General features: G+C 63.1%; 54 protein-coding genes and 1 tRNA gene (2 of these 55 cut by a window edge). 36 read left to right on the forward strand and 19 right to left on the reverse strand.

Features of this window, described 5'->3' with window-relative positions:
• Positions 1–251, forward strand: the 3' end of a protein-coding gene (dapB, locus tag IGS60_RS00510; protein ID WP_121670611.1) for a 4-hydroxy-tetrahydrodipicolinate reductase. 559 nt of this gene lie to the left of the window's left edge; only the last 251 of its 810 coding nucleotides appear in the window; the start codon falls outside the window, past its left edge; the stop codon is at positions 249–251.
• A gap of 8 nt (positions 252–259) precedes the next feature.
• Positions 260–586 carry a barstar family protein gene (locus tag IGS60_RS00515; protein WP_099409020.1) on the forward strand — a complete coding sequence of 109 codons (327 nt, stop codon included), beginning with the start codon at positions 260–262 and terminating at the stop codon, positions 584–586.
• A gap of 113 nt (positions 587–699) precedes the next feature.
• On the opposite strand, the gene IGS60_RS00520 is transcribed toward IGS60_RS00515, so the two are convergent.
• Both IGS60_RS00520 and IGS60_RS00525 read right to left on the reverse strand, forming a co-directional pair.
• Positions 700–1,959, reverse strand: a complete 1,260-nt coding sequence (locus IGS60_RS00520) for a CaiB/BaiF CoA-transferase family protein (RefSeq protein ID WP_230501749.1) — start codon at positions 1,957–1,959, stop codon at positions 700–702.
• The gene (locus tag IGS60_RS00525; RefSeq protein WP_070220528.1) at positions 1,959–3,140 is read right to left on the reverse strand and encodes an acyl-CoA dehydrogenase; all 1,182 of its coding nucleotides are present in this window, start codon (positions 3,138–3,140) and stop codon (positions 1,959–1,961) included. The genes IGS60_RS00520 and IGS60_RS00525 overlap by 1 nt, the downstream gene beginning before the upstream one ends.
• A gap of 159 nt (positions 3,141–3,299) precedes the next feature.
• Here IGS60_RS00525 and IGS60_RS00530 point away from each other — a divergent pair, with 159 nt between their 5' ends.
• Entirely contained in the window at positions 3,300–4,196 is an 897-nt protein-coding gene (locus IGS60_RS00530; protein WP_070220526.1) for a LysR substrate-binding domain-containing protein, read from the forward strand.
• Here IGS60_RS00530 and IGS60_RS00535 read toward each other — a convergent pair.
• Positions 4,193–4,594, reverse strand: coding sequence for a VOC family protein (locus IGS60_RS00535; protein ID WP_227742056.1), 402 nt, complete (start codon positions 4,592–4,594; stop codon positions 4,193–4,195). The two genes, IGS60_RS00530 and IGS60_RS00535, sit on opposite strands and share 4 nt — an antisense overlap.
• Positions 4,595–4,635: 41 nt before the next feature.
• Positions 4,636–5,424 carry a DUF6597 domain-containing transcriptional factor gene (locus IGS60_RS00540; RefSeq protein ID WP_230501751.1) on the reverse strand — a complete coding sequence of 263 codons (789 nt, stop codon included), beginning with the start codon at positions 5,422–5,424 and terminating at the stop codon, positions 4,636–4,638.
• Between the two features lie 132 nt (positions 5,425–5,556).
• On the opposite strand from IGS60_RS00540, the gene leuS reads away from it, so the two are divergent.
• The 15 genes from leuS to galE all read left to right on the forward strand — a co-directional run bounded on the left by leuS (position 5,557) and on the right by galE (position 24,263).
• A complete protein-coding gene (leuS, locus tag IGS60_RS00545) occupies positions 5,557–8,196 on the forward strand; it encodes a leucine--tRNA ligase (RefSeq protein ID WP_070311735.1) in 2,640 nt (879 codons plus the stop codon).
• 2 nt (positions 8,197–8,198) lie between these two features.
• The gene (gene lptE / locus IGS60_RS00550) at positions 8,199–8,789 is read left to right on the forward strand and encodes an LPS assembly lipoprotein LptE (RefSeq protein ID WP_070220522.1); all 591 of its coding nucleotides are present in this window, start codon (positions 8,199–8,201) and stop codon (positions 8,787–8,789) included.
• A gap of 10 nt (positions 8,790–8,799) precedes the next feature.
• Positions 8,800–9,816: a DNA polymerase III subunit delta gene (gene holA / locus IGS60_RS00555; protein WP_230501752.1), complete on the forward strand. Its 1,017-nt coding sequence runs from the start codon at positions 8,800–8,802 to the stop codon at positions 9,814–9,816.
• A 23-nt stretch (positions 9,817–9,839) separates the two neighbouring features.
• Complete coding sequence (locus IGS60_RS00560) at positions 9,840–11,111, forward strand: glutamate-5-semialdehyde dehydrogenase (RefSeq protein WP_230501753.1); 1,272 nt, start codon at positions 9,840–9,842, stop codon at positions 11,109–11,111.
• A gap of 70 nt (positions 11,112–11,181) precedes the next feature.
• Positions 11,182–11,619, forward strand: coding sequence for a CopD family protein (locus IGS60_RS00565; RefSeq protein WP_070220518.1), 438 nt, complete (start codon positions 11,182–11,184; stop codon positions 11,617–11,619).
• A gap of 10 nt (positions 11,620–11,629) precedes the next feature.
• Entirely contained in the window at positions 11,630–12,244 is a 615-nt protein-coding gene (locus IGS60_RS00570; protein WP_070290856.1) for a 2-hydroxychromene-2-carboxylate isomerase, read from the forward strand.
• A 271-nt stretch (positions 12,245–12,515) separates the two neighbouring features.
• Complete coding sequence (locus IGS60_RS00575) at positions 12,516–13,685, forward strand: class I SAM-dependent RNA methyltransferase (protein WP_070220514.1); 1,170 nt, start codon at positions 12,516–12,518, stop codon at positions 13,683–13,685.
• A 189-nt stretch (positions 13,686–13,874) separates the two neighbouring features.
• Positions 13,875–15,155, forward strand: a complete 1,281-nt coding sequence (locus IGS60_RS00580) for a multidrug effflux MFS transporter (protein WP_230501756.1) — start codon at positions 13,875–13,877, stop codon at positions 15,153–15,155.
• Positions 15,156–15,358: 203 nt separating this feature from the next.
• The gene (locus IGS60_RS00585) at positions 15,359–17,512 is read left to right on the forward strand and encodes an HDOD domain-containing protein (protein WP_230501758.1); all 2,154 of its coding nucleotides are present in this window, start codon (positions 15,359–15,361) and stop codon (positions 17,510–17,512) included.
• A 5-nt stretch (positions 17,513–17,517) separates the two neighbouring features.
• Positions 17,518–19,722, forward strand: a complete 2,205-nt coding sequence (locus IGS60_RS00590; protein WP_070220512.1) for an EAL domain-containing protein — start codon at positions 17,518–17,520, stop codon at positions 19,720–19,722.
• A gap of 2 nt (positions 19,723–19,724) precedes the next feature.
• On the forward strand, positions 19,725–21,299 hold the full coding sequence (locus tag IGS60_RS00595) for an SEL1-like repeat protein (RefSeq protein WP_230501760.1): 1,575 nt from the start codon (positions 19,725–19,727) through the stop codon (positions 21,297–21,299).
• A gap of 178 nt (positions 21,300–21,477) precedes the next feature.
• Entirely contained in the window at positions 21,478–22,182 is a 705-nt protein-coding gene (locus IGS60_RS00600) for a DUF4197 domain-containing protein (protein ID WP_230501762.1), read from the forward strand.
• Positions 22,183–22,240: 58 nt separating this feature from the next.
• Positions 22,241–22,314, forward strand: a tRNA-Gly gene (locus IGS60_RS00605).
• A gap of 92 nt (positions 22,315–22,406) precedes the next feature.
• Positions 22,407–23,087: a tRNA (guanosine(46)-N7)-methyltransferase TrmB gene (trmB, locus tag IGS60_RS00610; RefSeq protein ID WP_230501765.1), complete on the forward strand. Its 681-nt coding sequence runs from the start codon at positions 22,407–22,409 to the stop codon at positions 23,085–23,087.
• A gap of 156 nt (positions 23,088–23,243) precedes the next feature.
• On the forward strand, positions 23,244–24,263 hold the full coding sequence (gene galE, locus IGS60_RS00615; RefSeq protein ID WP_230501768.1) for a UDP-glucose 4-epimerase GalE: 1,020 nt from the start codon (positions 23,244–23,246) through the stop codon (positions 24,261–24,263).
• 281 nt (positions 24,264–24,544) lie between these two features.
• Here galE and IGS60_RS00620 read toward each other — a convergent pair whose 3' ends face one another.
• The 8 genes from IGS60_RS00620 to gcvA all read right to left on the reverse strand — a co-directional run bounded on the left by IGS60_RS00620 (position 24,545) and on the right by gcvA (position 33,438).
• Positions 24,545–25,831, reverse strand: coding sequence for a Glu/Leu/Phe/Val dehydrogenase (locus IGS60_RS00620; RefSeq protein WP_070220497.1), 1,287 nt, complete (start codon positions 25,829–25,831; stop codon positions 24,545–24,547).
• Between the two features lie 277 nt (positions 25,832–26,108).
• Positions 26,109–27,089, reverse strand: a complete 981-nt coding sequence (locus IGS60_RS00625; RefSeq protein WP_230501770.1) for a LysR family transcriptional regulator — start codon at positions 27,087–27,089, stop codon at positions 26,109–26,111.
• Positions 27,090–27,133: 44 nt separating this feature from the next.
• The gene (locus tag IGS60_RS00630) at positions 27,134–27,616 is read right to left on the reverse strand and encodes a hypothetical protein (RefSeq protein WP_230501772.1); all 483 of its coding nucleotides are present in this window, start codon (positions 27,614–27,616) and stop codon (positions 27,134–27,136) included.
• The gene (gene recQ, locus IGS60_RS00635) at positions 27,616–29,439 is read right to left on the reverse strand and encodes a DNA helicase RecQ (RefSeq protein ID WP_230501774.1); all 1,824 of its coding nucleotides are present in this window, start codon (positions 29,437–29,439) and stop codon (positions 27,616–27,618) included. Before recQ ends, IGS60_RS00630 begins: the two co-directional genes overlap by 1 nt.
• A gap of 6 nt (positions 29,440–29,445) precedes the next feature.
• Entirely contained in the window at positions 29,446–30,291 is an 846-nt protein-coding gene (locus tag IGS60_RS00640) for an undecaprenyl-diphosphate phosphatase (RefSeq protein WP_099409037.1), read from the reverse strand.
• Positions 30,292–30,447: 156 nt separating this feature from the next.
• Positions 30,448–31,596 carry an MFS transporter gene (locus IGS60_RS00645; RefSeq protein WP_230501775.1) on the reverse strand — a complete coding sequence of 383 codons (1,149 nt, stop codon included), beginning with the start codon at positions 31,594–31,596 and terminating at the stop codon, positions 30,448–30,450.
• Positions 31,597–31,639: 43 nt separating this feature from the next.
• Complete coding sequence (locus tag IGS60_RS00650; protein WP_230501777.1) at positions 31,640–32,410, reverse strand: DeoR/GlpR family DNA-binding transcription regulator; 771 nt, start codon at positions 32,408–32,410, stop codon at positions 31,640–31,642.
• 95 nt (positions 32,411–32,505) lie between these two features.
• The gene (gcvA, locus tag IGS60_RS00655; RefSeq protein WP_070220488.1) at positions 32,506–33,438 is read right to left on the reverse strand and encodes a transcriptional regulator GcvA; all 933 of its coding nucleotides are present in this window, start codon (positions 33,436–33,438) and stop codon (positions 32,506–32,508) included.
• Positions 33,439–33,661: 223 nt separating this feature from the next.
• Here gcvA and IGS60_RS00660 point away from each other — a divergent pair, with 223 nt between their 5' ends.
• From IGS60_RS00660 to IGS60_RS00685, 6 genes are read left to right on the forward strand one after another with little or no spacing between them, the layout of a single operon-like run.
• Positions 33,662–34,435, forward strand: coding sequence for an SDR family NAD(P)-dependent oxidoreductase (locus IGS60_RS00660; RefSeq protein WP_230501779.1), 774 nt, complete (start codon positions 33,662–33,664; stop codon positions 34,433–34,435).
• Between the two features lie 60 nt (positions 34,436–34,495).
• Complete coding sequence (locus tag IGS60_RS00665; protein WP_070220486.1) at positions 34,496–34,777, forward strand: hypothetical protein; 282 nt, start codon at positions 34,496–34,498, stop codon at positions 34,775–34,777.
• Between the two features lie 51 nt (positions 34,778–34,828).
• Positions 34,829–35,173, forward strand: a complete 345-nt coding sequence (locus IGS60_RS00670) for a carboxymuconolactone decarboxylase family protein (RefSeq protein WP_070311714.1) — start codon at positions 34,829–34,831, stop codon at positions 35,171–35,173.
• A 35-nt stretch (positions 35,174–35,208) separates the two neighbouring features.
• Positions 35,209–35,919: a cupin domain-containing protein gene (locus IGS60_RS00675; RefSeq protein ID WP_230501783.1), complete on the forward strand. Its 711-nt coding sequence runs from the start codon at positions 35,209–35,211 to the stop codon at positions 35,917–35,919.
• Entirely contained in the window at positions 35,880–36,992 is a 1,113-nt protein-coding gene (locus IGS60_RS00680) for an FAD-dependent oxidoreductase (RefSeq protein WP_230501785.1), read from the forward strand. The genes IGS60_RS00675 and IGS60_RS00680 overlap by 40 nt, the downstream gene beginning before the upstream one ends.
• A 26-nt stretch (positions 36,993–37,018) precedes the next feature.
• A complete protein-coding gene (locus tag IGS60_RS00685; RefSeq protein WP_230501787.1) occupies positions 37,019–38,047 on the forward strand; it encodes an alcohol dehydrogenase in 1,029 nt (342 codons plus the stop codon).
• A gap of 9 nt (positions 38,048–38,056) precedes the next feature.
• On the opposite strand, the gene IGS60_RS00690 is transcribed toward IGS60_RS00685, so the two are convergent.
• Together IGS60_RS00690 and IGS60_RS00695 are read right to left on the reverse strand one after the other, a co-directional pair.
• On the reverse strand, positions 38,057–38,317 hold the full coding sequence (locus IGS60_RS00690) for a YkgJ family cysteine cluster protein (protein ID WP_070220477.1): 261 nt from the start codon (positions 38,315–38,317) through the stop codon (positions 38,057–38,059).
• A 137-nt stretch (positions 38,318–38,454) separates the two neighbouring features.
• A complete protein-coding gene (locus IGS60_RS00695) occupies positions 38,455–39,324 on the reverse strand; it encodes a head GIN domain-containing protein (RefSeq protein WP_230501789.1) in 870 nt (289 codons plus the stop codon).
• Between the two features lie 321 nt (positions 39,325–39,645).
• Here IGS60_RS00695 and IGS60_RS00700 point away from each other — a divergent pair, with 321 nt between their 5' ends.
• The 4 genes from IGS60_RS00700 to IGS60_RS00715 all read left to right on the forward strand — a co-directional run bounded on the left by IGS60_RS00700 (position 39,646) and on the right by IGS60_RS00715 (position 42,941).
• Entirely contained in the window at positions 39,646–40,296 is a 651-nt protein-coding gene (locus IGS60_RS00700) for a TetR/AcrR family transcriptional regulator (RefSeq protein ID WP_070220474.1), read from the forward strand.
• 170 nt (positions 40,297–40,466) lie between these two features.
• Entirely contained in the window at positions 40,467–41,117 is a 651-nt protein-coding gene (locus tag IGS60_RS00705) for a protein-L-isoaspartate O-methyltransferase (protein WP_230501791.1), read from the forward strand.
• 13 nt (positions 41,118–41,130) lie between these two features.
• On the forward strand, positions 41,131–41,454 hold the full coding sequence (locus IGS60_RS00710) for a rhodanese-like domain-containing protein (RefSeq protein WP_034788759.1): 324 nt from the start codon (positions 41,131–41,133) through the stop codon (positions 41,452–41,454).
• Between the two features lie 146 nt (positions 41,455–41,600).
• Positions 41,601–42,941: a TolC family outer membrane protein gene (locus tag IGS60_RS00715; RefSeq protein WP_070290871.1), complete on the forward strand. Its 1,341-nt coding sequence runs from the start codon at positions 41,601–41,603 to the stop codon at positions 42,939–42,941.
• A gap of 68 nt (positions 42,942–43,009) precedes the next feature.
• Here the strand turns inward: IGS60_RS00715 and IGS60_RS00720 are convergent, their stop codons facing one another.
• Complete coding sequence (locus IGS60_RS00720; protein ID WP_070220468.1) at positions 43,010–43,477, reverse strand: DMT family transporter; 468 nt, start codon at positions 43,475–43,477, stop codon at positions 43,010–43,012.
• Positions 43,478–43,570: 93 nt separating this feature from the next.
• On the opposite strand from IGS60_RS00720, the gene IGS60_RS00725 reads away from it, so the two are divergent.
• Positions 43,571–44,476, forward strand: coding sequence for a LysR family transcriptional regulator (locus tag IGS60_RS00725; RefSeq protein WP_230501793.1), 906 nt, complete (start codon positions 43,571–43,573; stop codon positions 44,474–44,476).
• 4 nt (positions 44,477–44,480) lie between these two features.
• On the opposite strand, the gene gloA is transcribed toward IGS60_RS00725, so the two are convergent.
• The 4 genes from gloA to IGS60_RS00745 all read right to left on the reverse strand — a co-directional run bounded on the left by gloA (position 44,481) and on the right by IGS60_RS00745 (position 47,166).
• Complete coding sequence (gene gloA, locus IGS60_RS00730) at positions 44,481–44,888, reverse strand: lactoylglutathione lyase (protein ID WP_086137871.1); 408 nt, start codon at positions 44,886–44,888, stop codon at positions 44,481–44,483.
• A gap of 125 nt (positions 44,889–45,013) precedes the next feature.
• Complete coding sequence (locus tag IGS60_RS00735) at positions 45,014–45,436, reverse strand: OsmC family protein (RefSeq protein ID WP_070220462.1); 423 nt, start codon at positions 45,434–45,436, stop codon at positions 45,014–45,016.
• A 101-nt stretch (positions 45,437–45,537) separates the two neighbouring features.
• Positions 45,538–46,848: a sorbosone dehydrogenase family protein gene (locus IGS60_RS00740; RefSeq protein ID WP_230501795.1), complete on the reverse strand. Its 1,311-nt coding sequence runs from the start codon at positions 46,846–46,848 to the stop codon at positions 45,538–45,540.
• Positions 46,849–46,899: 51 nt separating this feature from the next.
• Positions 46,900–47,166, reverse strand: coding sequence for a hypothetical protein (locus tag IGS60_RS00745; RefSeq protein ID WP_070220458.1), 267 nt, complete (start codon positions 47,164–47,166; stop codon positions 46,900–46,902).
• Between the two features lie 263 nt (positions 47,167–47,429).
• On the opposite strand from IGS60_RS00745, the gene IGS60_RS00750 reads away from it, so the two are divergent.
• The 7 genes from IGS60_RS00750 to can form a co-directional block, all read left to right on the forward strand.
• Positions 47,430–48,401: an NAD kinase gene (locus tag IGS60_RS00750; protein WP_227742053.1), complete on the forward strand. Its 972-nt coding sequence runs from the start codon at positions 47,430–47,432 to the stop codon at positions 48,399–48,401.
• Positions 48,402–48,448: 47 nt separating this feature from the next.
• On the forward strand, positions 48,449–50,116 hold the full coding sequence (gene recN / locus IGS60_RS00755; protein ID WP_070290876.1) for a DNA repair protein RecN: 1,668 nt from the start codon (positions 48,449–48,451) through the stop codon (positions 50,114–50,116).
• 143 nt (positions 50,117–50,259) lie between these two features.
• Positions 50,260–51,369, forward strand: coding sequence for a ferrochelatase (gene hemH, locus IGS60_RS00760; RefSeq protein ID WP_070220454.1), 1,110 nt, complete (start codon positions 50,260–50,262; stop codon positions 51,367–51,369).
• Between the two features lie 344 nt (positions 51,370–51,713).
• Positions 51,714–52,250 (forward strand): nucleotide exchange factor GrpE, encoded by a 537-nt coding sequence (gene grpE, locus IGS60_RS00765; protein WP_034788734.1) that lies wholly within the window; start codon positions 51,714–51,716, stop codon positions 52,248–52,250.
• Positions 52,251–52,341: 91 nt separating this feature from the next.
• Positions 52,342–54,285: a molecular chaperone DnaK gene (dnaK, locus tag IGS60_RS00770; protein ID WP_070290878.1), complete on the forward strand. Its 1,944-nt coding sequence runs from the start codon at positions 52,342–52,344 to the stop codon at positions 54,283–54,285.
• Positions 54,286–54,446: 161 nt separating this feature from the next.
• Positions 54,447–55,580 carry a molecular chaperone DnaJ gene (gene dnaJ / locus IGS60_RS00775; protein WP_034745985.1) on the forward strand — a complete coding sequence of 378 codons (1,134 nt, stop codon included), beginning with the start codon at positions 54,447–54,449 and terminating at the stop codon, positions 55,578–55,580.
• A 136-nt stretch (positions 55,581–55,716) separates the two neighbouring features.
• Positions 55,717–56,326, forward strand: partial view of a carbonate dehydratase gene (gene can / locus IGS60_RS00780; protein WP_034788731.1) — the 5' portion only. The gene runs 62 nt beyond the window's last position; 610 of the gene's 672 nt are visible here — the first part of the coding sequence; its start codon is at positions 55,717–55,719; the stop codon falls past the right edge of the window.

The following is a 56,326-nucleotide window of genomic DNA, read 5'->3' on the forward strand; positions in this document are numbered from 1 at the left end:
CCGTGTACGGCCGCGAAGGTGTGACGGGCGAACGCGATCCGTCGACCATCGGCTTTGCCACCATCCGCGGCGGCGATATCGTCGGCGACCATACGGTGCTGTTTGCCGGCATCGGCGAGCGCATCGAGATCAGCCACAAATCGAGCAGCCGCGTCACCTACGCCCACGGCGCCCTGCGCGCCGCGCGTTTCCTGGCCGATAAGCCGACGGGCCTGTTCGACATGCAGGATGTGCTGTCGCTGAAGAACTGAGGAGTACCATGGCCACTGCCCTCCTGAATGGAAAAGACATCACCGATGAAGCGAGCTTTCACGCACAATGCGTGCAAGCCTTCGGTTTCCCCGAGTTCTACGGCAACAGCATGGATGCCTGGGTCGATTGCCTCAGCTACCTGCGCGACGATGAAAACATGACGCAGTTCCGTTTGAAACCGAACGAAGTGCTGGACATCGTGGTGCAGGACGCCGACGCGATGAAGGCGCAAGTGCCTGATTTGCTGGAAGAAATCACGTTTTGCATCGCCGGCATCAATGAGCGCTATGACGATTATGGTGAAAAACCGGCATTGAAACTGGTACTCAAGTGAATGGAATCGTAGGTCGGATTAGGCCCTGCGGGCCGTAATCCGACAACATTGTTGGCTGTGCAGGTCGGATTACGCGCAAGCGCCAATCCGACCTACGTCCAGACGACCAACATTTACACCACCTTGCGCTCACGCAAGCCGTCAATCTCCGCACCGTCCAATCCCAGCCACTGCTGCAATACCTCGTCCGTATGCTGCCCCAGCAAGGGCGGCGGCAAGCGGTATTGCACCGGCGAGCCGGACAGGCGCACGGGATTGGCCACCAGCGCCACCGTGCCCGCCGTCGGATGCGGCATCTCCACTTTCAAGCCACGCGCCACCACTTGCGGGTCGGCAAAGACCTGGTCGATGCGGTTGACGGGGCCGCACGGCACGGCTTGCGCCTCGAACGCGCTGATCCACTCTGCCGTCGTGCGCATGACCGTGGTCTGGCGCATCAACGGTATCAACACCGCCCGGTGCGCCACACGCTGCGGGTTGGTGGCGAAGCGTTCGTCCTGCGCCCATTCCGGGTGGCCGGCGACGGCGCAAAAACGCGAAAACTGTCCATCGTTGCCGATCGCCAGAATCATGTCGCCATCGGCCGTGGGAAAGTCTTGATACGGAACAATATTCGGATGCGCGTTGCCCATGCGCTGCGGCACCTTGCCCCCGCACAAGTAGTTGGCGGCCTGGTTGCCCAGCGCGGCCACTTGCACGTCGAGCAGGGCCAGGTCGATATGCTGGCCCAGGCCCGAGCGCTCGCGTTCGGCCAATGCGGCCTGCACGGCGATGGTGGCGTACAGGCCCGTCAGGATATCCGTCTGCGCCACGCCCACTTTTTGCGGTCCGGCGCCCGGCTGGCCATCGGGCACGCCCGTGATGCTCATCAAGCCGCCCATGCCCTGGATTAAGAAGTCATAGCCGGCGCGCGCCGCATACGGCCCATCCTGGCCGAAACCCGTGATGGAGCAGTACACGAGGCGCGGGTTGAGCGCCAGCAAGCTCGCCGCATCGAGGCCGTATTGCTTCAAACCATCGAGCTTGAAATTTTCCAGCAGCACGTCCGATTCGGCGGCCAGCTTGCGCACCAGGGCTTGCCCTTCAGGGGCAGCCAGGTCGATGCACAAGGAGCGCTTGTTGCGGTTGGCGCACTGGAAGTAGGCGGCCTCGGCCGTATCGCGGCCGTCCGCGTCCTTCAGATACGGCGGACCCCAGGAGCGCGTGTCGTCGCCGCGTCCCGGCTGCTCGACCTTGACGACGTCGGCACCGAGGTCGGCCAGCATTTGCCCGGCCCACGGGCCGGCCAGCACGCGCGACAGGTCGAGCACGCGCAAGCCCGTCAACGGCGCGGGCCGCAGGGTGGCGGCGAGGGTGGAAGCCAGGGCGTCCATCAGTTGCTGAAGGCGGCGATGCCGGTGATGGCGCGGCCGATGATCAGCGCGTGCACATCGTGCGTGCCTTCATAGGTGTTCACCACTTCCAGGTTGACCAGGTGGCGGATGACGCCGAATTCGTCGGAAATGCCGTTGCCGCCCATCATGTCGCGCGCCATGCGGGCGATGTCCAGTGCCTTGCCGCAGCTGTTGCGTTTCATGATAGACGTGATTTCCACGGCGGGCGAGCCCTCATCCTTCATGCGGCCCAGGCGCAAGCAGCCTTGCAAGCCCATGGTGATTTCCGTCAGCATGTCGGCCAGTTTCTTTTGCACCAGTTGATTCGCAGCCAATGGGCGGCCGAATTGCTGGCGGTCCATCGTGTACTGGCGTGCCTTCAGGTAGCAGTCTTCGGCCGCGCCCAGCGCGCCCCAGGCGATGCCGTAGCGGGCGCTGTTCAGACAAGTAAATGGACCTTTCAGGCCGCGCACGTCGGGGAAGGCGTTTTCTTCCGGGCAAAATACTTCATCCATGACGATTTCGCCGGTGATGCTGGTACGCAAGCCCACCTTGCCGTGGATTTCCGGCGCCGACAGGCCTTTCCAGCCTTTTTCCAGCACGAAGCCGCGGATCGCGCCTTCATCGTCCTTGGCCCAGACGACGAACACGTCGGCAATCGGGCTGTTGGTGATCCACATCTTGGCGCCGGAGATACTGTAGCCGCCCGGCACCTTGCGCGCGCGCGTGACCATGCTGCCAGGGTCGGAGCCGTGGTTTGGTTCCGTCAGGCCGAAGCAGCCGATGAATTCGCCCGTCGCCAGTTTCGGCAGGTATTTCTGTTTGGTTTCTTCGTTGCCGAAGGCGTTGATCGGTACCATCACCAGCGATGATTGCACGCTCATCATCGAGCGGTAGCCCGAATCGACGCGCTCGACTTCGCGCGCGGCCAGGCCGTAGCAGACGTAGTTCAGGCCGGCGCCGCCGTATTCTTCGGGTATCGTCGTGCCCAGCAAGCCCAGCTCGCCCATTTCGCGGAAGATGGCGGCGTCCGTGCGGCCATGGCGGAACGATTCGAGTACGCGCGGCACCAGGCTGCCCTGGCAATAGTCGCGGGCCGCTTCCAGCACGGCGCGTTCGTCGCCCGTCAGTTGTTCTTCCAGCAGCAGGGGGGAATTCCAGTCGAATACGGTTTTGCTCATCACAGGCCTCGCAGGTGAGCGCCGGTGATCGGCGCAAGATTGAATATGGCTCATGGTAGGTTTTTGCCTAGCCTTGCGCAAACGATTTTTTTGCACCCAGACATGCGTGATGCGCATATCTTGCGGCATACTGGAGCCTTTCACCGGCCCGATACCCCCATGTCACGCAAAATTCCCATGCTGCAAGCGCTAAATTGTTTCGAAGCGGCCGCGCGCCACCAGAGCTACACGCATGCGGCGCGCGAACTGTCGCTGACGCAAAGCGCCGTCTCGCGGCAGATATCTTCCCTGGAAAGCTTTCTTGGCGTGCAATTGTTCCAGCGCACGCGCCATGGCGTGCTGCTGACCAGCGCCGGCGCTGCGTATGCGCGCCAGATCGCGGCCCGTCTCGACGGCCTGGAGCGCGACACGCTCGACACCATGGCGCGCCAGGGCGGCGGCGGGGCGCTGCAGCTCGCGTCTGTGCCCACGTTTGCCACGCGCTGGCTGATGCCGCGGCTGTCGTCGCTGGCCGGTTTGCACCCCGATATCGTCGTGCATATCGATGCCTATACAAAGCCGTTCATGTTTGCCGATACGGAATACGACGGCGCCTTGTACGCGGGCACGCCCGAGCAGCTGGCGCGCTGGCCCGGCACGCGCGCCACCTTGCTCATGCACGAAGAAATCGTGCCCGTCGCCAGCCCGCGCCTGCTGGCGGCGCGCAGCGCCTGGCAGCCGCAGGATTTATTGGAACTGACCTTGTTGCAGCAAAGTACGCGCCCGGGCGCCTGGCGCCAGTGGTTTGACGCCATGCAGGTCGATGGGGAACTGGCGCGCTACGGCGCCCGCTATGAGTTGTTTTCCATGCTGGCCATGGCGGCCGTGCAGGGACAGGGCGTGGTCTTGCTGCCCCGTATGCTGGTCGAAGCGGAACTGGCGCGCGGCGAGCTGCGCATCGCATGCGAGCGCCCACTGCGCGGCCAGCGCGCGTATTACCTGATCACGCCCGAGGCGGCACATGAGAAACTGGCCTTGCAGCAGTTCCGCGTATGGCTGCAAGACGAGGCGGCCTAGACGACCTTGGCCGTATCGAAGTGGGGATTGTCGATCAGGCCGATCTGGTTGCCGAAGGGGTCGAGCAATTCCACCGTGCGGATGCCGTCGCCCACGTCCGTGATCGGATGGTGCAGGCTGCCGCCCAGTGCAACGATGCGTTCGACTTCCTGCTCGATGCCGTCCACGCCCCAGTACGTCACGCTGCCCTGCGTGCCAGGCTGGCCGTCCGGCAGCAGCCCCAGCTCGAAGCCGCCGATGGCAAAGCCGACATAGAACGGCTGGTCGAAATACGGTGCCGTGCCGAATACCTGGCTGTACCAGGCTTTGGCCTTGTCCAGGTCGGGGACGGGATAGGTGACGGTGCGCAAGCCCTTGATCATGTTCTGCTCCTGGTGAATGAAGAATAACGCCATCATGCCACCGGCGTGCGCGTGGCGATTGGAAAAATGGAAGGTGCTCAAGCGCGCCGGCCCGTCAGCCACGCGTCGGGCGAGCTGCGGGCGAATTCCTGGAAGTCGTGGATCAGGTGCGACTGGTCGAAATAACCATATTGCAAGGCCACCTGCGCCCAGTCCTGCTGTCCCGCCACGCTTTGCATGGCCTGGCTGGCGGCGCGGAAACGGCAGATGCGGGCAAACAGCTTCGGGCTGATGCCCACTTGCTGGCGAAATTGCAGCGCCAGGTGCTGGCGCGACACGCCCAGCTGCTGCGCCAGGCCATCCACGCGCACCTGCCCCGATGCCGCCTCAATGGCCGCGATGGCATGTTCGGCCGCGCCGGCCTGGCGCCGTGGCGGCGCGGTGCGCAGGCGCAGCAGCAGATATTCTTGCAAAATAGAAACCCTTTGTGCATTGCTCAAGGGCTCGCACCATAGCGCGTCGCCCAGGCGCGCCGCCAGCTCGCGGCCCCACAGCTGCTGCAATCCCGTGCGGCCATCGCTCAGTTCGCACAAGGGCAGCTGGAAGAAGCGTGCCGCCGCACCCGGCTTGAAGCGGGCCGCCACCGTCTGCACCAGACCCTGGTTGACGACGGTGACGGGCGCCGTCATCATGCCGACGGCAAAGCTGGCGTCCTGCTGGTCCTGGCACAGAATATCGATGCAATTGTCGGGCAAGACCTGGTGCGTGAAGGGCGTGGCGCCCGTCTGCACGCGGCAGGTCCAGACGCAGTCCAGCCAGGGGCGCAGGGCGGGGAGGGGCGGATATTCCTGGTAGACGATCATGGCCGGCTTTGATGCAAAGAACAAGATTGCCCATATATTACACAGCATAATTGTGCGCTTGCCAAAATTTGCCGGCCCGGGCCGCCAGCGCGCCGCGCTATCGGGCGGCGACAACCAGTATAATGCTCGGTTCATATCCACTATTGGCCGCACATCATGCAAGATAAATATAGTCCCGCCGACGTCGAACAAGCCGCCCAATCGCACTGGAAGGCGATCGACGCCTATAAAGCCGTCGAACACGACCCGCGTTTCCCAAAAGGCAAGTATTTTGCCTGCTCGATGCTGCCTTACCCTTCGGGCAAGCTGCACATGGGTCACGTGCGCAACTATACGATCAATGACGTGATGTACCGCTACCTGCGCATGAACGGCTACAACGTGCTCATGCCGATGGGCTGGGATGCGTTCGGCATGCCGGCGGAAAACGCGGCCATGGCCAACAACGTGCCGCCCGCGCAATGGACGTATTCGAACATCGCTCACATGAAGCAGCAGATGGAATCGATGGGCCTGGCCATCGACTGGTCGCGCGAAATGACCGCCTGCAAGCCCGAATACTACAAATGGAACCAGTGGATGTTCCTCAAGATGCTGGAAAAAGGCATCATCTACAAGAAGACGGGTACCGTGAACTGGGACCCGATCGACCAGACCGTGCTGGCCAACGAACAAGTGGTCGATGGCAAGGGTTGGCGTTCCGGCGCGCTGATCGAAAAGCGCGAAATCCCCATGTATTACGCGCGCATCACCGATTACGCGGAAGAGCTGCTGGCCTATGTCGATGACAAGCTGCCGGGCTGGCCCGAGCGCGTGCGCATCATGCAGACCAACTGGATCGGCAAGTCGACGGGCGTGCGCTTCGCCTTCCCGCATGCGATCAAGGACGCGAACGGCGCCCTGATCGGCGACGGCAAGCTGTACGTCTTTACTACCCGTCCGGACACCGTCATGGGCGTGACCTTCTGCGCCGTGGCCGCCGAACACCCGCTGGCCATCCACGCCGCGCAAACCAATCCTGCACTGGCCGCGTTCAATGCCGAATGCAAGCTCGGTTCCGTGATCGAGGCGGACATGGCGACGATGGAGAAGAAGGGCATGCCGACCGGCCTGTTCGTCACCCATCCGCTGACGGGCGCGCAAGTGGAAGTCTGGGTCGGCAACTACGTGCTGATCACCTACGGCGACGGCGCCGTGATGGGCGTGCCGGCGCACGACGAACGCGATTTCGGCTTTGCCAAGAAATACAATCTGCCGATCAAGCAAGTGATCGAAGTCAAGGGCCAGGAATTTTCGACGGATGCCTGGCAGGAATCGTATGGCAGCAAGGACGGCGTCTGCATCGCTTCCGGCAAATACGACGGCCTGCATTTCGCGTCCGCCGTCGATGCGGTGGCCGCCGACCTGGCGGAGCTGGGCCTGGGCGAAAAGAAAACCACGTTCCGCCTGCGCGACTGGGGCATTTCGCGCCAGCGCTACTGGGGCACGCCGATCCCGATGATCCATTGCGCCGACTGCGGCGTGGTGCCGGTGCCGGAAAAAGACCTGCCGGTGGTGCTGCCGGAAGACTGCGTGCCGGACGGCACGGGCAACCCGCTGAACAAATATGAAGCCTTCCTGCAGTGCGACTGCCCGCAGTGCGGCAAGCCGGCGCGCCGCGAGACGGACACCATGGATACCTTCGTCGATTCGTCGTGGTACTACATGCGCTATACCTCGCCAGGCTCGAACGACGCCATGGTCGACGCGCGCAACGATTACTGGATGCCGATGGACCAGTACATCGGCGGCATCGAACACGCCGTCATGCACTTGCTGTACGCGCGCTTCTGGACCAAGATCATGCGCGACTTCGGCCTGGTCAAGTTCGACGAGCCGTTCGTCAACCTGCTGACGCAAGGCATGGTGCTCAACGAAACGTACTTCCGCAAGGACGCCGCCGGCAAGACCACCTGGTTCAACCCGGACGACGTGCGCTTGTCGCTCGACGACAAGGGCCGTCCGCAGTCCGCCGTCCTGGTGGCCGACGGCCAGCCCGTGGAAATCGGCGGCACGGAAAAAATGTCGAAGTCGAAGAACAACGGCATCGACCCGCAAGCGCAGATCGAGCAGTACGGCGCCGACACGGCCCGTCTGTTCACCATGTTCGCCTCGCCGCCGGAACAGACCCTGGAATGGTCGGGCAGCGGTGTCGAAGGCGCGAACCGCTTCCTGCGCCGCGTGTGGAACTTCGGCTATGCCCAGTCGGCAACGATCCAGGCCGCACTGGCTGGCGGCGCCGCACCGGCCACGGGCGACGCGCAGAAAAACCTGCGCCGCGAATTGCACAAGCTGCTGCAGCAAGCCGATTACGACTTGAAGCGCATCCAGTACAACACCGTGGTGTCGGCCTGCATGAAGATGCTCAACACGCTGGAATCGGCCAAGCTGGACGATAGCGCGCAGTCGAAGGCGCTGATCGCCGAAGGCTTCTCGATCTTCCTGCGCCTGCTCAATCCCGTCGCGCCGCACATCACCCATGTGCTGTGGCAGGAACTCGGCTACGCTGGCGTGCACGGCGATCTGCTGAACGTGGCATGGCCGCAGGTCGACCCGCAAGCGCTGGAGCAGTCCGAGATCGAGATGATGATCCAGGTGAACGGCAAGCTGCGCGGCTCGATCACGGTGGCCAAGGATGCGGACAAGGCCAGCATCGAAGCGGCCGCGCTGGCGTGCGAAAGTGTGCAGAAGTACGTCGAGACCACGCCGAAGAAGATCATCGTCGTGCCAGGCAAGTTAATCAGCATCGTGGTGTAATCATGACGACTTCCTCTCAAGTATCGCTGTTGGGCCGCCGTGCCGTACTGGCGTTGGGCCTGACCGTCCTGCTGTCGGCCTGCGGCTTTCACTTGCGCGGTTCGAACGGCAGTTTCATGCTGCCGTTCGCGACGATGTACATCGGCTTGCCCGACTCGTCGCCGCTGGCGATCGGCCTCAAGCGCTATATCCGCGCCATTGGCAGCACGGAGGTGGTCAATACCAGGGATGGCGCCGACGCCGTCCTTGAAGTGATCTCCGATCCGGAGATGAATCGTACCAAGACCATTTTGTCCCTGAACACCAGCGGCCGCGTACAAGAGTATCAACTCGGCTATTCGATCAATTTCCGCGTGGTGGACAAGGCCGGCAACCAGTTGCTGGCGCCGACGACCATCAGTCTGGTGCGCCCCATCACCTTCGACGACAGGCAGGTACTGGCCAAGGAAACCGAGGAAGCGGCGCTGTACCGCGACATGCGCAACGACCTGGTGCAGCAGATCATGCGCCGCCTGGCCGCCATCAAGCCGGTGCTGCCGGCCATGTCGGTGGCGCCGGTGACGCCGGCCGCGCCGGCCGCCCCGCAGCAGTAACGGGGACGCCATGCAATTGCGGATAGATGCGCTCGATGGGCATGTGGCCAAGCCGCTGGCGCAGCTGTATGTGATCACCAGCGACGAACACTTGCTGGCGCTGGAAGCGGCCGACAAGATCCGCCGCGCGGCGCGCGCGCAGGGCTACTCCGAGCGCGACGTGCTGACGGTGGAGCGCAGCTTCAAGTGGAGTGAACTGCTGGCGGCGAACCAGGAGCTGTCGCTGTTCGGCGATAAAAAACTGATCGAACTGCGCATCCCCACGGGCAAGCCGGGCAAGGATGGCGGCGCGGCGCTGCAAAGCTACGCGAAAAACCTCAGTCCCGACAACCTGACCCTGATCACCTTGCCCAAGCTGGATTGGGCCACGCAAAAGGCGGCCTGGGTCGCCAGCCTGCAGCAGGCGGCCGTGTATATCGACATTCCGAATGTGGAACGGGCACAGTTGCCGGCGTGGATATCGCAGCGCCTGGCCGCGCAGGGGCAAAGCGCCGAGCGTGCCAGCATCGACTTCATCGCCGAACGGGTGGAAGGCAATTTGCTCGCGGCGCACCAGGAAATCCAGAAACTGGGCTTGCTGCACGCAGCGGGCAAGCTGACGTACGAACAAGTGCAGGACGCGGTGCTGAACGTGGCCCGCTACGATGTCTTCAAGCTGTCCGAAGCGATGCTGGCCGGCGACCCGGCGCGCCTGGTGCGCATGCTCGAAGGCTTGAAAGGCGAGGGCGAGGCGCTGCCGCTGGTCTTGTGGGCCGTCTCCGAGGAAATCCGCACGCTGTTAAAATTGAAGGCCGGCATGGCGCAAGGGCGTCCGTTGGGCGCGCTGCTGAAGGAATACCGCATCTGGGGTCCGCGCGAGCGGATGATGGAACCGGCCCTGCGGCGCATTTCGCTGCCCGTGCTGGAAGCGGCGCTGCAGCAGGCGGCGCAGGTGGACAAGATGATCAAGGGTTTGCGTGCCAAGGGCTACGCGGGCGATGCCTGGGACGCCATGCTGCAACTGGGACTGAAGATCGCCCGAGGCTAGTTTTTTACTATATGGATACGAGCATGGACATCACAGAATATATGCAGGACGTGGGCACGCGCGCACGCGCTGCTTCGCGCGCCATGGCGCGTGCCGACAGCGCCACGCGCAACCGCGCCTTGACCCTGATCGCCGCCGCCATCGTGCGCGATGCCGATCTGCTGCGCGCGGCCAACCAGCGCGACCTCGATGCGGCGGCCGCCGCCGGCCTGGCGCCGGCCATGCTCGACCGCCTGACCCTGTCCGACGCCGCCATCGCCACCATGGTCGAAGGCTTGACGCAAATCGTGTCGCTGGCCGACCCGATCGGCGAAATCTCGAACATGAAATTCCGTCCGACGGGCATCCAGGTGGGCCAGATGCGCGTGCCGCTGGGCGTCATCGGCATCATCTATGAAGCGCGTCCGAACGTGACGGTGGACGCGGCCGGCCTGTGCATCAAGAGCGGCAACGCGACGATCTTGCGCGGCGGCTCGGAAGCGATTCACTGCAACCGCGCGCTGGCCAAGCTGGTGGCCGAGGGCTTGCTGGGTGCCGGCCTGCCTGCCGATGCCGTGCAAGTGATCGACACCACCGACCGCGCCGCCGTCGGCGCTTTGATCACCATGCCGCAGTACGTGGACGTCATCGTGCCGCGCGGCGGCAAGGGCCTGATCGCGCGCCTGATGGAAGAGGCCACCGTGCCGATGATCAAGCACCTCGACGGCATCTGCCACGTCTTCATCGACGCCAAGGCCGATATCCGGAAGGCGATCGATATCGGCTTCAACGCGAAGTGCCACCGCTACGGCACCTGCAACACCATGGAAACCCTGCTGGTGGCGCGCGCCATCGCACCGGCCGTGCTGCCGCAGCTGGCCGAACTGTACCTGACCAAACAGGTGGAACTGCGCGCCGATCCGGAAAGCCATGCGATCCTGGTCGCCGCCGCTTATCCGCACCTGGTAGCGGCCACCGAGGAAGATTGGTCCACCGAATACCTGGCCGCCATCCTGTCGGTGAAGGTGGTCGACGGCATCGACGAAGCGATGGACCACATCAACCGGTATTCGTCGAAGCACACGGAGTCCATCATCACGGAAGACTACAGCGATGCGCTGCGCTTCTTGCGCGAAGTCGATTCCGCCTCGGTGATGGTGAACGCCTCGACGCGTTTCGCCGACGGTTTCGAATATGGCCTTGGCGCCGAGATCGGCATCTCGAACGACAAGCTGCACGCGCGCGGCCCGGTGGGCCTGGAAGGCCTGACCTCGCTCAAGTACGTGGTCTTCGGCCACGGCGAAGTACGCAAATAGTCTCATTCGCGGGCGGCCCACAAGGCGGCCCGTGCTCTTGTTTCTCTCCACCTCTGACACTGGGAACCCCATGCTCTTTCTCTGGACCAAAGCCTTCCACATCATCTTCGTCATTTCCTGGTTCGCCGGCCTGTTTTATTTGCCGCGCATCTTCGTGAACCTGGCGATGGAGACGGAAACGGTGGCCACCGAGCGCCTGCTGCTGATGGCGCGCAAGTTGTACCGCTTCATGTCGCTGCTGGCGCTGCCGGCGATGGTGCTGGGGCTGGCGTTGATGTGGATGCTGTATGGCGGGAGCCAGGGCGGCATGAAGATGCCGGGCTGGATGCACGCCAAACTGACCTTCGTGGTGCTGCTGCTCGGCTATCACCACGCTTGCGGTTCCATCCTGCGCAAGTTTGAAAAAGGTCTTAACAAGCGCAGTCACACCTGGTTCCGCTGGTTTAATGAAGTGCCGGTGGTGATGCTGCTGGCCGTCGTCGTGCTGGTCGTGGTCAAGCCTTTCTAAGGGAGTCGAAATGAGTGCAAGCCAGAGCAAAGTCGTGCAGTATTTTTTTGCGCCCCACTCGCCATGGACCTACCTGGGGCATGCGCGCCTGATGGCCATCGCCGCGAAGACGGGCGCACAGATCGACGTGCGTCCCTTTGACCTGGGCAAGGTCTTCAGCGTCTCGGGCGGCCTGCCGCTGGCCAAGCGCGCACCGCAGCGCCAGGCGTACCGCCTGGCGGAACTGGCGCGCTGGTCGGCCTTTTTGCAGGTGCCATTGACCCTGCAGCCGAAGTTCTTCCCCGTGTCGCCGGAAGCGTCGGCCAAGCTGATCATCGCCACGCGCCTGGCGCACGGCGTGGAAGCGTCGCTGAAGCTGGCGCACGTCATCATGCGCGGCCTGTGGGCGGAGGAGCGCAACATCGGCGACGAGGAAACCCTGGTGCAGATCGCGTTTGACGCCGGTTTCGACGGCCGCCAGTTGCTGAAAACGTCGGAGACGGCCAGCGTGCAGGCGGAATACGACGCCAATACGGAAGCGGCCACGGCCGCCAGCGTGTTCGGCTCGCCGTGGTACATCGTCGATGGCGAAGGGTTCTGGGGGCAGGACCGCCTCGATTTTGTCGAGCGCGCGCTGGCGAAATAATTATGGAAAGATGTCAATGTAGGTCGGATTAGCGCTTTGCGCGTAATCCGACAAGCTCAGTCGGCAGCGGTGTTTGTCGGCTTACGCCCTGGCGGGCTAAGCCGACCTACGCCGACCTACGCCGACCTGCGCCGACCTGCGCAAGATATTGGATGTAGGTCGGATTGGCGCTGCGCGCGTAATCCGACAAGTTTTGAAATTTTTAGTTAATTGTTTTTCAACGGATAAAAGGTACACCATGGCTTCATATTTTTGCCCATGCCCGCGCGGCATGGAAGCGGCGCTGGCCGAAGAGCTGGGCGAGATCGCCCAGGATAGTGCGACCATGAAGGTGCACAACCAGGTGCCGGGCGGCGTCCATTGCTCCGGCGACCTGCTCGATTCCTACCGCATCAACCTGCATTCGCGCATCGCTTCGCGCGTGCTGATGCGCATGGCCCATTCCGGCTACAAGACGGAAAACGATATTTACGACCTGACCCTGGCGCAAGCGTGGGAAGACTGGTTCGGCGTGCACCACACGATCCGCGTTGACGTCACGGCCGTGAAATCGCCGCTGCGCAGCCTGGAATTCACGACACTGAAAATCAAGGATGCGATCTGCGACCGCTTCCGCGACCAGTTCAACGAGCGTCCATCGGTCAACACCAAGACGCCGGACATGCGCATCGTCGGCTTCCTCGACGCGCATACCTTCACCGTCTATCTCGACACCTCGGGCGAAGCCTTGTTCAAGCGCGGCTGGCGCGAAGAGACGGGCGACGCGCCGCTGCGCGAAAACCTGGCCGCCGGCCTGCTGCGCGTGTCGGGCTGGAAGCCTGGCATGGTGCTGTTCGACCCGATGTGCGGTTCCGGCACCATCCTGGCCGAAGCGGCGCAGATGCTGCAAGGGATACCGCCGGGCGCCTCGCGCCAGTTCGCGTTTGAAAACTTCCACGACTTCGATCCGGCGCCGTGGAATGCCATGAAAAACGCCATCAAGGTCAATCCGCTGCCGGCCGAACCGACCATTTTCGGCAGCGACATTTCGGGCGACATGGTCGCCATGACGCGCCATAACCTGCGTTGCGCCGGCGTGCGCTTCGACGTGCCCCTGAAACAGATCGAGGCGCAGGAAGTCAAGCCGCCGAGCGACGTGCCGGGCATCATGCTGACCAACCCGCCGTACGGCGAGCGTATCGGCGTGCGCGGCGACAGCACCATCCCGGAAGATGAACTGTCGACGTCGTTCTATTCGGCCATGGGCACGACCCTGAAGCAGCGCTTCGCCGGCTGGACCGTGTTCCTGTTCACGGCCGACCTGGGCCTGCCCAAGCTGCTGCGTCTGAAGGAAGCGCGCAAGACGCCATTCTTCAACGGTGCGCTGGAATGCCGTTTGTTCCGCTTTGATATGGTCGCCGGCTACAACCGCCGCGAAGAAGCCAAGCCAAAAAATAACTGATCAAACCTGCTGCGCGTCGGGATAGGCGGCCTGTGATGCTCGCCGTACTCGTGTACGGCTGCGCTTCTCGGCCAGCTCTCCCTTCCGCTCGCGACGGTTTTATCAGCTATTTTGGCGTCTGTAGACGTCTGTAGTAACGCAGTACCTCGCGCGGACCGCAACCGGTCCGCGCGCCACTTTGGATCCGCCATGTTTCCCACCCCTCCGGCCGATGTGCCGCCCGACCCGGTCACGCCCGTTCCGCCTCCCACACCGAGCCACATGGCGCCGCTGAGCCGCGGTGCGCTGGCGATGATGCTGGCCGGGCTGTCGATGCTGGGTCCCCTGTCGATCGATACCTATCTGCCCGCGTTTGGCGCGATCCAGGGTTCGCTGCAGGCGTCGCCGCTGGAAGTGCAGCAGTCGCTGACGTTCTACATGCTGGCCTTTGCCGGCATGGTGCTGTGGCATGGCGCGATCTCGGATACCTTCGGCAGGCGCAACGTCATTCTCGTGTCGCTGCTGATGTTTGCCATCGGTTCGCTCGGCTGCGCTTCGGCGCACACGGTGCATTACCTGTGGTTCTTCCGCATCATGCAGGGCGTCTCGGCCGGCGCCGGCGTGGTGATCAGCCGTGCCATCATCCGCGACCTGTATGCCGATGCGGCGGCGGCGCGGCTGCTGTCGCTGGTGACGATGATCTTTTCCATCGCGCCGGCCGTGGCGCCGATTCTGGGCGGCTGGATCGTCATCTGGTTCGACTGGCGCTCGATCTTCCTGTTCCTCGCCTTCTACACGGTGGTGCTGCTGGCGTTCTGCTACTGGCGCCTGCCCGAAACCCTGCCGATGGAAAAGCGCCAGCCCTTCAATCCCCGCTTCCTGGCGTCGAGCTATGGCCAGATCCTGCGCTCGCCGCTGTTCCACATCAAGGCCGGCATCGTCGCCCTCAATTTCGCGGGCCTGTTCCTGTTCATCACGGCCGCGCCGGAAATGCTGCCCAAGCAGCTGGGCCTGGGACCATCGCAATTCGCCTGGCTGTTCATTCCCTGCGTGAGCGGCATCTTCATGGGCGCCGCGGCGGCCAACCGCATCGCCGGCAAGGTCACGTTCGCGCGCCAGATCGGCATCGGCTTTGCCTTCCTGCTGTGCGCCGCCAGCGTCAATGTCGTCTATCACCTGTTCCTGCCGCCATCCTTGCCCTGGTCGGTGGTGCCCCTGTTCTTCTATACCTTCGGCATGTCGCTGGTGGGCCCGGGCGCGACCCTGCTGGCGCTCGACCTGTTCCCGCACATCCGCGGCACGGTGGCCTCGTGCCAGTCGTTTGCCAGCACCTTGCTGGGCGCCGTGGTGGCCGGCGTGATCTCGCCGCTGCTGTCCGGTTCCGTGCTGTGGCTGGCGTCGGGCCAGCTGGCGTTTACGGGCCTGGCGCTGGCGCTGTGGCTGATATCGCGGCGCTTCCGCCACCGTTTGCTGGGTTCCTTCAAGGCATAAGTTTCCATCGCAGAACGCTGGATTTATTTCAACTTAATTTTCTATATTGCAAGTAATATCCGGCGCTTATGATAAGATGACTGCTTTTCCCGGCATCCTCTCAGGCGACATTTTTTGGGTTACAGGAGTGGAGGATTCCTCTGAACGTGGCCGCGCTTCGCTGCTGAGCGCTCTTCCTTTTCAAACCGGCAATGCCTGATACGATGCATCAATCTGATCAAGATATTCGCAATCGCCTGCTGATTGCCCGCCTGCCGGCCATGCCGCAGATCCTCCTCAAACTGATCGCCCACCTGCAGGCCGACGATGCCGGCATGCCGGAGCTGGCCGCGCTGATCGCCAAGGATGCGGGCATGACCAGCAAGATCCTCGGCGTAGCCAGCAGCTCGGCCTACCATCGGCAGAGCAAGGTCGTCAGCCTGGAACAGTCGCTCGTGTCGCTGGGCACGGACATGATCAAGACCCTGGTCATCAGCGAATCCGTCTTCCAGACCTTCAACAGCTTTCCCCATTCCGGCAGCACGGATTTGCGCGCCTTCTGGAAAAGTTCGCTGTCGGCCGCCGTCATGGCGCGCGCGCTGGCCAAGGCCATGGCCTATCCGCACGTCGAGGAAGCATATCTGGCCGGCTTGCTGCACAACGTGGGCCGCCTGGCCCTGCTGGCCACGGCGCCGAAGGAATACGCGTTCAATTTCACGGCGCGCGACGATGCCGCCCTGTGCGCGGTGGAGCAGCGTACCTTGCAGATCACGCATGCCGAAGCGGGCGCCTGGCTGATCGAGCGCTGGCATCTCGATTCCTTTCTGGCCGACAGCGTGCTGTATCACCATGAACCGCTGGCGCGCCTGGAAGCGAGCCATCCCCTGATCCGCATCGTGCGCCTGGCGCACCTGCTGTGCTGCCATGCCGACGATGCGGAGTCGATCACGCAGGCGGCAAGCCTGTGCGCGCTGGACGTCGAGACACTGGACGAGCTGGCCGGCAGCGTCGCGCGCCAGGTGGAGCAGGCCGCGCAGCACCTGGGCATCGACCTGGCCGGCGCGGACGATATCGCCACGCCGCCCGCCTATGCGCCGCCAGCCGTCGATCCGGTGCAGCGGCGCCTGTCCGACGAAGTGCGCAATATGGTGCTGGTGTCCGAAGTGGGCCAGACCTTCGCCCGGCAGCAGGGCGAGAGCAGCCTGCTCGAAGCCATCACGCGCTCGGCGCGCATTCTGTTCGATTTCGACACCGCCGTCATCCTGCTGCAAAACCCCACCGGCCATGCGCTCGTCGGCGTGGCGGCGGGCGAACATCAGCAGCGCCTGGCCGGCTTCTCGATCCCGCTGGCCAAGGGCGGCCTCCTGGCCGCCTCGGCGCTGGAGTGCCAGCTGGCGTTCCTGAAACGCGACATGCCGGCGCTGGGCATCGTCGAGGAGCAGCTGTTCCGCATTCTCGGTACCGATAGCCTGGTCTGCGTGCCCTTGGCGTCGGGCCAGCGCAGCCTGGGCGTGCTCATTGGCGGCGTGGCGGCGTGGCAGATTCCCGCTTGCCAGAAGCGCGAGGGTTTTCTGCGCGCGTATGCCAACCAGGCCGCCACGGCGCTGGAAACGGCCATCCGCGCGCGCGGGCTGGCGCGGCGCCAGCTCGATCACGTGACCGAGGAATACCGCGCCGCGTCGCGCCGCGTCGTGCACGAAGTGAATAACCCGCTGTCCATCATCAAGAACTATCTGAGCGTGCTCGATCACAAGCTTGAGAAGCAGGAGCCGGTGTCGGGCGAAATGGCGATCCTGAACGAGGAAATCGACCGGGTCGGCCAGCTGATCGGCGGCCTGGCCGATCTGCAGCCGGCGGCGGCCAGCGGCGTGACCGATTGCGCGCGCGTGGTCGACGATGTGCTGCGCCTGTTCCGCGCCACCGACTTCCTGCCGCCGAAGATCGAGGTGGTCACGCGCATGCAGGACGCGCCATGCGAGGTGGAGGCCGATGCCGACATGCTCAAGCAAATCCTGCTCAACCTGCTGAAAAACGCCGTCGAAGCCCTGCCTGATGGCGGACGCATCGAAGTGGCGAACCGTGGCCACGTGAACCGCGACCGCCGCCTGTACCTGGAGCTGTGCGTCAGCGATAATGGCGCAGGCCTGGCGCCGGACGTGCTGGCCAATCTGTTTTCCCCAGTGCGCAGCAGCAAGGCAGGCGCGCATCACGGCCTGGGCTTGTCCATCGTGCATGACCTGGTCACGCGCCTGCATGGCGTGATCGGCTGCCGCAGCAGCAAGTCCGGCACCTCGTTTGAAATTTTACTGCCCATTCCCTTGCCGGCAAGCGCTGCAGCCGCGCTGCCCTCGCCCGGCAATACCGCCATGTCTTCGTAACGTCCATGAACTCCTCCGCCATTCCGTTTGACCTGGAAAACAGCCCGCGCATTTTGCTGGTCGACGACGAGCCCCGCCTGCTCGCCTCTCTCCACGAATTGCTGAAGGACCGCGGCTACCAGCTGCACACGGCCACCTGCGGCAGCGAGGCGCTGGCGCAGTTGTCGAAACTGCGCTTCGACCTGATCCTGCTCGACTTGCGCCTGCCCGACATGAGCGGCCATGAAATCATGGACCACATCAACCGGCGCGGCATCGAGGGCGACGTGATCGTCATGAGCGGCGACGTCGGCATCGAGGCGGCCATCGGCGCCCTCAAACGCGGGGCCTACGATTATCTGCGCAAGCCCTACAGCCGCGAGGAGCTGCTCAAGACGGTGGAGAACGCGCTGCAAAAGAGCCAGCTGGCGCTGGAGAACGAGCGCATCGCGCTGCAGCTGGAAAACTCGGAAAAGATGTACCGCTACCTGGTCGACAGCTCGCCCGACATCATCTATACGCTGAACCACGAAGGCCGCATCACCTTCATCAACGACAGGGTGCACCAGTTGCTGGGCTTTAGCCGCGAGGAGCTGATCGGCAGCCATTACTCGATTCTCGTGCACGATGAAGACCAGGAGCGGGCGCGCTATGCCTTCAACGAGCGCCGCCTCGACGAGCGCGCCTCGCGCAATGTGGAACTGCGCCTGAAGTGCCATAGCGGCAGCGGCAGCGACCGGACCTTCAACAACACCCTGATGACGATTCCGCTCAACTCGATCGGCATGCACGGCCACGACCAGGAAGCGAAAAAGCAGGAGTACTTCGGCACCTACGGCGTGGCGCGCGACATCACCGACCGCAAGCGCGCCGAGGAAGTCATCTCTTACCAGGCCTATCACGACATCCTGACGGACCTGCCGAACCGCATGCTGTTCAAGGACCGCCTGGGGCTGGCCGTCATCCAGGCGCGGCGCAAGCTGACGGAACTGGCCGTGATGTTCATCGACCTCGATCGTTTCAAGCTGGTCAACGACACCCTGGGGCACGTGAAGGGCGACGAGCTGCTGCAGCAAGTGGCGCTGCGCCTGAAGGATTGCCTGCGCCGCGGCGATACCCTGGCGCGCCAGGGCGGCGATGAATTCACCATCGTGCTGCCGGAACTGCGCGACCGCCAGGATGCGCGCCTGATCGCCGACAAATTCCTCGAATGCCTGCACCAGCCGTTCGACCTCGATGGCAACCAGGTGCATATTTCAGCCTCCATCGGCATCGCCATCTATCCGGGCGACGGAGAGACCATCGACGAGCTGCTGCGCCACGCCGACATCGCCATGTACCAGGTCAAGGCGCTGGGCAAGAACGGCCACAGTTTCTATCACGAGTCCATGCTCGACGTGTCGCACCAGAAGATCGCGCTCGAGCAGAGCCTGCGCAAGGCGCTGGAGCTGAATCAGCTGGAGATGTATTACCAGCCGCAGGTGGATGTGATGACGGGCCGCATCGTTGGCGCCGAAGGCCTGATGCGCTGGAACCACCCGCAGCGGGGCTTGCTGACGGCCGGCGAATTCCTGCCGTTCGCCGAGGAAAACGGCTTGATGCTGCCGATCTCGGACTGGATGCTGGGCGCCCTGTGCCGCGACCTGGTGCAGTGGAACGCGGCTGGCGGCGAAGCCGTGCGCCTGTCGCTCAATTTGTCGCCGCAATACCTGGACCGGGGCGACTTTTTCGAGAAGATGCGCGGCGCGCTGACGCGCTACGGCATCGCGCCGGAAAAGATCGAAGTCGAGATCACGGAAAACATCTGCATCCGCAACCCGCAGTACGCGATCGAGCAGTTGAACAAGCTGTGCCAGCTGGGCGTGTCGGTGGCCATCGACGATTTCGGCACCGGCTATTCCTCGCTGTCGTACCTGCATCGCTTCCCCATCCACACCATCAAGATCGACCAGTCGTTTGTGAAGGAAATCCACGACGAGCACGGACACTATCCCGTCATCCTGGCCATCATCTCGATTGCGCGTGGCCTGGGCCTGCACCTGATCGCCGAGGGTGTGGAGACGGAAGGGCAGGCGCGCTACCTGCAGGACAAGGGCTGCACCACGATGCAGGGCTATCTGTACCACCGGCCCATTTCGCTGGGCAGTTTTATCGGCGTGCTGCAGGAGCAGAACCGTCTGATCGCCGATGCCGCTCCCGCGCCGTCCCCGACGCTGACCATCGAGGCTTGACCGTGTCGCTTGCCGATCCCCGCTACACGGCTGCTCATTACACGGCTGACTACCTGCGCCTGAAAGGACTGGCCGAGAAAGGCAATGCGAACGCCCAGCATAGCCTGGGCTTCATGTATTTCAATGGCCAGGGTATCGGGCAAAGCTATGCGCTGGCGCTGCACTGGTACGGCCTGGCTGCCGCGCAGGGACTCGAGCATGCGCAATACAACCTGGGCGTGATGTGCCAGAAGGGCCAGGGCGTGCCGCAGGATTTTGCGCAGGCGGCGCACTGGTACCAGCAGGCGGCCGAACAGGGCTACGCGGCGGCCCAGTACAACCTGGGCTGGCTGTATGCCAAGGGCCAGGGACTCGCGCAAGATAGCGGGCAAGCCATGCTGTGGTTCAGCCGCGCGGCGGAGCAGGGCGACGCGGGCGCGCAAAACAACCTGGGCATGATGTATGACAATGGCAAGGGCGTGCCGCAGGACTTCGTGCAAGCCATCGCCTGGTACCGCAAGGCGGCCGAACAGGGCTATGCACGTGCGCAGTTCAACCTGGGTCTGCGCTACGACAATGGCCAGGGCGTGCGCCAGGATCGCCAGCAGGCGACGGCCTGGATGCGCAAGGCCGCCGAGCAGGGCTATGCGCCGGCCCAGTTCAACCTGGCGCTGCGCTATGAAAATGGCGACGTGCTGCCGCAGGACAGCCGGCAGGCGATCGCCTGGTACCGGCGCGCGGCCGAGCAGGGCCACGCCAGTTCGCAGTTCAACCTGGGCCTGATTTACGACAATGGCCAGGGCGTGCCTTGCGATAAACAGGCGGCGCTGGAGTGGTATGTCAAGGCGGCGGGACTGGGGCATGCGGCGGCCCAGCACAACCTGGGCCTGCATCATGAACATGGCGCCCACGATTACGCGCAGGCGCAAGCGTTTTACCGCCAGGCCGCCGAGCAGGGCTTTCCCGCCGCGCAGTATCAGCTGGGACTGCTGCATGAGCATGGACAGGGCGTGCCTGCCGATGCGCAGGAAGCCATCTTCTGGTACCGCAAGGCGGCCGACCAGGGACATGTGCGCGCGCAGTTCGACCTGGGCCTGCGCTATGAGCATGGCCAGGGTGTGCCGCAGGATCTGTCGCTGGCGCTGGAATGGTACCGCCGCGCCGCCGAGCAGGATTACGCGCCGGCGCAATACATGCAGGGCGTCTTGCACGACCGCGACGATGGTCCTGCACCCGACAGCCAGCAAGCCTGCGCCTGTTACTGCCGCGCCGCCGCCCAGGGTCACAGCCTGGCCCAGTTTGCGCTGGGCCTGCGGCACGACAATGGCCAGGACGTGCCGCAGGACTATGCCGCCGCCTGGGACTGGTATGCGCTGGCCGCGCGCCAGGGCCATGCGCGGGCGCAGATGAATCTGGGCCTGATGGCGGCCAGCGGCCAGGGCGCTCCGCTCGATTTGCAGCAAGCGTATATCTGGCTGTCGATGGCCTCGGCGGCCGGCGTGGCCGGCGCGGAAAAATCCCTGCGCCAGACGGCGGCGCGCATGCGCGAGACGGATCTGAACCAGGTGCGCGAACAACTGGCGGCGATAGCAGGCTAAGTCATGCAGCCAGCGTTAGCGTGCGCGGATACGACAGCAGGTGTTGTATAGTCCTTTCCCCTCGCCATCTGTGGCCTCCTTGTTTCCCCCGGACGAAAAAATTGCTGCGGTATTTGCAGTTTTGATGTGCTAAGGTTCCGGAAGAAGGTGGTCTGTCTATTCTTTAGAAAGGAAAACCATGCGCCTGAACTCTTTCCCTGGCCGTCCGGCCGCCATCCTGTGCGCGCTGGCACTGCTGTCGTCCGGCGCAAGCGTCGCCGGCCCCCTCGATGCCCTCAGCAACCAGGATGCCAGCAATGGCTTGAAAGCGGCACTGGAAGCCGGTTCCGCTGCCGCCGTAGCGAAACTGGGTGTCGAGAATGGCTTCCTGAACAATGACAGGGTGAAAATCAAGCTGCCCGGCATCCTGGAACAAGCCAAGCCCTTGTTGAAAATGACGGGCCGCGGCCAGCAGCTGGACGACCTGGTGGTGTCGATGAACCGTGCCGCCGAGTCTGCCGTGCCTATGGCCAAGCCCTTGCTGCTCGATGCGGTGAAGTCGATGAGTGTGACCGATGCGAAAAATATCCTGTCCGGTGGCGACACCTCCGTCACGGATTTTTTCCGCCAGAAAACATCGGCGCCCCTGGCCGTCAAATTCCTGCCCATCGTGAAATCCGTCACCGACCGTTCCGGCCTGGCCAGCAAATACAACAGCACCATGAGCCAGATCGGCAAGACGGGTTTGGTGCCGCAGCAGCAAGCGACGGTGGAAGGCTATGTCACCGACCGCGCCCTCGACGGCTTGTACCTGATGATCGGCGAAGAAGAAAAAGCCATCCGCCGCAATCCGCTCGAATATGGCAGCAAGATCATTGGCAAGGTCTTCGGCAGCCTGAAGTAAGCACCACCACCGCGAAGATTTGCTCGCCGCATTCCGTTTGGCGTAAAATGCAGGCTTCGCGGGTGTAGCTCAATGGTAGAGCAGAAGCTTCCCAAGCTTACGACGAGGGTTCGATTCCCTTCACCCGCTCCATTTTTCGCTGGCGCCTGGCTTGATGCGGCGCGGCTACTTATTTCTCCATTCCCATGTCTTCTGATACCCCAGCAAACGGCCCGGCGCGGCCGATGATGTACGATCCGACCGAACACCGCATCCGCAGTTTCGTCACCCGCGCGGGACGGCTGTCTGTCGCGCAGGCGCGCGCGCTTGAGACTCTGGGGCCGCAGTTCCTGTTGCCATTCGGCAAGGAGCCCATGGACTTCGAGCAGGTGTTCGGCCGCAAGGCGCCCGTGATCCTGGAAATCGGTTTTGGCATGGGCGCGACGACGGCGCATATCGCCAAAGCCATGCCGGAGAAGGATTTCATCGGCGTCGAAGTGCACACGCCTGGCGTCGGCAGCCTGCTGAAGCTGATCGGCGAAGAGTCGCTAACGAATCTGCGCCTGCTGCAGCACGATGCGGTGGAAGTGCTCACGCACATGATTCCCGCCAATTCGCTGGCCGGCATCCATGTGTTTTTCCCTGATCCATGGCACAAGGCGCGCCACAACAAGCGTCGTTTGATCCAGTCGCCATTCGTCAAGCAATTGACCGACCGCCTCGCGCCGGGCGGCTATCTGCATTGCGCCACTGATTGGGAAGATTACGCGGTGCAAATGCTGGACGTGCTGGGCGCCGAGCCGCAACTGCGCAATAGCGCCGATGCTTATGCGCCGCAACCGGCATATCGTCCGCTGACCAAGTTTGAAAATCGCGGCTTGAAGCTGGGCCATGGCGTGTGGGATCTGGTGTTCATCAAGAAATAAACACATTATGGCGGCTTGCCCACCCCTGCCATTTGCATAAAAATGAAGCCTGCCGCAGCAATGCGGCGGGCTTTTTTATTACTTGCGCAGCCTTGTGCGGGCTTGGCAAAGCGGGGAAATTCCGCTAGTCTTATCTTTTTTGCATTGATTGATATTATGTCCAAGAAAATACTCGTGACCGGCGCATCCGGTTTCATCGGTTCGCATACCTGTGTCGAATTGCTGGCTGCCGGTTTTGATGTGGTCGCGGTGGATAATCTGTGCAATAGCGCGCGCGAAGCGATGGCGCGCGTGGAGCGCATTGCCGGCAAAAGCATCCCCTTCTATGAAGCGGACGTGCGCGACCGCGCGGCCATGGCCGCCGTCTTGCGCGAGCATGCCATCGATGCGGTGATCCATTTCGCCGGCTTGAAAGCCGTGGGCGAATCCGTGGCGCAGCCACTGATGTATATGGATAACAATGTGTCGGGCACCGTGGCGCTGCTGGAAGTGCTGGCGGCGGCGAACGTGAAGCGTTTTGTGTTCAGCTCGTCGGCCACCGTGTATGGCGATCCGGAAGCCTTGCCGATCGTGGAATCGTCGCGCCTGTCCGTGACCAATCCGTACGGCCGCTCGAAGCTGATGGTCGAGGAGATCCTGGCCGATCTCGTGCATGCCGATGCGCAGTGGCAAGTCGGTGTGTTGCGCTACTTTAATCCCGTCGGCGCGCATGCCAGCGGCTTGATCGGCGAAGATCCGGCCGGCATCCCGAACAATCTGATGCCCTTCATCGCCCAGGTGGCCGTGGGCCGCCGCGAGCGCCTGGCCGTCTTCGGCAACGACTACGACACGCCGGACGGTACGGGCGTGCGCGACTACATCCACGTGGTCGACCTGGCGCTGGGCCATGTGGCGGCGTTGAACCGCCTGTTCTCCACCGAGGGCGGCTTTACCGTCAACCTGGGCACGGGCCACGGCTACAGCGTGCTCGATACCGTGCGCGCCTTCGAGGCCGCCAGCGGCCGCAAGGTGCCATACGACATCGTGCCCCGGCGCCCCGGCGACATCGCCAGCTGCTACGCCTCGGCCGACAAGGCGAAGCAATTGCTGGGCTGGCAAGCGCAGAAAAACATCGACGACATGTGCCGCGACCACTGGCGCTGGCAGCACCAGAATCCGCAAGGCTACGCGGCGTAAAAAAGTCTGCCAGATACAAAAAATCCCGCTCACACGCAAGTGTGGCGGGATTTTTTTAACAGCGCCAGTAACTCAATGGCACCTGAAAAATGTCTGGGGCTAGGCGCAAAGCCGAAGACAGTACACTAGTACGGCGAGGCGAAGCAACAACGCCCCAGGCATTTTCGCAGGCAGCCATTTGGCGCCTGAAAAATGTCTGGGGCCAGGCGCAAAGCCGAAGACAGTACGCCAGTACGGCGAGGGGCAGGCAACAACGCCCCGGGCATTTTCTCAGGCAGCCATTATGGATACAGGCCGCGTACTTCGCGAGCCTGCAGCACGCGCGTGCACGCCAGGATGAAGGTGGCGGTACGCATCGACACTTTCTTCTCTTGCGACACTTGCCATACCGCGTCGAACGCTTCGCGCATGATGCGGGTCAGGCGGCTGTTGATTTCTTCTTCCGTCCAGAAGAAGCTCGAGAAGTTCTGCGCCCACTCGAAGTAGCTGACGGTCACGCCGCCGGCGTTGGCCAGCACGTCCGGCACGATCAGCACGCCGCGGTCGGTCAGGATGTCGTCCGCTGCAGGCAGGGTCGGGCCGTTGGCGCCTTCCAGGATGATCTTGGCGCGGATGACTTGTGCGCGTTCGGCCGTGATCTGCTGTTCCAGCGCGGCCGGAATCAGGATGTCGCAATCGATGCCCCAGAAATCTTCGCGCGGCACGAATGCCTCGGCGCCCGGGAAGCCTTCGACGCTGCCCACTTCGGCCACGTGTGCCAGCAATTGCGGGATGTTCAAGCCGCCGGAATGCACGACGGTGGTCTTGTGATCCTGTACCGCGACCACTTTCGAGCCGGCTTCAGCGAACATGCGTGCAGCGACGCCGCCCACGTTGCCGAAACCTTGCACGATGACTTTCGCGCCTTCGAGCGACATGCCGACCTTGGCGGCCGCATCGCAACCGACGACGAATACGCCGCGGCCCGTCGCATCGCGGCGGCCCAGGCTGCCGCCCAGCGAGATCGGTTTGCCCGTTACCACGCCGGTCGACATATTGCCGCCGATCATGGCGTAGCTGTCCATCATCCACGCCATGACTTGTTCATTCGTGTTGACGTCCGGCGCCGGGATATCCTTGTTCGGTCCGATGATCATGCTGATCTCGCTCGTGTAGCGGCGCGTCAGGCGTTGCAGTTCGTTGCGCGACAGGGTCTTCGGATCGACACGGATACCGCCCTTGGCGCCGCCGTATGGCACGTTGACCGCTGCATTCTTGACCGTCATCCAGGCCGACAGCGCCATCACTTCCGACAGGGTCACGTCCTGGTGGAAGCGCACGCCGCCTTTGCCCGGGCCGCGCGACAGATTGTGCTGCACGCGGTAGCCTTCGTAGTGGGCAATGGTGCCGTCATCGCGCTCGATAGGCACGTCGACCGTCAGGATGCGCTTTGGACGCTTCAGCGTTTCCACCCAGCGCGACAGGTTGCCCAGGTACGGCGTAACGCGGTCGATCTGCTCGAGGTAGACGCCCCATGGGCCCAGGTCTTCAGGATTGAGGTAGGAAGGAAGTGCGTGCTTGCTGGTCATGCTTGATAAGCTCCTGGACAAAACGGTGGTGTAATGCCGAAAAATCTACTGCGCGTCGTGCTTTGCGGCCGGCGATGCTCGCTGTACCTTCGTACAGCTGCGCTTCTCGGCCACAAATCACTGCCGCTCGCTACGATTTTTGCTGGCATTCAAAAATGCTGTGGTAGGCGCAATCAATTGAGTTGCGCGCAGCGGAACCGCATCGTAGGCGATAGCCTCATGCCCCGGCCAATGCTTTGTGCGCATCCGGTTATGCATTTATTGCATAGTTAGGAGGTCAGGATGGAATGGTGGTGACAGCCGCGCGCCGGCGTTTTTTTCCGCTGCGCGCGGCGCTTTCCTGCACCTGCACCAGGTATTGCCACAGGCTTTCGACGATCTGCTTGCCGGGGCGCAGGCTGGACGGGCGCTCGCGGTACAAGCGGATTTCCAGCTCGATTTCCCAGCCAGGCGCGCCGCCGTCGGCGCGTGCCAGGTGCTTGTATTTGACGTCGCGCATGACGGCCGATTCGGGCAGGAAGGCGATGCCGCGGCCTTCCAGCGCCATCATTTTCAAGCCTTCGGCCATGTCCGTTTCGTAGCAGGTTTCCAGGAACAGGGGCGCCTTGGCGTCGGCCAGCAGCAGTTCCACCATGCGGCCCAGGTAGGCGTTGTTGGTGTAGGAGAGGAAGGGCAGCGGCTCCCTGGCGCTGCCGGGCAGGACGAAGTCCGGCACCTTGTCCTGGCCGCAGCGCGCATACGCGCGCAGGGTTTCGCGGCCCATCACCAGCATGTCGTAGCGGCCCGGATCGAGCTGCACCGGCTGGCGCGGATGGTGATAGCACAGCAGCAGGTCGCAGCCGCCGTCGACCAGCTGCAGTACGGCGTCGTGCACGTTCAGGGCCATCAAACGGCTGTTGATCGGCGCAAAACCTTCTTCCAGCGCCGTCAGCCATTTCGGCATGAAGGTCAGCGACAGGGTGTGCGGCACGGCGAAGTCGACGCTCGTTTGCGTGGCCGCGCGCTTGCCGCGCAACAGGGCGCGCACGCCGTTGATCTGCCCCAGCATTTCCAGCGCCTGCTCGTAGAACACGGCGCCAGCGGGCGTCAGCCGCGTCGGGTACGAGGTGCGGTCGACCAGGTCGATGCCGAGCCAGTTTTCCAGCGACTGGATGCGCCGCGAAAAGGCCGGCTGGGTCACGTGGCGCAGGGCCGCGGAACGGCTGAAATTATGCGTTTCAGCGAGCGAGATGAAGTCTTCCAGCCATTTGGTTTCCATCGCGGCGGCGTTCTCTTGTCAAGGGCAGGGGCTAGGTGGAGTGGTCAGGGCGTCTCGGCCGATGCCGCCGGCCGGTACAGCGATGCCGGCAGGCCGAAGAAGGAGGGCGGACCCAGGGTCGTGCCATCGAGCGAGCCACCCGCGTTCAAGGCCTTGTTGATGGCCGACAGCAAGGAGCTGCGGTCGGCGAGATTTTTGATCAGGGCGCGCGGGCCGTTGTGGAAAGTATGCTGGGCGATATCCGCGGCGACGACAAAGATCGGCTCGCGGCGCAAGGGGAACTCCACCCATTCGCCGTCCTCGTCCTGGGCGCGGAAGGTGGCGGGCAAGGTCATGTTTTCGGCGCCGGGAAGGTGCGACACCAGCACCAGGCCGAAGGCTTCCGGCACCACGTCGGCCAGGCGACGCACCGTCAGGTCGTCGCCGACCAGGGTACGTACTTGCGCTTCCACCGCGTCTTCTGCGTCAGGCTGGGTGCCGAGGATTTTCACGGCCTGGTAAATCAGGTCGGGCGAGAGTGCTTCCATTAAATCATCTCCAGGATCATGGCGACGATTTCGTCGCCGTACGAGGCCAGTTTTTTCTCGCCCACGCCGCTCACGCCGCGCATCTGCTCGAGCGAGGTGGGCTTGGCCTTGGCGATTTCGCGCAGGGTGGCGTCGACGAAAATCACGTAGGCGGGCACGTTGTGGGTGCGCGCCGTTTCCACGCGCCACCAGCGCAGTTTGTCGAAGATCGCCTGCTCGCTGGTAGACAAGTCCGTCTCGACATAACCCTTCGCCACGCTGGTGCTGCGCTTGCTGGTTTTCACCGGTTTCTGGTACTGGCGCAGCTGCACCTTCTGGCCGCCCTTGAGCACGGGGCGCGAGGCGTCCGTCAGTTTCAGCGAGCTGTATTGTTCATGGTCGACCGAGACGAGGCCGAGCGCGATGGCCTGGCGCAAAATCGATTTCCATTCCGCTTCGCCCAGGTCCGAGCCGATGCCGAAGACCGACAGCGAATCGTGGTGCCAGGTCTTGATGCGTTCCGATTCCACGCCGCGCAACACGTCGATCACGTGGCCGCCGGCGAAGCGCTGGTCGACGCGGTAGATGGCCGACAGCAGTTTTTGCACGGGCACCGTGCCGTCGAACGACACGGGCGGCACCAGGCAGGTGTCGCAATTGCCGCACGGCGAAGCCGGTTCGCCGAAGTATTCGAGCAATCGCATGCGGCGGCAGCTGAGCGTTTCGCACAGGCCCAGCATGGCGTCGAGCTTCACGCCCAGCACGCGCTTGAAGGTGTCGTCCGCTTCCGATTCGTCGATCATGCGCCGCTGCAGCACCACGTCCTGCAAGCCGTACGCCATCCAGGCGTTGGCGGCCATGCCGTCGCGGCCCGCGCGCCCCGTTTCCTGGTAATAGCCCTCGATGCTTTTCGGCAGATCCAGATGCGCGACGAAGCGCACGTCGGGCTTGTCGATGCCCATGCCGAAGGCGATGGTGGCGACCATGACGATGTTTTCCTCGCGCAGGAAGCGCGCCTGGTTGGCGCTGCGCTTGGCGTACTCCATGCCGGCGTGATAGGGCAGGGCGCGGATACCGCTCTGGTTCAAAAATTCCGCCGTCTCTTCCACCTTCTTGCGCGACAGGCAGTACACGATGCCGCAGTCGCCCGCGTGTTCCGTGTTGATGAAGTCGAGCAGCTGCTTGCGGCCATTCGCCTTTTCCACGATCTGGTAGCGGATGTTCGGGCGGTCGAAGGACGAGACGAACTGGCGCGCGTCCTCGAGCTGCAGGCGCAGGGCGATCTCGGCGCGCGTCTGCGGGTCGGCCGTGGCCGTGAGCGCGATGCGCGGCACGTCCGGGAACTGCTCGTGCAGCACCGACAGCTTGATGTATTCGGGGCGGAAGTCGTGGCCCCACTGGGCCACGCAATGCGCCTCGTCGATGGCGAACAGGGCGATCTTCGAGGACTGGAACAGGTCCAGGCAGCGCTGCGTCATCAGGCGCTCGGGCGCTACGTAGACGACGTCGATGCCGCCCGTGCGCACCAGGCGCTCGATGCGGCTCGCTTCTTCGTAGGTCTGCGTGGAATTGAGGAAGGCGGCGCGCACGCCCACTTCCTCGAGCGCGTCGACCTGGTCCTGCATCAGGGCGATCAGCGGCGAGATGACGACGCCGACGCCGTCGCGCAGCAGCGCGGGAATCTGGTAGCACAGCGACTTGCCGCCGCCGGTGGGCATCAGCACCAGCGCGTCGCCGCCATGGCTGACGTGGTCGACGATGTCGGCTTGCTGGCCGCGGAAGGCCGGGTAGCCGAAAACGGTTTGCAGCAGGTGCAGCGCGCGCTGGTTAAGATCTTGATTCATAGTGCCTTATTCTGCCCAAACAACCCAGCCGTAGTGGGCGCTGGCCAACACCAGCAAGCCGAACACAATGCGGTACCAGGCAAAAAACGTGAAGTCGTGCGAGCTGATATAGCGCAGCAGCCAGCGCACGCACAGGAAGGCGGAAATGAAGGCGGCCACGGTACCCAGGCCGAACAGGGGCACGTGGGCGACCGACAGGATGTCGCGCGCCTTGTACAGCGAGTAGAAGGTGGCCGCCAGCAGGGTGGGGATGGCCAGGAAGAACGAAAATTCGGTGGCGGCCTTGCGCGACAGTCCCAGCAGCATGCCGCCGATGATGGTCGAGCCGGAACGGCTGGTGCCGGGAATCAGCGCGAACGCCTGGGCGCAGCCGACCTTAAGAGCATCAAGCGGACTCATATCTTCGACCGTATGTATGCGTACCGCGACCGGATTGTTGCGCGCGCGGCGTTCCACCAGCAGGATGATGATGCCGCCAATAATGAAGGCGGTCGCGACCGCGACAGGATTGAACAGCAGCGCCTTGATATTTTTGCCGAATTTCAAACCCAGCACGGCCAAGGGAATAAAGGCGATTGCCAGGTTCAGCACGAACATGCGCGAGCTGCACTTGGTGGTCAGGCTGCCCAGTACCGAGGCGATGCGTGCACGGTATTCCCAGCACACGGCCAGAATGGCACCTGCCTGGATGGCGATTTCAAATACCCCCATGACTTCTTTCGAGACATCCTTGGTAAAGTCGAGCAGGCTGCCGGCCAGGATCAGATGTCCCGTGGACGAAATCGGCAAGAATTCGGTAAAACCTTCGACCAGCCCCATGATGATGGCTTTTAGCGCAAGAATGAGATCCATAGATGTATACAAGGGTGTAATTGACAGGATGGGGTGTGTGCGTGGCGCCCGCAATGTGCGCGGGGTCGAAGCTTACCATGCCGCAGGCCCGTCGAGCCGATTTGGGCGCTGGCGGGCGGCGGTTTTTTGGCGCTGCCCGCCAGGCAAGGGGAGAGTTCAGGAAGCCTGTTTTGCCGGCGCGGCCAGGCGCGCGCTGGCCGCTACCAGCAGCAGCGCGCAGCCCAGCATGGCGAAGGCGATATTCAGGCTGGTGGCGTGGGCCACGAAACCGATGACGGCGGGACCGGCCAGGATGCCTGCGTAGCCGATGGTGGTAATGGCCGCCACGGCCAGGCTGGCCGGCATGGCGCTCTGCTTGCCCGCTGCCGTAAACAGGATGGGCACGATGTTTGCCGCGCCCAGCCCGATCAGCACGAAACCCAGCATGGCCAGGCCCGCCTGAGGTGCCAGTACGGCCAGGAAGAAGCCGCTGGCCGCGCACAGGCCGCCGAAAGTGAGTACCCGCTTGCCGCCGAAACGGCTGACCACCTTGTCGCCCGTAAAGCGTCCCACCGTCATGGCGATGGCGAAGGCGGCGTAGCCCAGGCCGCCCTTCGTTTCTTCCACGCCGCGCGTGGTGGTGAGGAACAGGGCGCTCCAGTCCAGAATCGCGCCTTCGGCGAGGAAAACGATGAAGCACAAGAGGCCGATGAGGATCACGGCGCCGTGCGGCATGACGAACAGGGGCGTCTTTTCGCCGGAGGCGGATGCCGTCGGCAGCAGATGGCCTTGCGCCGCGCCCAGTACGCCGCACAGCAGCAGCATCACCACCACGCAGGACCAGGCGGGGGACAAGCCCAGCCACAGCAGCAGGGCCATGCAGGCGGCACCGGCGAAGCCGCCCACGCTGAACAGCGCGTGAAAGCCCGACATCATGGCGCCGCCATTGGCTTTTTCGATGATCACGGCCTGGATATTGATGGCCACGTCGAAGGTGCCCATGGCCGCGCCGAACACCAGCAGTACCAGGCCCAGTTGCAGCGGCGTGGCCGCCAACGCCAGGCCGGGCAGGATGGCCGTCAGCAGCAGGCCGGCGCTGACGATGACCTTGCGGCAGCCGAAGCGGGCCGCCAGCATGCCCGTAAACGGCATCGCGCACAGCGAACCGGCGCCCAGGCACAGCAGCAAAATACCCAGGGTAGCTTCGTCGAGGCCCAGGCGCGACTTGGCGTAGGGAACCAGCGGGGCCCAGGCGGCCATGCCTAGGCCGGCGGCGAAGAAGACCAGGCGCGTGGCGCGTTGTTGCAGGGTGCCGGTGAGATGCATGGGAAAGTTTCCAGGAGTCAGTGTGAAGGAGTGTCGATCAGAATCAGGCGCGGGCGCGCAATACCTGCACGCCCAGCTGTGCAAAGGCGGCCGCGTGGGCCGCGTCGACGTCCGCTTCCAGCACCAGGTGCTGCAGCAAGCCCGTGGCCAACACGCCGAAGGGGGCGGCCGTGCCCAGCTTGTCGCTGGTGACGGCCACCACGACGGCCTTGCTGGCGCCCGCGATGCTGCGCTTGAATTCCGCTTCGTCGTAATTGAACGCCGTCACGCCCGCGTCCGCGTCGGCACCGCAGGCACCGAGGAAGCACAGGTCGGGATGCATGCGCTCGACCGTGCGCAGCGCTTGCGGACCCAGGCTGGCGCCGGCGCGGCGGTCGACCCGGCCGCCAGCCATGATCAGCTCGATTTCGGGACGCTCCATCAGGACCATGGCGATGGATGGCGCATTGGTGATGACAGTGAGCGCCAACTGCGGCAAGGCGCTGGCGATGGCCAGGTTGGTCGAGCCCGCATCGAGAAACAGCACCTGGCCCGTGCGCACGAGGGACACGGCCGCCTGCGCCAGGCGCGCCTTGCGCTCGGGCGCTTCCTGCTTGCGCTGCGTCAAGGTGCCGCCATCGGGCGCCAGCGGCAGGGCGCCGCCATACACGCGCTGGCACAGGCCGGCCGCCGCCATCTCGCGCAAGTCGCGCCGTATCGTGTCTTCGGACACATCGAGCTGGCGCGCCAGGTCCAGCGCCAGCACCCTGCCGTCGGCATGTAATTGTTGCTGGATCAATGCGTGGCGTTGTTTGAGGAGCAGAGTGGCGGACATATGAACTTATAAACGTGCAGGAATGTGCATGAATATACGCAAACGTGCAAACGCGGTCAATGCTTATCTGCGCGTCACGGCGGCCAACGGCTGGCTTACCGTGCAACTGCGGCGGCCTGCTTGCCTGCCTCTTCCAGCAGCCAGCCGCGAAAGGTCGCCAGGCGCGGCAGGCCTGCGGACTCCGGCCGGTAGACCACGTAGTAGGCCAGCGGCGAAAGAAAAGTCATCGCGCCGCACAGGCGTACCAGCCGCCCGGAGGCGATATCGTCATGCGCCATCACGCTGCGCGCCAGCGCCACGCCATGGCCCTCGGCCGCCGCCTGCAGCACCGCCGCCGAATTGTTGATCTTCATGCCGCGCGAGGCGGCGCTATCGCGCACGCCCGCCTTCTGCAGCCACGCTTCCCACGTTGGAAAATCGCCATGGCCATCCATCGACAGGTCGTGAATCAGCGTTTGCCGCGCCAGGTCGGCCGGCTGCCGCAATGGCGCATGCTGTTGCAGAAACGCGGGCGAACACACGGGATAGACTTCTTCATCCATCAATTTGTCGGCGCTCAGTCCCGGCCAGTTGCCGGTGCCGTAGCGCACGCCGATATCGATGCGTTGCGAGACGAAATCGACGGGCTTCAGACTGGTATCGAGCCGCACGTCGGTTTCCGGGCAGACCGATTGAAAGCGTTCAATCCGTGGCAACAGCCACTTGGCGGCGAAGGCGGGACTGACGGTCACCGTCAGCACCCCGTTGAGCGAACCTTCCTTGAGCCTTTCCAGACCCAGCAGCAAGCGGTCAAAGCCGGCGCGCAAATCCGGCAGCGCGCGCTCCGCGGCCTGCGTCGCCACCAGCCGCGTCTTGCCCGCCGTGTGCCGATGGAACAGCGGCGCGCCCAGCCAGTCTTCCAGGGCGCGCACCAACTGGCCCACGGCAGCGGGGCTGACGTTGAGTTCAGCGGCGGCGGCTGAAAAGCTCTGGTGGCGGGCGCTGGCTTCGAATGCCCGCAAGGCGTTCAGATGGATCGGTGTCTTCATGATTTTCTTCCATGGTGTCGCGTGATTATGCGTCTCTGCGTGGCTATTGTAGTCACTCCGCAGCCGTACCACTAAAGATTTTCTTTCAATAACTGACATTTAATCTGGTTTGTTCCCGTTCGCCGCCAAGCGCAGAATGCATTGCATCGCGGCAGTACACAACTGCCCGGAAGTTTTTCTTCAACAGCGCCTGCCTGACGGCGGGCATAGGAAAGGAATGAAAATGAGCAAGCAATTCGAAGGCAAGAAACTGCTGGTCGTGGGTGGCACCAGCGGCATGGGTCTGGCGACGGCACGCGTGGTGCTGGAGCAAGGCGGCAGCGCCGTGATCGTCGGCCACCGCGCAGAGAAAACCGAAGAGGCGCGCAAGGCATTGTCGGCGCTCGGCACGGTGTGGGTGGTGACCGCCGACCTGTCGAGCGACGCTGGCCTGGCCGCGCTGCTCAAAACGCTGGACGAACAGCATGCGGACATCGATCTGCTGGTCAACGCGGCCGGCGTGTTCTTCCCCAAACCGTTCCTCGAACACGGCGCCGCCGACTACGACCAGTATATGAATCTCAACAAGGCCTTGTTCTTCATCACGCAAAAGGTGGCCGCGCACCTGGTCGCCGGCGGACGCCCTGGGTCTATCGTCAACATCGGCTCGATGTGGGGCAAGCAGGCGATCGCCGCCACGCCATCGTCAGCGTATTCGATGGCCAAGGCCGGCCTGCACTCGCTGACCCAGCATCTGGCGATGGAACTGGCATCGAAGCAGATTCGCGTCAACGCCGTCTCGCCAGCCGTCGTGCAGACGCCGATCTACGAAGGTTTTATTCCGAAGGCGGAGGTCCATGAGGCGCTGCAGGGCTTCAACGGTTTCCACCCGATCGGCCGCGTGGGCACGCCGCTGGACGTGGCGGAAGTGGTGGCGTTTCTGCTGTCCGACAAGGCCGCCTGGGTGACCGGCGCGGTGTGGGACGTCGATGGCGGCGTGATGGCCGGCCGCAACTAAATACCTGGGGCAAGCCCGCCTTGCCCGCCTTTTCTTCACCTGATCATCAAGGAGCATCGCATGGCTTATCTGCAAATCACCCTCAAGATCGCCAACGCCAACCGTGCCGCGGCGGCTGGCGTCTATCAGCAGTACAAGGCGCCGTTCCTGGCCGGCATCGCGGGCGCGCAGTCGAAGCAATTGCTGATCCGCGAGGAAGACGTGCAAGTGCTGCATGGCTTCGACAGCGTGGGCAACGCCAATGCCTATCTGCAAAGCGCGCTGTTCAACAGCGACGTGGTGGTGGCGCTCACGCCGCTGCTGGACGCGGCGCCCGACGTGCGCATTTATACCGTGGCGTAAGCGGGCACCCGCCCGCTGCTACCTACTATTCCCTTTTTTGGAGCAAAAATCATGATGCAAGACTGGAACACCTACCGCGACTCCCTGCTGGAAAAAGTCGGCGATTACGCCGCGCAGAGCCCCGACGTGATGCGCGGCGTGATGGCCATCGACGGCGCCGCCGCCAAGACCGGCCACCTGGCGCCGAAGATCCACGAACTGATCGCGCTGGCGGTGGCCATCACCACGCGTTGCGACGGCTGCATCTCGGTGCACACGAGGAAAGCGGTGGAAGCTGGTGCGACCCTGGAAGAAATTTCCGAAGCGCTCGGCGTGGCGATCGCGCTCAATACGGGCGCCGCGCTGACGTATTCGGCGCGCGTGATGGAAGCCTACCAACAGCTGCCGAAGCAGTAAGCGCTGGCCGTTTTTTTCAACTGTGGAAGTTTGTCATGCTGATCAATGCCGATTTTTCGCGCCCCGTCATCCTGGCGCCGCACCAGTACCGCTGGGTCGCGTCGCCGCAGGGCGGCGTCGAGCGCATCATGCTCGATCGCATCGGCGCCGAGCAAGCGCGCGCAACGAGCATCGTGCGCTATGCGCCCGAATCCTTCTTCCCGCCGCATCGGCATCCGGGCGGCGAGGAAATCCTGGTCCTCGACGGCACGTTTTCCGAAGACGGCGTGGATTATCCCGCCGGCTGGTATTTGCGCAATCCGCCCGGCTCCAGCCACCGGCCGTCGAGCGGCGCGGGGGCGGTGATCTTCGTCAAGTTGCAGCAGATGCAGCCGCGCGAACAGCGCCACGTCCGCATCGACACCCGCGACCCCGCCAACTGGCGCGAGCAGCGGGGGCGGGCCGTCTGTCCGCTGTTCGACGATGCTGCCGAGCAGGTCAGCCTGCAGCGGCTGATGCCGCATGAAGCCTTGCTGGCCGAGGCAGGCGGCAGCCAGGAACTGCTGGTGCTCGAGGGCGAGGTGCGCGCACGCCAGCATGCCTGCGCGCCGCGCAGCTGGATGCGCCTGCCTGCCGGCACCTTGCCCGCCATCGTTGCCGGTGCGCAGGGAGCCACCGTTTACCTGAAAGTCCGGCATGTGGCGGACACGACTTTGAAAGGATCAGCATGCAACACGCAAGCATCATCATTATCGGCGCCGGCCTGAGCGGCCTGTACGCGGCCCACTTGCTGGAGCGGCTGGGCGTGGCCAATGTCGTCGTGCTCGAAGCGCGCGATTTCATCGGCGGGCGTATCGCCGGCATGCAGGCAGCTGGCGGCAGCGACCGCTTCGACCTGGGCCCGGCCTGGTTCTGGCCCGAGCAGCAGTACGCGCTGCACCAGCTGGTCGACGGGCTGGGGCTGCAGCGCTTCGCCCAGTACGACCAGGGCGACATGCTGTACCAGCGCGCCGCAGGGGAGGCGCCGGTGCGCATGCGCACGTACGCGAGCGCGCCGCCATCGATGCGCCTGATTGGCGGCATGAATGCGCTGACCGATGCCTTGCACGGCACCTTGCGCAGCACGCGCATCGTCACCGGACAACAGGTGCTGCGCCTGCGCCATGCGGCCGAGCACGTCGAAGTGGCGAGCGCGGATGCGGCGGGCGCCGTCACCGCGTGGCGCGCCGGCCACGTGCTGCTGGCATTGCCGCCGCGCCTGGCTGCCGCCGGTATCGCGTACGAGCCGGCCCTGCCTGCGACGCTGGCGCGCGAGTGGACCGCCACCGCCACCTGGATGGCGCCCCATGCGAAGTACGTCGCCGTCTACGAACGGCCGTTCTGGCGCGAACAGGGCTTGTCCGGTTCGGCGCGCAGCCAGAGCGGGCCGCTGGGCGAGATCCATGATGCCTCGATGCCGGGCGGCAGCGCTGCCCTGTTTGGTTTCCTGGCCGTGCCGGCACGCACGCGCCAGCGCCTGGACGATGGGGTCTTGCTGGCGCATTGCCGGGCCCAGCTGGTACGGCTGTTCGGCCCGCAAGCGGCCGCGCCGCGCACCGATGCCATCAAGGACTGGTCGCAGGATGCGCTGACCGCCACCGCCGCCGACCTCGACGCCGGCGGCGAGCACGCTCACGCCCCGGCAGCGGCGCCTGCGGCCGGTCCCTGGCAGGGCCGCCTGACGGCCATCGCCAGCGAATGGTCGCCGCGCTTTCCCGGCTATCTGGCCGGCGCGGTCGAGGCGGCCGCTCTGGGCGTGCAAGCCTGGCAAGCGGCGCAGCAGCGCCCGGCGATTCCGTGACTTAACTCAACGAAGGAGAAATGAAGATGAAAGCCACTTACCGCGCCATGCAAGTGAGCCGCCCCGGCGTGCTGGAACTGGTCGAGCGCGCCACGCCGCTGCCTGGCGTGGGCGAAGTCTTGATCGCCGTCGAAGCCTGCGGCATCTGTGGCGCCGACAGCGCCGATATCGACGGCGCCGACCCGGCGCTGCAGCCGCCGCGCGTGCCCGGTCACGAGGTGGTCGGGCGCATCGTCGCGCTGGGCGAACACACGCCGGGCATCTGGCAAATCGGCCAGCGCGTCGGCGTCGGCCGTCTGGGCGGCCACTGCAACGCCTGCCCGCCCTGCCGCCAAGGCCGTTTCCAGTTATGTCAGGACCAGCCGTTCGTGGGCGCCAGCCGCGACGGCGGCTATGCCGAGATGATGCTGGCGCGCGCCACCGGCCTGGTATCCATTCCCGGGCAGCTTGATGCGGAAGAGGCGGCGCCCATCCTGTGCGCCGGACTCGCCACCTTCAATGCGCTCAAGAAGAGCGGGGCGCAGGCGGGCGATACGGTCGCCATCCTGGGCATCGGCGGCCTGGGGCATATGGCCTTGCAGTATGCGCGCCGCATGGGCTTCAAGGTGGTGGCGATCGGGCGCGGCGGCGATATTGCGCAGGACGCGCTGGAGCTGGGCGCGCACGTGTATGTCGACAGCCTGACCGAGGATGCGGCCGCCGTGCTGCAAGCGCATGGCGGGGCGCAGGCGGTCATCACCACCGTCTCCAGCGCGGCCGCCGTGACGGCGCTGATGGATGGCCTGGCGCCAGCCGGACGGCTGGTCGTGCTGGGCGCGGGCAAGGATCCGCTGCTCGTGTCTTCCGGTAAATTGGTGGTGGGCGAACGCGGCGTGCTCGGCTCGATCACCGGCACGCCGTATGACAATGAAAAGACGCTTGCTTTCAGCGTGCTGGCCGACGTGCGTCCGCGTATCGTAACCATGCCGCTGGAACGTGCGGCCGAAGCCTGTCAGCGCATGCAGTCCGGGGACGTCAAGTTCCGCATGGTGCTGACCATGTTGCCGAAGGCCTAGGCATTCTCTTCAAGTCTGCGGTGCCGTTGCCTGCTCCAGGTCGTCGAGCCAGCGTATCGCCTGTTCGCGGCTGGCGCCGCACATCTCTGCCGACGGCTGCAATCCTGCGCAGAACGCCGGCCGTTCCGGCTGTCCGAAAATGCGGCAGCGGCTATCGTCTCCCAGCTGCACGCAGCGGACGCCAGCGGGTTTCCCGTTCGGCATGCCCGGTATCGGACTGGTGATGGAGGGAGCGATGCAGCACGCTCCGCAGTGGTCGCGGCAGTTCATGGTTATTCTTTAGTGGACGACCAGCTTGCCATCCGGCTGCCAGGGAGCAGGCGCAGGACGGCATGGCGATGGCTGGAAAGGGATCAGGGGCCGACAGTATAGCAAGTCGGCGCGGCCTGCCGCTTCCCGCCGCTTGCCTAGCGCACGATGCTGACGCGCTTGCCCGACAAAGTGCGGCGGGCCGGATCGCCATGCACGGTGATGCGGCCGGAACCGCTGGCGCGGGCGTTGACTTCATTCTGGACGGTCACGTCGATGTCGCCGGAACCGTTGCTCGCCAGATAGGCAACGTCGCTGCGCAGGGCAGCCAGGTTGATGTCGCCCGAGCCATTCACGTTGGCGTCGAGACGCTGCACGGCGCCGCTGGCGCTGATGCTGCCCGAGCCGTTGACGGCCACGTTGACGCGTTCGCCGCGTACATTGCCCAGCTGTATGCTGCCCGAACCGTTTTGCACCGCGTCCGTGTTGCCGCTGGCGAGGGCCGCCGCGTTGATGCTGCCCGAGCCATAGTTGGCCACGTCGAAGCGTCCCACCGTGCCCGACAGTTCGCTCTTCATCGAACCGCGCTGCTCCAGGCTGAAATCGTCGCCATTGAAACCGCTGGCCACCAGGCGGCCCGAGCCGGAAATGGTGATCTTCTTCAATTGCGGCGTCGTATAGATGACGTGGATACCATTGCTGCTGCGAATGTTCGTATCACTCCAGATGCGCAGGGTATTGCCGCTCACTTCGCTGTGGATGCGCGGCTGCAGATTGCTGTCCGCTTCGATCACCAGCGATGTGGCCGGCCCCACGCGCACGTCGATCTTGATATCGATGCGCTTCATGCTGTCGATGTCGAGCGTGTTGATGTTGCTGACCTGGCGCACGTCGCGGCTCACTTGCTCGTTGCCCTGGATGGCATTGCCACCCGAATCGGCATGGCGCACTTCGCCATCGTTGGGGTGGATGACGATGGCGCAACCGCCGAGGGCAAGAGCACAGCACAGGGCCAGCAAGGTACGCATGGTGTTTCCTTTATGATTGTTTTAATGTGGGAAAAAGCCGGCTGCCGCGCCGCGGCTGCCGTGCCGTCGATGACAAGGTAGCAAATCCGACACGCTTGCTCAGTGGAAATGCGATGAACTGCGCAAAACGGGGGCTGAAACGCATTCTGCTTCTTTTGGCGCGACAGGTCCTGCGCCAGAGGAGGTGCCGCCAACGTTGACACGGAGCGTACAATACCCGTGTTCAGCATACGGGGCGGTGCCCCGCGTCGCCCGTGCTTGACCTTGCCCGTAGACAGGGCTACTATTAATGACTCAAAAGTAAGTTATTTGGAAAGACACATGCAAGCCCCGATTGATACCAAGCCCCGCTGGGAGCGGCGCAAGGATGCCCGCCCGCAGGAATTGCTCGCCGCCGCCCTCGACCTGTTTGTCGAACGGGGCTTTGCATCGACGCGCCTGGAAGATGTGGCCAAGCGGGCGGGCGTGTCGAAAGGCACCCTGTACCTGTACTTTGAGAATAAACAAGAGCTGTTCAAAGCCGTCGTGCGCGACAATATCGTGCAGTCGATCGGCGAGGCGGAAGACAGCATGGCCGCTTCGGACAGCAGCAGCGCCGAATTGTTGCGCAAGGTAATGATGCAGTGGTGGGAAGAATTCGGCGCCACCAAACTGGCCGGTTTGACCAAGCTGATGCTGGCCGAAGCGAACAATTTCCCGGAACTGGCGCAGTTTTACAACGAAGAAGTCGTCGCGCGCGGCAATGGACTGATCGTCAGTCTGCTGGAACGGGGCATGCAGCGGGGCGAATTCCGCCAGATCGATCCCGTGCTGGTCAGCACCATCCTCAGCGCACCCGTCACCATGCTCATGATGTGGACGCACTCCTTCGTGCCGTGCGAGGTCAAGGATATCGATCCGCTCGCCTATATGGATGCTTTTATCGACATGAGCTTGCGCAGCCTGCAGGCGGAGGCGCCCGGGAAAAGCTGATGCACCGGGCCTGGCTACTACCGTTCAGTTACCCCTTTTCCAAGGTTCGCCCCCCCAAATCTGCAGATCGTCGCAAATTTCCTCCATTCCCCGCCTTTATGGTTAACATGTGCTTTCAGCCAGTTCAACGATAAAATGGCGGATTATTACTTCACTTACCGAGTCCAAAGATGAATATCGAACAAGCCCGCTTCAATATGATCGAACAGCAGATCCGTCCATGGGACGTACTGGATATCGACGTGCTGGAGCTGTTGAACGTGGTCAAGCGTGAAAATTTCGTGCCGGCCGCCTATAAAAACCTGGCCTTCGTCGATACGGAAATTCCACTGGGCGGCGGCGAATGCATGTTCACGCCAAAGCTGGAAGCGCGTATTTTGCAAGACGTAGCCGTCAAGAAGCATGAAAATGTGCTGGAAATCGGCACCGGCAGCGGTTACATGGCCGCGTTGCTGGCGCACAAGGCGCGTCATGTGACGAGCGTGGAAATCGTTCCCCAATTGAAAGCCCTGGCCGAGCAGAACCTGGCCGCCAACGGCGTGACCAACGTGACCGTGGAACTGGGCGACGGCGCCCAGGGCTGGAGCAAGGGTGCACCCTACGACGTGATCGTCGTGTCCGGCGCCCTGGCCGTGCTGCCGGAAGCGCTGTTGCAACAAGTCAAAGTCGGCGGCCGCATCCTGGCGATCATCGGCGAAGCGCCGATCATGTCGGCGCACCTGATCACGCGCAGCTCGGACAAAGCCTATGACACGCGCAAGCTGTTTGAAACCAATGTCACGCCGCTGCAAGCTGTGGCACCGTCGCATTTCCAGTTCTGAGGCGACCGATTCGATGGAGCATTTGAGTGCACCGCAGCTGGCCGCCTGGCTGGCTGACCCTTCCCGCCCGCGTCCGTTCTTGCTGGACGTGCGGGAACAATGGGAGTTCGACCTGTGCCACCTCGACGGTGCCACCTTGATGCAGATGAACTCGATTCCCGCGCGCATCGATGACCTCGATGAAGACGCCGAAATCGTCTGCATTTGCCATCACGGCATGCGCAGCATGCAAGTGGCGGCCTTCCTGGAGCGCAATGGTTTTGGCAAGATCAGTAATTTGACGGGCGGCGTGCATGCCTGGGCGCTGCAAGTCGACAGCGCCATGCCGAAATACTAAGTGAATTCGCAGTAGATGCACTTCCAGGCATGTTTTCCTGCATGCCTGCGGAGGCCTGTACCCCGCTCCTGCCGGCGCGGCCGCCAGGCAGGCTGTAACCGATTTTTGATTCCATCAACTTTTGACGACTCCAACGGAGAAATGCAATGCGGAAACCCCTTATCGCCGTGCTGATGACCAGCGCCTTTGTCTCGATGACATGCTCGCTGCAAGCGCAGGCGGCCGATCTCATCCAGGTGTACCAGCAGGCGCTGGCCAATGACGCGCAGTACGCCAGTGCGCGCGCGGCCCTGTCTGCCGGGATGGAGCGGGTTCCGCAGGGGCTGGCAGGCTTGCTGCCGCAAATCTCCGCCTCGGGCAGCAATACGCGCGGCAATCAGGAACAGATTATCCAGAACAATGGCGGCAACAAGATCACTTCGCCGTCCGTCAACGTCCGCGCGAACAGCTACAACCTGACCCTGGCGCAGCCGCTGTTCCGCTGGGACCGTTGGGAAACCTACCAGCAAAGCAAGCTGGCGCAGGCGATTGCCGAAGCGCAATTTGCGCAAGTCCAGCAAGACTTGATCACGCGCGTGGCGCAAGCGTATTTCGACGTATTGAGTGCGCAAGACAACCTGGGCGCCACGCAGGCGCAAAAAGTGGCCACGACGGAGCAGTTGGCATCGGCCAAGCGCAACTTCGAAGTCGGCACGCAAACAATTACCGACACGCACGAAGCGCAAGCGGCCTACGACTTGGTCGTGGCGCAGGAATTTGCCGCCATCAATGACCTGGCCAACAAGCGCAGCGCCCTGCAAACCATCATCGGCGAAGCGCCGACGAGCCTGGCGCCGATGCGCGCGGGCGTGGTCATCAGCGCGCCGGAACCGGCCGCCATCGAGCCGTGGGTGAGCTCGGCGGAAGAGCAGAACTACAGCGTCGTCACGGCCCAGTTCAACGTGGAATCGGCCAAGCGCGACATCGGCCGCAACCGCGCCGGCCACTATCCGACCCTGGATCTGATCGCCAACACGGGCCACACCTACACGTCCGGTGGCGGCAATGGTAGCGGCAATAACAACAACGCCATCGGCGTGCAGTGGAGCATCCCCATCTTCAGCGGCTTTGCCGTGACGAGCAAGGTGCGCGAATCGATCGCGCTGGAAAACAAGGCCCGCAACGATCTGGAAACGGCACGCCGCACGGCATCGCAAGGCGCGCGCCAGGCTTTCCTCGGCGTCAATAGCGGCCTGGCGCAAGTCAAGGCGCTGGAAGCGGCGGAAGTGTCGAGCAAGTCGGCGCTGGAGTCGAACCAGCTCGGCTATCAAGTGGGCGTGCGCATCAATATCGACGTCTTGAATGCGCAGAAACAATTGTTCTCGACGCAAAAAGACCTGTCGAAAGCCCGCTACGACACCATCATGAACGGCTTGCGCCTGAAGGCCGCGGCCGGCACCCTGAAGGAAACGGACTTGATGCCCGTCAACGCCTTGCTCGTCAAGTAAGCGCGCTCTGCTCTACATGAAAACCAGCCCCGGCAACGGCGCTGGTTTTTTTTCGCCTTGACGTGTGCTCACACGGCGCGGCTGTTGGCGAACTGGGTCAGCACGACACCGGCCACCACCAGGCCCGCGCCGGCCCAGTGCAGCGGAGAAATATGTTTGACGGCAAAACCCAGCAAGCCGTAGCGGTCGATGGCCAGCGCGGCCAGCATCTGCCCGCCGATGACGGCCGCCATGAAGGGGCCGGAACCCATGCGCGGCGCCAGCATCAGCGCGGCCGTAATATAAAACACGCCGGCCGCGCCACCGAGCCAGGACCAGCCCGGCCCGCGCACGGCGAGGTGCAAATCGGGCGCCGGCACCCGCCAGGCCAGCATCACGAGCGACGCGAGCACGGCGCTGACGGCCAGCGAGGCGATGGTGGCCCACAGCGGGTGGCCCAGATTGCGGCCCAGCGCCGCATTCGCGCCCGCCTGGAAAGGGACGACGGCGCCGGCCAGCATGGCCAGCGGGGCAAACAAGGTGATCCATCCGTGCATGTGCGACTCCCTGCGTGTTGAGTTGATGGCGTCATCGTATTATGCTGTCATGATTAAATCCAATTCGTATTTTGTCATTAAACTATGCACCAAATGAATAATTTGCGCGCCGTCGATTTGAACTTGCTGGTAATCCTCGAAGCGCTGCTGAGCGAGCGCCATCTGTCGCGCGCGGCGGAACGCCTGCACATGAGCCAGCCAGCCGTCAGCCATGCGCTGGCGCGCCTGCGCCATCTGCTCGACGACCCGCTGCTGCTGCGCGGCAAGGGCGGTTTCCAGCCGACGGCGCGCGCACTGGCGCTGGCGCGGCCGCTGGCCGAAGCCCTGCAAAGCGTGCGCTCCGTGCTCGGTGGCGCTGTCTTCGACGCGGCCACGGCGCAGCGCGGGTTTCGCCTGGCCATGTCGGATTACGGTGCGGCATTGATCTTGCCCGCTTTGCTGCGGCGTTTGCGCGTGGAAGCGCCCGGCATCGACGTGGCCGTCAGCTATGCCAGCCGTTCTGCCGTGATGGCCGGCGTGCAGGATGGCGAGATCGATCTGGCGCTGGGCGTGTTCCCGCAACTGCCCGAGCAGTTGCATAGAGAAACTTTATTCGAGGAAACGTTCGTTTGCGCACTCGATCCGGCCAGCCTGGCGTCGGGCGAATCCTTGAGCTTGCAGACCTATCTGGCGCGCCCCCATGTGCTGGTGGCGTCCGGCGAAGGCGGCATGGCGGCCGAAGTCGACGCGGCGCTGGCGCAGCTGGGCCAGGCGCGCCGCATCGCCGTGCGCGTGCCGTACTGGACGGTCGCACCGGATGTCGTGATGGGGACGGATTTGATCCTGACGGTGGCGCGGCGCGCCTTGCACGGCAGCGTGGCGCAAGGGCTGGCGCTGTGCTCCGCGCCGTTTGCCATCGCACCGTTTGCGTTTGAAGCGATACGGCACCGCCGCACGGACGGCGATGCGGGCATCGCCTGGCTGCGCGCGGCCATTGCGTCGGCCGCCGGGCCAGGCTGACGTCTTACAGGCCGGCGCCCTGGCCGTCGAACTTGCGTTCGATCAATTCGATCTTGTAGCCATCCGGATCGGTGATGAAGGCGATGACCGTGTTGCCGCCCTTGACGGGGCCCGGTTCGCGCGTGACGTTGCCGCCATTCGCGCGTGCCGCGTCGCAAGCGGCGACGATATCGTCGGCCGAGATGGCGATGTGGCCATACGCCGTGCCCAGCTCGTAGCTGGTGGTGCCATAGTTATACGTCAGTTCCAGTTCCGCGTGGTCGGGATTCGAACCATAGCCGACGAAGGCCAGCGTGTACTGGTATTCCGGATTGTCGCTGGTGCGCAGCAATTTCATGCCCAGGACGTTCGTGTAAAAGTCGATGGAGCGCTGCAGGTCGCCGACCCGTAACATGGTGTGCAAAATACGCATCGTAAATCCTTGATATGAATAGGGGAATGGCAGGATTTTATGCGTTTTACGGCTTTCTTGCCGAGACAGCCCCGGCTGCCCTGGTGGCAGGACAGCCGCGGACGGTGACGTTAGTGCCTCTGGAATTACTCCAGACGGGCGTCCAGCGTGATTTCCGTGGCCAGCAACTTCGATACGGGGCAACCGAGCTTGGCGCGCAGGGCCGCGTCCTGGAACGCTTCGTCGGTGGCGCCGGGAATGGTGGCCACCAGGGTCAGGTGCACGGCCGTGATGGCATAGCTGCCATCGATTTTTTCCAGGCTGACGTCGGCCGTGGTTTTCAGGGCCGTGGCGCGCAAGCCCGCCTCGCCCAGTTGGCCGGACAGGGCCATGGTGAAGCAGGCCGCGTGGGCCGCGCCGATCAGTTCTTCCGGATTGCTGCCGGGACCATCTTCGAAGCGCGTGTTGAAACCATAGGCCACATTGTCGAGTGCGCCGCTTTGGGTGGAAATAAATCCTTTGCCATCCTTAAGGCCGCCACTCCAGACGGCTGATCCTGTTTTTTTCATGATGTACTCCTTGCGTGGTTCGAAGGTCCATCATGCGCGTGGCATCCTTGCCCTTCCGTTCGTTGTGCCACACAGGGGGCGCATGCGCGGCGCCAATGTGTTCACGGCGCCGGCGTGACGCGCCAGATGACATTGCCCACGTCGTCCGCCACCAGCAGCGCGCCTGCCTTGTCGACGGCCACGCCGACGGGGCGTCCTTGCGCCTTGCCGTTGCTGTCGAGGAAACCGGCGACGACGTCCTGCGGCGGCCCGCTGGGTACGCCATCGGCGAAGGGCACATAAATGACTTTATAGCCGCTGAAGGGCTTGCGGTTCCACGAGCCGTGCTGGCCGATGAAGGCGCCGCCCCGGTAGCGTTCCGGCAGCAGGGTGGCATCATAAAACGCCAGTCCCAGCGAGGCCGTATGCGCGCCCAGCGCGTAGTCGGGTGCAACAGCCGTGGCCACCAGTTCGGGACGGGGCGGCTTGACCCGCGCATCGACGTGCTGGCCGAAATAACTGTAGGGCCAGCCATAAAAGGCGCCGTCCTTGACGGACGTCATGTAGTCGGGCACCAGGTCGTTGCCCAGCTCGTCGCGCTCATTGACGGCCGTCCACAGGGCGCCCGTCCTGGGCTGCCAGGCCAGGCCGACGGGGTTGCGCAAGCCCGTCGCATACACGCGGGCCTTGCCCGTCGCGCGCGTGAATTGCCAGATGGCGGCGCGGCCATCTTCGGCCGCCATGCCGTTTTCGCCCACGTTGCTGTTCGAACCGACGGCAACATAGAGAAATTTGCCGTCGGGGCTGGCGATGACGTTCTTGGTCCAGTGGTGATTGATGGGGCCGCCCGGCAAATCCATCACCTTGACGCCGGGCGCCGTGATGGCTGTCTGGCCTTCCTTGTAAGGAAAACGCATCAAGGCGTCGGCATTGGCGATGTACAGCTCGTTACCCACCAGGGCCATGCCGAACGGCGAGTTCAGTCCTTGCAGGAACACGCTGCGCGTCTGCGCCACGCCACTCGCGTCGACGCCGCGCAGCAGGGTGATGCGGTTGGCGCTGGGCGTGGCCGCGCCCGCCTTTTTCATCTGCATCTGCATGATCGCGCCCTTGATGCCCTTGCTGTCGTCCGGTTTCGGCGGGGCGTTCGTTTCCGCCACGAGCACGTCGCCATTCGGCAAGACGTACAGCCAGCGCGGATGGTCGAGGTCGCGCGCATACGCATGGATGGCCAGGCCCGCCGCGACAGCGGGGTGCTGCGCTGCCGTCCAGCGCTGCACGGGGGCGACGTTGACGGTAGGAATCAGTTGTTTGTCCGGTGCGGGCAGGGTGGGCTGCGGGCCGAAGCCCACGGGCATGGCGGGCGCCTGGGCATGGGCGAGATGGGCGCCGCAGGCAGCGGCCAGCAGGAAGGAACGGGCGTAACGGTGCATGGCGTACTCCGGAGCATGAACAGTGCGGGTAGCAGAGCGTGACAGTTGGAGTCAGCGCGCCTTCTTTGGTTCCAGTTGCGCGTCGGGACGGGCTTGCTGCGGCGCGGCGGGCTTGACCTTTTCCACGCCCGGCTGGGCGTGCAGGTCCGTATCGACCAGTCCCTGCTCCAGGTCGCTGGCCGCTTGCTGCATGATCTTGCGTGGGCGCACGTTCTGCGCATCGGGCGATTCGTCGCGCTCGTGCGGCAGACGGTCGATGCCGTCATTCTTGACCTTTTCATCGGTATTGATCTTGCGTTCGCTATGCTGGGTAACCATATGGCCTCCTGACAGAAGAATTGACGTGGGATCAGTGTCCTGCCGCAGCCAGGCTGCCTGCAAGCGGATTTGTCCATCCAGGGAGCGCTGGCGCACGCATGGATGATTCTTTTTCTGCGCTACACTGCGTGCAACACCAAGAACGCCCCTTGCGGGCACACGGCAGCCGCACTATACTGTGGATATATACAGTATCATGCGATGGCGGCGTGCGACGCGACAGCCTGGGGCGGCTTGCCACCGAATTCATTACCGAGATTTTTATGCCCGTCGATAACTACGCCGACCAGCGAGCCGAACAGCCAGCCGCGACCTTGCCAGCCCCGGGCGAGCGCTTCAACCTGGGCGCCAAGACCATTGCCCTGGTCGTGCGCCAGAATACGGATGGCATTGCCGAACCCGTGAAAAGTATCGTCGATTTCCTGCAAGTGCTGGGCCACACGGTGGTCTTCGAGGCGGAGACGGCCGCGCACCTGAACCTGGCGTTTCCCGGCGTGCGCGCCATGTCGCCGGCCGAGATCGGCGCCGCCGCCGATTGCGCCATCGTCATGGGCGGCGATGGCACCATGCTGGGCATTGCGCGCCAGCTGGCGCCATTCGACGTCCCCTTGATCGGTATCAATCAGGGGCGCCTGGGTTTCATGACCGATATTCCGCTTGAGCGCATGCTGCCCGTGCTGGCGCAAATTCTCGGCGGCCGCTTCAAGGCCGAGCGCCGCACTTTGCTCGAAGGCAGCGTGCTGCGCGACGGCGAGTCGATTCACGTGGGCATGGCCGTCAACGATGTCGTCGTCTCGCGCGGCGGCGGCGCCGGCATGGCCGAATTGCGCGTCGAGGTCGACGGTCACTTCATGTACAACCAGCGTTCGGATGGCTTGATCATTTCCACGCCCACGGGCTCGACCGCGTATTCGCTGTCGGCCGGCGGCCCGCTGCTGCATCCGACCCTGGGCGGCATCGTGCTCGTGCCGATCGCCCCGCATGCGCTGTCGAACCGCCCCATCGTCTTGCCCGATTCCAGCCAGATCGTCGTGGAAATCGTGCGCGGGCGCGATATCAGCGTCAATTTCGACATGCAGACCTTTGCCAGCCTGGTGCAGCAAGACCGCATCCTCATCCGCCGTTCGCCCCATACGATTACCTTCCTGCATCCGGAAGGGTGGAGCTACTACAACACCCTGCGTGAAAAACTGCACTGGAATGAGTACCCGTCGGGCGAGGGCAAGCTCAGCTAATAGTTTCTTCACCTCAACCCGCGGTGCGCCGCCTAACCACAGAAGCCATGCTCCATACACTGTCCATTCGCGATTTTGTCATTGTCGATACCATTGAACTGGAATTTTCCGCCGGCTTCAGCGTGCTGACGGGCGAGACGGGCGCCGGCAAGTCCATCCTCATCGATGCGCTGACTTTGGCGCTGGGCGGGCGCGGCGACGCCAGCGTGGTGCGCGAAGGCGCGGCCAAGGCCGACATCACGGCCGATTTTTCCGTCAGCGAAGTGGCGCAGGCCTGGCTGGTGGCGCATGAATTCGCCAACGACGATGGCGGCGCCCTGCTGCGCCGCGTGATCGACAATGCGGGCCGCTCGAAGGCGTATATCAACGGCATTCCCGCCACGGCCGCCCAGCTGCGCGAACTGGGCGACATGCTGGTCGATATCCACGGCCAGCACGCGCACCAGTCCTTGCTGAAAAGCGAAGCGCAGCGTGCCTTGCTCGACGGCCAGGCGACGGCGCGCGAAGCGGGCGCGGAGCAGGATGCGCGGCAAGTGGCGGCGCTGCACAAGCGCTGGCGCGCCCTCGTGCGCCAGCGCGAGGAATTCGAAACGAATGCCGCCAACGTGCTGTACGAGCGCGAACGCCTGGAATGGCAAGTGGGCGAACTGGAAAAGCTGGCCGCCAAGCCCGGCGAATGGACGGAGATCACGAACGAGCACAGCCGCCTGTCGCACGCGGCCAGCCTGCTGGAAGGGGCGCAGGAAGCCCTGGCGATCATTTCCGAGTCGGAAGACCATCCGATCGTGTCGCAACTGTCGGCCCTGAACCAGAAGCTGGGCAAGCTCGTGTCCGTCGATGCGGAATTGCAGCCGATCGTCGACCTGATCGAGTCGTCGCGCATCCAGCTGCAGGAATCCGTGTACGCGCTGAACAATTACCTGGACCGCGTGGAACTGGATCCGGAGCGTCTGCACCAGCTCGACGCGCGCATGGAAGCCATGCACAGCACGGCCCGCAAATTCCGCGTCACGCCAGAAGAATTGCCGGAGGAACACGCCAAGCTGTCGGAAAAGCTGCAGCACCTGGCCGACGCTTCCGATATCGAGGGCTTGCTGCGCCAGGAAGCGAAGATCGAGGCCGAGTACCGCGCCGTGGCCGAGCGATTGTCCGCCACGCGCCGCGCCGCCGCCCTGGAGCTGGGGCAAGCCGTCACGCGCGCCATGCAGGAACTGAGCATGACGGGCGGCAGCTTCGAAATCGCGCTGCACCCGTGCGATCCGGCCGCCCACGGCCTCGAGCAAGTCGAGTTTCTCGTTGCAGGCCATGCGGGCACGGCGCCACGTTCGCTGGCCAAGGTGGCCTCCGGCGGTGAACTGGCGCGTATCGCGCTGGCCATTTCCGTCATCACTTCGCACGCCACGACCACGCCGACCCTGATCTTCGACGAGGTCGACAGCGGCATCGGCGGCGCCGTCGCCGAAGTCGTAGGGCGCTTGCTGAAACGCCTGGGGCAGGGACGGCAAGTGCTGTGCGTGACCCACTTGCCGCAAGTGGCGAGCCAGGCCAATCAGCATTTCCAAGTAGCAAAAAGCACCCTGGACAACGGCAAGACGGCGTCGCGCATCGACATGCTCGACGCCAAGGCCAGGGTGGAAGAAGTGGCGCGCATGCTGGGCGGCCTGGAAATCACGGCCACCACGCGCAAGCATGCCCGCGAATTGCTGGCGATTTGAACGCAGGCCTAAATCCGGGGTCAGACCCCCGGACGCGTTAGCGCTGAGCTTGACGTTAGCGGCATTGAGGGTCTGACCCCCGATGTTGACGCAATGTAACTATAATAACTGCCTAATCCATCCAACGCCTTCGAAGAGCCTTCATGTCATTTCAAACAGAACCGCCGTACACGCATGGCAGCATCGACCGCAGCGCCGTGGTGCTGGTCAACCTGGGCACGCCCGATGCACCGACCTCGTCGGCCGTGCGGCGCTACCTGAAGCAATTTTTGTCGGACCCGCGCGTGGTGGAGATTCCCCGCCTCGTCTGGTGGTTCATCCTGAACCTGATCATCCTGCCCTTCCGCTCGGGCCAGTCGGCCAAGAAATACGCATCGATCTGGACGCGCGAGGGCTCGCCCCTGAAAGTGCACACGCAAAAGCAGGCGAAACTGCTGGCCGGCGCCCTGGCCGAACGTGGCCACGATGGTGTGACCGTGGCCATGGCCATGCGCTACGGTTCGCCTTCCTTGCCCGAGGTGCTGGCCCAGCTGAAAAGCGAAGGCTGCGAACGCATCGCCATCCTGCCGGCGTATCCGCAATATTCGGGCACGACGACGGGTTCCATCTACGACGCCGTATTCGCCCATTACGCTACCGTGCGCAATGTGCCGGAATTGCGTTTCATCAAGCAATATCACGAGCACGACACGTATATCGACGCCTTGCGCGATTCCGTGCTGAACCACTGGGAAGCGCATGGCCGTCCGGAAAAACTGGTGATGAGCTTTCATGGCGTGCCCAAGCGCACCTTGCTGCTGGGCGACCCCTACCACTGCCAATGCCTGAAAACGGCGCGATTGCTGGCAGAAAAACTGAAATTAACTAAAGAGCAATACGTGGTGACCTTCCAGTCGCGCTTCGGCAAGGCCGAATGGCTGCAGCCGTACACGGCGCCCACCCTGGTGGCGCTGGCGCAGCAGGGCGTCAAGCGCGTCGATCTGCTGTGTCCTGGCTTTACCAGCGATTGCCTGGAGACGCTGGAAGAGATCGCCATGGAAGCCAAGCATGATTTCGAGACGGCCGGCGGCCAGCACTTCCATTACATCGCCTGCCTGAACGAAACGCCGGCCTGGATCGCGGGCATGGCGGAAATTGCGGAGCAGCATATGATCGGCTGGCCGACGATGAAGACGGCGCCGCAGCGCGACGCGGACAAGAAGGCGGGCGAGCAGGCGCGCGCGGCGGCGCTGGCACTGGGCGCGGCGAATTAAAGATAATTAATTTTTTCACAATCAAAAGCCGCGCTTGCGCGGCTTTGTCATGTGTGGCGCGACAAAAGTACTATCCAGATAGCAACGCCGCCAGTGGCGATGGCCGTGGCGGGGCTGGTAGAATGCCCGCTTTGCCGGGGGAAGCCTGGAAAATCAAGGGGGCGCGCACGGCTCACTGGCCGAAATGGGTCGCCTTTTGTAATAAGCTGTAACATGAATCGCTGTAATTCTGGTTTTGCCGTGTATACCCCTTGAAACAATAGGATATAGCCCCATCTGCCCGTTAGTGTTGTAAAGATAGTTAGACTAACTCATTTAAGTCATTGATTGTAGGAGCTTTCTAGATGCAAGATCAGGAAAACCAAGCTGTACCTAATCCGCAAGCGGACGCCGCGGCGACTGCCCCATCGACTCCCGCAGAGCCTACTTTGGAAGAGCAGCTGGCGAGTACCGAAGCGCGTCTTGCAGAGATGCACGATGCCTTCATGCGCGCCAAGGCCGATGGCGAAAATATTCGCCGCCGTGCGCAGGAAGATGTTGCTAAAGCGCATAAATTCGCAGTGGAAAGCTTTGCCGAAGCCATGGTGCCGGTGAAAGACAGCCTGGAAACGGCGCTGACGGTGGAAGCACCGACCATCGAATCGCTGAAAGAAGGCGTCGAGATGACCCTGAAGCAACTGAACGCCGCGTTCGAGCGTAACCGCCTGGTGGAAGTCTTGCCAGTGCAGGGCGAAAAGCTCGATCCGATGAAACACCAGGCCGTTGCCGTGGTGCCAGCGGAGCAGGAAGCGAACACCATCGTGTCAGTCTTGCAAAAGGGCTATATGATTGCGGACCGCCTGCTGCGTCCAGCCATTGTCACGACCGCGCAAGCAAAATAATCAGAGTGCGGCATCAAGCAAGCCTTGAAACCATGCCGCTTTGCCACATATAAGAACCATCTGAAATCTAGCAAATAAAAGGAAAAAAATCATGGGTAGAATTATCGGTATCGATCTGGGAACCACGAATTCCTGCGTTTCCATCATGGAAAACGGTCAACCAAAGGTAATCGAAAACGCTGAAGGCGCACGCACGACGCCGTCGATTATTGCTTATCAAGAAGATGGCGAAATTCTCGTCGGCGCGCCAGCGAAACGCCAGGCCGTGACCAATCCGAAAAACACGCTGTACGCAGTCAAGCGTCTGATCGGTCGCAAGTTCGACGAAAAAGAAGTGCAAAAAGACATCGCGCTGATGCCGTATCAAATCATGAAAGCCGACAACGGCGATGCATGGATCGGCGTACGCGACAAAAAACTGGCGCCGCCGCAAATTTCGGCTGAAGTCCTGCGCAAGATGAAAAAAACGGCAGAAGACTACCTCGGTGAAGAAGTCACCGAAGCCGTCATCACCGTGCCTGCCTACTTCAACGACTCGCAGCGTCAAGCCACCAAGGATGCCGGCCGTATCGCTGGCCTGGACGTCAAGCGCATCATCAACGAGCCAACCGCGGCAGCGCTGGCGTTCGGCCTGGACAAGACCGAAAAAGGCGATCGTAAAATCGCCGTGTATGACCTGGGTGGCGGTACGTTCGACGTGTCGATCATCGAAATCGCAGATGTTGATGGCGAGAAACAATTTGAAGTGCTGTCGACCAACGGCGACACCTTCCTGGGCGGCGAAGACTTCGACCAGCGCGTCATCGATTACATCATCGACGAGTTCAAGAAGATCAACGGCATCGACCTGAAAAAAGATCCGATCGCCCTGCAGCGCATCAAGGCTTCGGCCGAGCGCGCGAAGATCGAATTGTCGTCGTCGCAGCAAACCGAGATCAACGAGCCGTACATCGCCATGGCGAACGGCGCACCGGTCCACTTGAACCTGAAGATGACCCGCGCCAAGCTGGAATCGCTGGTGGAAGAGCTGATCACGGCCACGATGGAACCATGCCGCACCGCCATCAAAGATGCTGGCGTGAAAGTGTCGGACATCGATGACATCATCCTGGTCGGCGGTATGACCCGTATGCCGAAGGTGCAGGAAAAAGTGAAGGAATTCTTCGGCAAGGATCCACGCAAGGACGTGAACCCGGACGAAGCCGTTGCCGTAGGTGCAGCGATTCAAGGTTCGGTCCTGTCGGGCGAACGCAAGGACTTGCTGTTGCTGGACGTCACCCCTCTGTCCCTGGGTATCGAAACCCTGGGCGGCGTGATGACCAAGATGATCCACAAAAACACGACGATTCCGACCAAGTTCAGCCAAGTGTTCTCGACGGCCGACGACAACCAGCCTGCGGTGACCATCAAGGTCTTCCAGGGTGAGCGCGAAATCGCCGCCGGCAACAAAGGTCTGGGCGAATTCAATCTGGAAGGCATCCCGCCAGCATCGCGCGGCACGCCACAGATCGAAGTGACCTTCGACATCGACGCCAACGGCATCTTGCATGTCGGCGCGAAAGACAAGGCCACCGGCAAGGAAAACAAGATCACGATCAAGGCCAATTCCGGCTTGACCGAGGCTGAAATCCAGAAGATGGTGAAAGACGCCGAGCTGAACGCGGAAGAAGACAAGAAGGTCAAAGAATTGGCCGAGTCGCGCAACCAGGCCGATGCTCTGGTACACTCGACCCGGAAATCCTTGACCGAATACGGCGACAAGCTGGACGCGGGCGAGAAAGAGAAGATCGAAGCGGCGATCACCGACCTGGAAGCAAGCATCAAGGCCGGCGACAAGGCTGAGATCGACGCCAAGGTGGAAGCACTGTCGAGCGCATCGCAGAAACTGGGCGAAAAAATGTATGCCGACATGCAAGCGCAGCAAGCTGCCGGCGGCGCGGAAGGTGCACAGCAAGCTGCTGGCGCATCGGACGCAGGCGCCAAGCAGGACGACGTTGTTGACGCTGACTTCAAGGAAGTCAAAGACAGCAAGTAATTGTCTTGCGCTCCCATGAACCGGGGGCAGCCGGGCTGAACGCTACATCGCGGGATTAGCCGCGAAGACCGGCCGAGCCGAGTCGCTGCCCAGTGCAGCACTCGACTCGGCTTTTTCGTGTAATTTTTACATCAGTAGATAGACTGCAAGGTGCCGACAACATGGCAAAGCGTGATTTTTACGAGACACTCGGTGTCGCAAAAAATGCTTCGGAAGAAGAGATCAAAAAGTCTTACCGTAAACTGGCGATGAAATACCATCCGGACCGCAATCCGGATAGCAAGGAATCGGAAGAAAAGTTTAAGGAAGTCAAAGAAGCCTACGAGATGCTGACCAATCCGGAAAAGCGCGATGCGTATGACCGTTACGGTCACGCCGGCGTGGACCCGAACATGGGCGGCGGTGGCGGCTTCGGCGGCGGTGCTGGCGGCTTTGCCGACAGCTTCGGCGATATCTTCGGCGACATCTTTGGCGGTGGCGGTGGACGCAGCCGCAATGCGGGGCCACAGGTGTACCGTGGCGCCGACTTGCGCTACAACCTGGAAATTACGCTGGAGCAAGCTGCGCACGGCTTCGACACGACGATTCGCGTGCCGAGCTGGGACAAGTGCGACACTTGTCATGGCAGCGGCGCCAAGCCGGGCACCTCGCCCACCACCTGCGGTACTTGCGGTGGTCACGGTCAGGTGCGCATGCAGCAAGGTTTCTTCAGCATCCAGCAAACCTGCCCGAAATGCCATGGCAGCGGCAAGGTCATCACCGACCCCTGCACGCCATGCGGCGGCGCCGGTCGCATCAAGCGCAACAAGACGCTGGAAGTCAAAATTCCAGTCGGTATCGACAACGGCATGCGTATCCGTTCGTCCGGCAACGGCGAACCGGGCACTAATGGCGGCCCGTCGGGCGACCTGTATGTGGAAATCCACATCAAGCCGCACGCCGTGTTCCAGCGTGAAGGCGACGACCTGCATTGCGAAATGCCGATCTCGTTCACCAAGGCAGCTTTGGGCGGCGAAATCGAAGTGCCTACCCTGAACGGCAAAGTGTCGTTCACGATCCCGGAAGGCACCCAGTCGGGCAAGACCTTCCGCCTGAAAGGCAAGGGCATCAAGGGCGTGCGCTCCGGTTACGCGGGCGACCTGTTCTGCCACGTGGCCATCGAAACACCGGTGAAACTGACGGAAAAACAGAAAGACCTGCTGCGCGACTTTGAAAAGTCGACAACCGAGGGCGGTGCCAAGCACAGTCCGCAAAGCAAGACCTGGAAAGACAAGGTCAAGGATTTTTTTGAATAAGCACACGTAACACCATGCGCCGGGATGCTGAAACATCCCGGCGTTTTTTTCATCACGACTGAACAATGTGCGCGCATCGCCGGCCTATGGGCGCGATCTGCGGCCAATTCAGTCGTACGCACACAATGGGAGCGATATGACCGAACAGAAAAATGGCCCGGCCCTGGCGGAACTGCTGCAGCGTAACCGCCGCTGGGCCGACTCGATGGTGGCGAAGGACCCGAACTTCTTCAAGAACCTGGAAGCGCAGACATCGCCCGAATACCTGTGGATCGGCTGCTCCGACAGCCGCGTGCCGGCCAACGAACTGCTGGGCATGGCGCCTGGCGACGTGTTTGTACACCGTAATATTGCCAACGTGGTCGTGCATTCCGACCTCAATTGCCTGTCCGTCCTGCAATTTGCCGTGGACGTGCTGAAAGTCAAACATATCATCATCGTCGGCCATTATGGCTGCAAGGGCGTGCATGCTGCCATGACGGGCACGCGCATCGGCCTGGTCGACAACTGGCTGCGCCACGTGCAGGACGTGGGCCAGAAGCACGAGCGCTACCTGGGCGACGTGCTGACGAGCCGCCAGCGCGGCGACCGCCTGTGCGAACTGAACGTGGTCGAGCAAGTCTTGAACGTATGCCAGACCACCGTCGTGCAAGATGCGTGGGAACGGGGCCAGGAACTCAGCGTCCATGGATGGGTCTACGGCTTGAAGGATGGCTTGCTGAACGACCTCGAAGTGACGGTCACAG

Origin of the sequence: Janthinobacterium sp. FW305-128 (genome assembly GCF_020858135.1) — a bacterium.
GTDB lineage: Bacteria > Pseudomonadota > Gammaproteobacteria > Burkholderiales > Burkholderiaceae_D > Janthinobacterium.

Bases quoted from the DNA above. Each gene is read 5' to 3' on its own strand.
- IGS60_RS00515 (WP_099409020.1), top strand. From the start codon at position 260: ATGGCCACTGCCCTCCTGAATGGAAAAGACATCACCGATGAAGCGAGC.
- IGS60_RS00520 (WP_230501749.1), bottom strand. From the start codon at position 1,959: ATGGACGCCCTGGCTTCCACCCTCGCCGCCACCCTGCGGCCCGCGCCG.
- IGS60_RS00525 (WP_070220528.1), bottom strand. From the start codon at position 3,140: ATGAGCAAAACCGTATTCGACTGGAATTCCCCCCTGCTGCTGGAAGAA.
- IGS60_RS00530 (WP_070220526.1), top strand. From the start codon at position 3,300: ATGTCACGCAAAATTCCCATGCTGCAAGCGCTAAATTGTTTCGAAGCG.
- IGS60_RS00535 (WP_227742056.1), bottom strand. From the start codon at position 4,594: ATGATGGCGTTATTCTTCATTCACCAGGAGCAGAACATGATCAAGGGC.
- leuS (WP_070311735.1), top strand. From the start codon at position 5,557: ATGCAAGATAAATATAGTCCCGCCGACGTCGAACAAGCCGCCCAATCG.
- lptE (WP_070220522.1), top strand. From the start codon at position 8,199: ATGACGACTTCCTCTCAAGTATCGCTGTTGGGCCGCCGTGCCGTACTG.
- holA (WP_230501752.1), top strand. From the start codon at position 8,800: ATGCAATTGCGGATAGATGCGCTCGATGGGCATGTGGCCAAGCCGCTG.
- IGS60_RS00560 (WP_230501753.1), top strand. From the start codon at position 9,840: ATGGACATCACAGAATATATGCAGGACGTGGGCACGCGCGCACGCGCT.
- IGS60_RS00565 (WP_070220518.1), top strand. From the start codon at position 11,182: ATGCTCTTTCTCTGGACCAAAGCCTTCCACATCATCTTCGTCATTTCC.
- IGS60_RS00570 (WP_070290856.1), top strand. From the start codon at position 11,630: ATGAGTGCAAGCCAGAGCAAAGTCGTGCAGTATTTTTTTGCGCCCCAC.
- IGS60_RS00575 (WP_070220514.1), top strand. From the start codon at position 12,516: ATGGAAGCGGCGCTGGCCGAAGAGCTGGGCGAGATCGCCCAGGATAGT.
- IGS60_RS00580 (WP_230501756.1), top strand. From the start codon at position 13,875: ATGTTTCCCACCCCTCCGGCCGATGTGCCGCCCGACCCGGTCACGCCC.
- IGS60_RS00585 (WP_230501758.1), top strand. From the start codon at position 15,359: ATGCATCAATCTGATCAAGATATTCGCAATCGCCTGCTGATTGCCCGC.
- IGS60_RS00590 (WP_070220512.1), top strand. From the start codon at position 17,518: ATGAACTCCTCCGCCATTCCGTTTGACCTGGAAAACAGCCCGCGCATT.
- IGS60_RS00600 (WP_230501762.1), top strand. From the start codon at position 21,478: ATGCGCCTGAACTCTTTCCCTGGCCGTCCGGCCGCCATCCTGTGCGCG.
- trmB (WP_230501765.1), top strand. From the start codon at position 22,407: ATGATGTACGATCCGACCGAACACCGCATCCGCAGTTTCGTCACCCGC.
- galE (WP_230501768.1), top strand. From the start codon at position 23,244: ATGTCCAAGAAAATACTCGTGACCGGCGCATCCGGTTTCATCGGTTCG.
- IGS60_RS00620 (WP_070220497.1), bottom strand. From the start codon at position 25,831: ATGACCAGCAAGCACGCACTTCCTTCCTACCTCAATCCTGAAGACCTG.
- IGS60_RS00625 (WP_230501770.1), bottom strand. From the start codon at position 27,089: ATGGAAACCAAATGGCTGGAAGACTTCATCTCGCTCGCTGAAACGCAT.
- IGS60_RS00630 (WP_230501772.1), bottom strand. From the start codon at position 27,616: ATGGAAGCACTCTCGCCCGACCTGATTTACCAGGCCGTGAAAATCCTC.
- recQ (WP_230501774.1), bottom strand. From the start codon at position 29,439: ATGAATCAAGATCTTAACCAGCGCGCGCTGCACCTGCTGCAAACCGTT.
- IGS60_RS00640 (WP_099409037.1), bottom strand. From the start codon at position 30,291: ATGGATCTCATTCTTGCGCTAAAAGCCATCATCATGGGGCTGGTCGAA.
- IGS60_RS00645 (WP_230501775.1), bottom strand. From the start codon at position 31,596: ATGCATCTCACCGGCACCCTGCAACAACGCGCCACGCGCCTGGTCTTC.
- IGS60_RS00650 (WP_230501777.1), bottom strand. From the start codon at position 32,410: ATGTCCGCCACTCTGCTCCTCAAACAACGCCACGCATTGATCCAGCAA.
- gcvA (WP_070220488.1), bottom strand. From the start codon at position 33,438: ATGAAGACACCGATCCATCTGAACGCCTTGCGGGCATTCGAAGCCAGC.
- IGS60_RS00660 (WP_230501779.1), top strand. From the start codon at position 33,662: ATGAGCAAGCAATTCGAAGGCAAGAAACTGCTGGTCGTGGGTGGCACC.
- IGS60_RS00665 (WP_070220486.1), top strand. From the start codon at position 34,496: ATGGCTTATCTGCAAATCACCCTCAAGATCGCCAACGCCAACCGTGCC.
- IGS60_RS00670 (WP_070311714.1), top strand. From the start codon at position 34,829: ATGATGCAAGACTGGAACACCTACCGCGACTCCCTGCTGGAAAAAGTC.
- IGS60_RS00675 (WP_230501783.1), top strand. From the start codon at position 35,209: ATGCTGATCAATGCCGATTTTTCGCGCCCCGTCATCCTGGCGCCGCAC.
- IGS60_RS00680 (WP_230501785.1), top strand. From the start codon at position 35,880: ATGCAACACGCAAGCATCATCATTATCGGCGCCGGCCTGAGCGGCCTG.
- IGS60_RS00685 (WP_230501787.1), top strand. From the start codon at position 37,019: ATGAAAGCCACTTACCGCGCCATGCAAGTGAGCCGCCCCGGCGTGCTG.
- IGS60_RS00690 (WP_070220477.1), bottom strand. From the start codon at position 38,317: ATGAACTGCCGCGACCACTGCGGAGCGTGCTGCATCGCTCCCTCCATC.
- IGS60_RS00695 (WP_230501789.1), bottom strand. From the start codon at position 39,324: ATGCGTACCTTGCTGGCCCTGTGCTGTGCTCTTGCCCTCGGCGGTTGC.
- IGS60_RS00700 (WP_070220474.1), top strand. From the start codon at position 39,646: ATGCAAGCCCCGATTGATACCAAGCCCCGCTGGGAGCGGCGCAAGGAT.
- IGS60_RS00705 (WP_230501791.1), top strand. From the start codon at position 40,467: ATGAATATCGAACAAGCCCGCTTCAATATGATCGAACAGCAGATCCGT.
- IGS60_RS00710 (WP_034788759.1), top strand. From the start codon at position 41,131: ATGGAGCATTTGAGTGCACCGCAGCTGGCCGCCTGGCTGGCTGACCCT.
- IGS60_RS00715 (WP_070290871.1), top strand. From the start codon at position 41,601: ATGCGGAAACCCCTTATCGCCGTGCTGATGACCAGCGCCTTTGTCTCG.
- IGS60_RS00720 (WP_070220468.1), bottom strand. From the start codon at position 43,477: ATGCACGGATGGATCACCTTGTTTGCCCCGCTGGCCATGCTGGCCGGC.
- IGS60_RS00725 (WP_230501793.1), top strand. From the start codon at position 43,571: ATGAATAATTTGCGCGCCGTCGATTTGAACTTGCTGGTAATCCTCGAA.
- gloA (WP_086137871.1), bottom strand. From the start codon at position 44,888: ATGCGTATTTTGCACACCATGTTACGGGTCGGCGACCTGCAGCGCTCC.
- IGS60_RS00735 (WP_070220462.1), bottom strand. From the start codon at position 45,436: ATGAAAAAAACAGGATCAGCCGTCTGGAGTGGCGGCCTTAAGGATGGC.
- IGS60_RS00740 (WP_230501795.1), bottom strand. From the start codon at position 46,848: ATGCACCGTTACGCCCGTTCCTTCCTGCTGGCCGCTGCCTGCGGCGCC.
- IGS60_RS00745 (WP_070220458.1), bottom strand. From the start codon at position 47,166: ATGGTTACCCAGCATAGCGAACGCAAGATCAATACCGATGAAAAGGTC.
- IGS60_RS00750 (WP_227742053.1), top strand. From the start codon at position 47,430: ATGCCCGTCGATAACTACGCCGACCAGCGAGCCGAACAGCCAGCCGCG.
- recN (WP_070290876.1), top strand. From the start codon at position 48,449: ATGCTCCATACACTGTCCATTCGCGATTTTGTCATTGTCGATACCATT.
- hemH (WP_070220454.1), top strand. From the start codon at position 50,260: ATGTCATTTCAAACAGAACCGCCGTACACGCATGGCAGCATCGACCGC.
- grpE (WP_034788734.1), top strand. From the start codon at position 51,714: ATGCAAGATCAGGAAAACCAAGCTGTACCTAATCCGCAAGCGGACGCC.
- dnaK (WP_070290878.1), top strand. From the start codon at position 52,342: ATGGGTAGAATTATCGGTATCGATCTGGGAACCACGAATTCCTGCGTT.
- dnaJ (WP_034745985.1), top strand. From the start codon at position 54,447: ATGGCAAAGCGTGATTTTTACGAGACACTCGGTGTCGCAAAAAATGCT.